We start from the raw sequence: 57671 nt of genomic DNA on the forward strand, positions 1-57671 counted from the left end.
GGTTGAGAAAGACCGCAAAGGCAGTTACAACCGTCTCGGCACCACCAAGAATCACGAGACGCGTTCGGTGCCGGTGCCCAAGCCGGTGCTCGATGTGCTAGCTGACCGTGCAGAGGGCCGGAAACCTGGTTGGCTGCTGTTTCCCGGCAAGGGTGGTTACCTACAACCGGGTGAATTTCGGCGCGGTTGGTTCGATGCGGCAGCCGAGGACATCGGCCATGCGGGTCTGACACCGCACGAATTGCGGCATACCACCGCAAGCCTTGCGATCAGGTCGCATGCGCGCGCCTCAATCAAGACAGTGCAGCGACTGCTAGGGCATGCCACGGCCACGATGACACTTGATCAGTACGGCCACCTTTACGAAGATGACCTGGACGACGTGGCGGCGCAGCTTGGGGCGGAGTGTGTGTACCCAGTGCGTACCCGTGAGGCGTAATAGCCCGCTGAGCTGTTCCTTTACACGGGTTCGAATCCCGTCATCCGCTCGCACCGGTACCCGGGTACCTTGAGTCCTCGTGACGTGGCTTCTCCTGCTCTGCGCCATCGTCAGCGAGGTCGCCGCCACGTTGTCGCTGAAAGGCGCGGTCGCCACGCCCGCGCTCTACGTCGTCGTGGTCGGCGGCTACTTCGCCTCGTTCGTGTTCCTCACGCTCGTCCTCAAACGCGGTATGGGACTAGGGGTGGCCTACGGCATCTGGGGGGCGATCGGGGTTGCGTTGACCGCGATCCTGTCGTCGATCGTCTTCGGTGAGGCGTTCACCGTGCTGATGGGCATCGGCATGGGGTGCATCATCGCCGGCGTGCTCCTGGTCGAGATGGGCGCGCGTCACGCCGAGGACTCCGCGGACGGTGCGCCGTAGTGCAGTACGTGCTGTTGATGGGGGCCATCGCGTCGGAGGTCACCGGCACCCTGGCGTTACGGGTGGCCGCCGGAGGCCGTCGCGCCTTCTACGGCGTCGTGCTCATCGGCTATGTCGTCGCGTTCACCATGCTGTCCGCGTCGTTGCAGCACGGCATGCCGCTCGGTGTCGCCTACGGCATCTGGGCCGCGGCGGGGGTGGCTCTGACCGCTGCGGCGTCGCGCATCCTGTTCCGCGAGCCGCTCACGCCCACCATGCTCACCGGAATGGGTTTGATCGTGGCTGGTGTGCTGCTCGTCGAGCTCGGCGCCGCCCACTGAGCTCGACATCCCGGGGGATTCGCTATCCACATAGCGAAAAGGTGATTGTGAATTGCAGCACGTCACAACGCTTTATGGCGCAGCTGCGACACAGTTCGGCAACACATCGATCACCATTGAGTTGCCGAACTCGCTATGTTTGCTGAAACTGTGACACGGTGATCGCGTGAGCACTCGCCAGGCAGCTCGTGCGCTCGGGATTGCGGTCACCAGCGTGTTGGCGCTGTGTGCCTTGTCCGTTCGTGCACCCGTCGCTGCGGCGGCCTCGTGCCCGGACGTCGAAGTCGTCTTCGCGCGGGGCACCAGCGACAAGCCGGGATTCGGCCCGGTCGGTACGCTCTTCGTCAAATCCCTGCAGAAGAAGTTGAGCACCAAGAAGATCGAGGCCTACGCGGTCGACTACTCCGCCAGCTGGGACTTCTCGAAGTCGACATCCGAAGGTGCAGTCGACGCCAACAAGCACGTCCAGTACATCGCCGGTATCTGTCCTCAGACCAAGATCGTGCTCGGCGGAATCTCCCAGGGCGCCGGGGTGATCGACCTCATCACCATCGGGAAGAAGAAGCTGTGGTTCTTCACGCCCTCACCGCTGCCCGACGCGATGGTCAGTCACGTCTCGGCGATCGCGGTCTTCGGCAACCCGTCACGCGACTACGCCAACCTCGGTCCGCTGACCACGTTGAGTCCGCTCTACGGCAGCAAGACGATCGACCTCTGCGCGACCAACGATCCCTATTGCTCCAAAGGGTTCGACATGTTCGCCCACTATTCCTACATGTGGAACGGGATGATCGACGAGGCCGCGACATTCGCTGCGCGGCGTGTCGTCGGCCTCGCCGTCGACACCAAATTGTCTGCGCAGCAGGATGTTCCCGCGGCCGAGTACACACCTGCGGCAGGACCTGGCGGTTGATCCGCTGCCGCGGACGAGGCGCACCCGCGCCCGTGCACCCTGATGCCATGTCGGCCAGGTCACGCCGCCACCCCCGAGGTGACGTTGCCAGCGCACGGCAGCGCCGATCCTGGGCAAATGGCGCACCGGTGTCGTGATTCGCACCCATGTTCGCCGGATACCGGGTTACTGTCACGATTGGCCTGGGAATGGCAGAGCAGCAACTCACATCGGGAGGATTTGAATGAGCGCCTACCAAACCGTGGTGGTCGGCACGGACGGTTCGGACTCTTCGTTGCGCGCGGTGGATCGTGCCGGCCAGATCGCGGCCGGCGCGGGCGCCAAACTGATCGTCTCGACGGCGTACTTCCCTCAGGGCGAGGACCAGCGCGCCGCGGACCTGCTCAAGGACGAGGGGTACAAGATGTCCGGCAATGCCCCGATCTACGCGATCCTGCGTGAGGCGCGGGACCGGGCGAAGGCCGCTGGCGCCGAGAACATCGAGGAGAAGGCCGTTGTCGGCGCTCCGGTGGATGCGCTGGTCGATCTCGTCGAGGAAGTGGGCGCCGACCTGCTCGTCGTCGGCAATGTCGGACTGAGCACCATCGCCGGCCGACTGCTCGGATCGGTGCCGGCCAACGTCGCCCGCCGGGCGAAGTCCGACGTGCTGATCGTCCACACGTCCTGACGTCCGAACGACAACGAACCCTGGGTCGGAGAACCGACCCAGGGTTTCGTCACGCCGTGGTGCTCAGGTTGCGGATGCTTTGGCGATCGCGGTGATGGCCGCGTCCAGCGTCGCGTTGAACTCGTCGTCGCTCTGCTGCGCGGTCAACCCCTCGGTCAAAGCGCGCGAGAAGCTCGCGATCACACCGTGGTTCGCTGCGAGCTTGTCACAGGCCTCGTCGCGGTCGTAACCGCCGGACAGCGCGACCACTCGCAGCACCTTCGGGTGGTCGACGAGTTCGCGGTACAGGTCGTCGACGCTGGGCAGTGTCAGCTTCAGCATCACCGCCTCGTCGAGGCCGTCGAGGGCCGCCAGCAGCGCGGCCTTCAGCTGATCCTCGGCCTCGGCCTTCTGGGGGCTGTGGATGTCCACCTCGGGCTCGATGATCGGCACCAGACCGGTGGCGAGGATCTGCCTGCCGACCTCGAACTGCTGGTCGACCACGGCCTGCAGACCGGCGCCGGGTGCCTTGATGACCGAGCGCATCTTGGTCCCGAAGACGCCCTTGTCGCGGGCACGGGCGAGCAGATCGTCCAACCCGGGGATCGGCTTCATCACCTGCGCGCCGTCCTGCTCGTCGGCCAGACCCTTGTCCACCTTCAGGAACGGCACGATGTTCTTGACGTTCCACAGGTAGTCCGCCGTGGGCCTGCCCTCGACGTCGCGGTCCATCGTGTCCTCGAAGAGGATCGCGCCCAGGATGCGGTCGCCGTCGAAACTCGGGCTGGTGATGATGCGGGTCCGCATCTCGTGGACGAGATCGAACATCTGCGCGTCACCGGAGTAGGCGTCTTCGTCGATGCCGTACAGCTTCAGCGCCTTGGGGGTGCTGCCGCCGCTCTGGTCGAGGGCTGCGATGAAGCCGGCGCCACGCTGCACCTTGGAGAATTGTTCGGCGGTGTGCTGATCGGTGTTCATGTTCGTAGGTTCTAACACGTGCGCTGCTGCGGGGAAAGGAACCGGTCTCAGGCCCCGGTACCGCGGTCGACTGCGGCCAGGGTGAGCGCCTTGACCACGCTGTGGCGGCCCAGGTCGATCTTGAATCCGTTCTGACTGAGTGGCTGCGCGCCGGTCATCGCGAGCTGCGCTGCGGCGTGAAAAGTCTCTGCTGTAGGCGCCTGCCCGATCAGGCTGGCTTCGGCGTCATGCAACCGCCAGGGCTTCGCGGCCACACCACCCAAGGCGAGCCCTGCTGACACGATGCGATCGTTGTCGAGGTGAAGACCAACGGCGACGGACACGAGCGCGAACGCGTAACTGTGGCGATCGCGCACCTTGAGGTACCAGGAGTTGTCGCAGAATCTGGAGGGCGGCAGCTCGACGCCGAGGATCAGATCGTGCGGCTGCAGCGTGTTGTCGGTCTCGGGCGTCCCGCCGGGTAGAGCGAAGAATTCGTTGATCGGAACGGTTCGTCGGCCCGTCGAATTCTGCACGTGCACTTGTGCGTCGAGGATTTCCAGTGCCACGGCCATGTCGGAGGGATGGATCGCCACGCATCCGTCGCTGGCGCCGAATATCGCGTGTTCCCGGTTGAATCCGTGTCGCGCAGCACAGCCGGTGCCGGGGTTGCGTTTGTTGCACGCCGTGAAGGCTGTCTGCATGAAGTACGGACATCGCGTGCGCTGCAACAAGTTTCCACCAACCGTGGCCATGTTGCGCAATTGGGTGGTGGCGCCGCTGAGGATCGCGTGGGACAGCACGGGGTACTGCGTCCGGATGAGCGGGTGGTTGGCCACGACGCTGTTCGTGACGCTTGCCTCGATGAAGACGCCTCCGATGTCGGTCTCCGAGACGGACGTGAGGCCGAGGCGCCGAAGATCGATCAGCGCCTCGGGCTGTTCGACGCCTCCCTTCATCAGGTCGATGAGGTTCGTCCCTCCGGCGAGATACTTCGCCCCCGTGGTGGTGGCGGCGTCGATGGCGTCGGCGACGGAGGTGGCGTGGCGAAACTGAAAGGTCTTCACAGGTGCCGCTCCTGGGCCACCGTCTGGATCGCCGCCACGATGTTGGCGTACGCGCCGCACCGACAGATGTTGCCCGCCATCCGTTCTCGTATCTCCGGCGTCGTCAGCCTGCGACATCCGGCGATCACATCGTTGCGAGTGCCCTCGAAGGTGCTCGTGCTGATGTCTCCGCGCTGGTGCTCCGCCAACATCGCGTGGGCTGACGAGATCTGACCGGGTGTGCAGTATCCGCACTGGAATCCGTCGCAGTCGAGCATGGCTTGCTGGACTGGATGCAGTTGGTTTCCGTCTGCGATTCCTTCGATGGTGAGGACATCGGCCCCGTCGATCGATGCCGCCAGTGTGAGGCAGCTGACGACCCGCTCACCGTTCACTGCCACTGTGCAGGCCCCGCACAGCCCATGGTCGCAGCCCTTTTTGGTGCCGGTGAGGTGGAGTCGCTCCCGAAGCAGGTCCAGCAGGGTCGATCGGGGGTCGACAGTGATTCGATGGAGGTCGCCGTTGATGCGCAGTTCCAGGCGGTAGCCGCGCTGGCGGTCTGGCCCACCGTGCCCGGTGTCGGCGTCGCTGGTCGTCACGAGGTGGCGTTCGGCGGCTGGTAGGGGCGCATGAGGTCCTCCAGAGTGATCGGCAGGTGACGCAGCCTCGTGCCGGTGGCGTGGTAGATGGCATTCGCGATCGCAGCCGGCACCCCGCAGGTACCGATCTCGCCGATGCCCCGCACGCCGATCGGATCGAGCCCGTAGTCGGGCTTGTCGATGAAGGAGATATCGAATTCTGGGCGATCGGCGTGGGTCGGTAGGTAGTACTCCCCGATGGGAAGCGCGGTCGTTTCGTCGTGCGGGACCTGCTCGAGGAGCGCCATGCCGAGCCCGAAGGTGATGCCTCCCATCACCTGGTTTCGGGCCAGTTTCGGGTTGAGCACCCGACCGCAGTCCATGACGGCGACCCACCGGGTGACGCTTGCTCGTCCGATCTGCTCGTCGACTTCGACTTCGCAGAAGTGAGCACCGAACGACTGGAACGCTTCTGCCCGCTGCTCGCCCTCGTCGCTGGTGATGTCGAAGCTCAGTGTGTCGCGATAGGCGGCGGCTGTTTCCGGAGCCAAGGCGCTGATGTCGACAGAGGAGGGTTCGCAGCCATGGAACGGCGAGAACTGGTCACGGACCACCGCGTCGGCGAATCGGCGTTTCCACTCCGCGGCGGCCGCGAAGACGGCAGAACCGACTGTGGCCGTGGTCTGGGATGCGCCGCTGTAGGGGGCCGCCGGGAACAGCGAGTCGCCAGACAGGAAAGTCACCCGGGACATCGGCAGTCCGGTGGTGTCGGCGGCGACCTGCGTCATCACGGTGCGCACGCCGTTGCCGACTTCGTGGGTGGCCGATGAGAATCGCACGCTGCCCTGCGCGTCGGTCTCCACGCGACATCCCGCGGGCATCCGACGACCAGGGTAGGTGGCGGTCGCCATACCCCAACCGACGTGAATGCCGTTGCGGCGCATCGCCCGCCGGGTCAGTGGCCGATCGTTCCAGCCGAACCGACGTGCACCGTCGTGGTAGCACTCGAGCAGGTGCTTGCCCGACCAGGGTTTACCGCTCGCCTGATCGATGTCTGCGTGGTTGCGGACGCGCAGGTCGAGCGGGTCCATGCCGAGTCTCTCGGCCAGTTCGTCGATCGCGGACTCGAGCGCGAACAATCCCGGCGCCTCGCCCGGGCCGCGCATGAAACACGGTGTGGGCGAGTTGATTCGCGCGGCGCGATGGGAGACGACCAGGCTGGGGGAGGAGTACAAGAAACGGGTGGAAAGGCCGGCTGGCTCGCAGAAGTGGGCGACAGTGGACGTCTCGGTCAACGTGTGATGCTCGGTGCCGAGGATCGAACCGCCGGTGTCGGCGATCAGTGACAGGTCCTGGTAGGTCCGGGGACGATGCCCCGTCGAGGTGAACATCTGGTCCCGCGTGAGCACGACCTTCACCGGCCGATCCACGGCTCGCGCAGCGACCGCGCACAACACCACGTGCATCCACAGGAAACTCTTCGACCCGAAGGCGCCGCCCACCAGTGGTGCGACGATGCGGATGCGATCCTCCGGCATGTCGAGGTAAGCGGCCAATGCGGTCCGCTCGCCGGCGATCCACCGGGTGCTGTCGTGAACGTCGAGGTGGTCGCCATCCCAGTGGGCGATGGTCGCCGAGAGTTCGATGGGGTAGTGCGCATTCGTCGGTGTCGTGTAGTGCGCGTCGATGCGGATCGTGTCCGGGCCTGCGGACGGGGGCTGGCCCCGGTGGTCTTGCAGCTTCTCCTCGTGCAGTTTCACGAAGTGATCGGGAAGGTAGCTGCCGTGACGGATCTGGCCGTCCTTCTCGTCGGGCGCGGTCGGCTGCTCCACGACGGCGTGGGCGTTCAATTGCGCTGGTGCCGTTTCGTAGTTCACGGTGAACAGCGATGCGGCGGCGACGGCGTTCTCCAGGGTGTCCGCCACCACCATGGCCAGATGTTGGCCCACGTGTTGAACGGTGAGATCCGAGAGCGGCGGACGTCGCTCCAGCGGCAGATCGAAAGTCAGGTCCCGCGGCAAGGCACGCAGATGCGGGCAGTTCAGGGGCGTCAGGACATGCAGTACGCCCGGTGCACCACCGACCACGACGGCGGCGGTTCGCAGAGATTCTTCGGTGACGCGGCCGTGCGGGATCTCGGTCTGCACCAACACCGCGTGCGCGAGTTCAGGGAGGACGACGTCGGCGGTGTACTGGGCTTTGCCGGTCACTTTGTCGAAGCCTTCGACGCGGCTGATGGGCCGTCCCATGGCCTCTGGTGCCGTCGTCATCACGCTGCCCTTCCTGACTAGCCTCAGCCAACCAGCCTGAACGTAGGGGGTGTGGCAGGTCATCAGTCATATGACTGACGGGATTCGGTCTCCCCTGATCTCAGTCACCCGGCTGATGGACATACACGCGGTTTACCCCACACTGAGGAGCGTGTCGATCTCCGGCGAGCGCGGTGGCGGGGCCGCCAATCCGCACGGCGTGGCGTTGGATCGCGCCGCGCAGGCGTTCGTCGACATCGCAGATCGCAGTGTCCCGGCGGGTGTGGCGTCAGTGGACATGCACCGCGCGGCATTCGTCGAGTTGCAACGCTCGACGACGGCGGAGCCCGGGGTCAGCGAACGCTGGATCACGATCTCGGGACCCGATGGAGACGCACTGCGCATCCGCATCGTCGAGCCGCCGCGGCTGGAACGCCCCGCGCCGGCTGTGCTCTATCTGCATGGCGGTGGCTGGGTCCGCGGGGACGCCGCCACCCATGACCTCCTAGTGCGCGACATCGCGGTGCGAACCCAGACTGCCGTGGTCTTTCTCGAGTACTCCCGCTCACCCGAGGTGCGTTACCCACTCGCGCTGGAGCAGGCGTATGCCACGGCAGCCTGGATCGTCGCACGCGGGCCAGATCACGGACTGGACCCGAACCGCCTGGCGATCGCCGGAGATTCCGAAGGCGCGAACCTCGCGATCAGCCTGATCCTGACGGCACTTCGGCGCAAGACGTTTCAGTTCGAGCAGCTGGTGGCCTTCACCCCGGTAGTCGACGCGAACTTCGCCACCGAGTCCTATCGAACGTTCGCGCGCGGCTACGGATTGCGTCGTGATGACATGCAGTGGTACTGGGATCAATACGCCCCCGATGTGGACGCACGTCTGGACGCCACAGTGTGCCCGTTGCGCGCCGACGATGCTGACCTCGCGAGGTTCCCACCGTCGTTGATCATCACCGCCGAGGCAGATGTCGTGCGCGACGAGGGTGAGGCGTTTGCGGCGCGGTTACGGTCGGCGGGCGCCGCCTCGGCGGCCGTGCGCTACGAGGGTACGATCCACGACTTCGTCGTCTTGACCGCTCTGCGGCAATCGCCGGCAGCGAAATCGGCTCTAGCACAGGCTTGTTCGGTGCTGAAGAGCACGCTTGGCACCGCCGCGCACAGCGATCAGCCATAGGTCAGGTGGTGAACACACGCAATTCGTGACGGCGTGTGACACCCAGCTTCGGGTACACGTGGTACAGGTGGGATGCCACCGTGCGCGGCGAGATCTTCAGTCGGTCTGCGATCTCACGGTTGGTCATTCCGGACGCCGCCATCGTCACGATCTGACGTTCCTGGGCGGTCAGGTCCTGCAGGGCATCGGGGGAGGCCGGCTCGTCGGTGAGCACGCCAGCGGCACGCAGTTCGCTGCGCGCGATGTCGGCCAGCGGTGCAGCGCCGAGTCGGGTGAACACCTCCAACGCCGCGCCGAGCAGCAATCTCGCTTCGGCGGGGCGGCGGGCCCGTCGAAGCCACTCGCCGTAATGCAGCCGAGCCCGTGCCCTGTCCAGCGGCCACTGGTCGCCAGCGGGGTCGAACACGGCGAGCTTGAAATGGTGTTCGGCACGGTGGCCGGCGGTGGTCAGGGCGAGGGCCTGATGTTGGAGCAGACGAAGCCGGGTGGGGGGCCTGGTCATCACGTGGCGGCCGATCTTGGCGATGAGGGGCGCGACCTCCTCGGCTCGCCCACATCGCGCGGCCGCCCACGCGATGTCGGCCACCGCGCGGTAGGAAACCACGAAGTGGACCGGATCGGCGTTGTCCTGGAAAGCCGCTCGGAATCGGCGGAAGGCTTCGTCGAAGTCTCCGGCAGCCACCGCCATCCAGCCCGAGGCGCGGGTGAGAGCCACGTCGGTCGCCGGCGGGGGCGTGCCGGTGCCGGGAGTGACGTTGCGAGCGCGGCCGAGCGCAGCGGCTGCTGCCGTGACGTCGCCTCGGAACGCGTGTAATTGAGCTGCGCAGGCAGTAATCTCACGCTCGACCAGGACCATGGAATGCACGGCGGTCGCTGAGTCGGCAAGCCCGAACAGGTGAGTCAACTCGTCCCACCGGCCGGTGTCGAGCAGTGCCCACGCCAGCGGTGCCAGCGCGAAGGCGAACCCGCGTAGTCCCGTCAGCTTTGACATGTCGTCCACGGCGTGACCCAGTTCGGCGGCGGCGATGGCGCTTTCCTCGCAGGCGTACGCCATCGCTCCGGTGATGAGTTGTCGTGCCGTACGAGCCGTTGCGTCCTGGTGGGACTGGGTCCGCAACCATGCGCGGTCGAATTCACGGGGTCGCGCCGTCGTCGATGCGGCCGTCTCGGCATACATCCTGACGTATGCGAGCTGCAACGGTGCCACGGTGGTGGGGAATGGAACCGCGTAGCGGCTCGGCGCGGTGGGTGTCTCGATGGTCGGCAACCAACCCTGCAGGTGTTGGCGGTGCTCGCGGGCACCGGTGTAGAAGGATGCGCCTGCTGCCGCGTAGAGCAGCGCGAGCTGCAGGTGGGTGTCGGTGGGCCGACGGCCGTCCAGGACGGCGCGAATCGTGTCGAAGGACTCGGTGACGCGCCCGTACTGCAGCTGTACCGACGCACCGGTCAATGCCGCGAAACCCGCGACATCGGGATCGTCGGCCTCGGTGAGGGGGACTTCGGTCAGCGCGTGTGCCCAACCGGGATCGCCCCCGAAATTCGCGGCACTGGCGGCCTGCGCGTAGCGCCGTGCGGCGTCGCTACGCCGAGGACTCATCTCTGCTGCCCGCTGGAGTGCGCGTGCCAATTCCAATTCCCTGCCCAGGCACGACGAGGCGATGGCTGAGTCTTCCAAGGCTGCGGCGATCGTCTCGTCCGGCTCGGACGCCGCGGCAGCCAGATGCCAGGCCCGCAGGCTGTCCTTGAGGCCCTGACTGGCGGCCAGCGCGCGGTGCGCGCTGCGTTGAGAGCCCAGATCTCCGTCGGCGAATGCGGCCGAACGGATCATGGCGTTCGCGAAGACGACATGTCGGTCGTCGGTGAACTCGACGATGCCCGCGGCGCGGGCCGGCTGCCATGCGGTGAAGTCATCGTCGAGGCCTGCGGCCGCAGTGATGGCGTCGATGGTCTCGTACCCGGTGGCCGCTGCAGCCACGAGCAGGAGCCGACGCGTGTCGGCGGGGAGCGCGGAGATCTGATCCACGAACACCGGGTGGTAGCCGGCCAGTTCGTTCAACGTGGCGCCGTGAAATGTCTTGGTTTGATTGCGGCCGTAGGCGCGGGCGTACTCGATCAACGCCAGCGGGTTGCCACGCGCCCAGCGGATGATCTCACCGCGAACACTTCGGTCGGGTTGAATCAGCTGGGCATCAAGCAGTTCGGCTGATGCAGACGCCGACAGCGGGCCCAGGTCCAGTGTCGCGATCGATCGTGCGGCACCACCGAGGACATCGCGCCGACGCGCAGCCAGGACGGCTCGCACGCGCGTCCCGGTCAGCTGCGCGGCCACAGCGAGAAGCAAGTCGCGAGCGTCGTCATCGGCCTGGTCGATGTCGTCGACGGTCAGCAACACCGGGACGCGGGCTGCGTCGAGCAATGCGGTGACGGCGTCGATGAGAAGGTCACGGTGCAGTGCCGTTGCGACAGAGCCGTCGAAGAGATCGTCGAGTTCCTCGCGGAGCGCGCGGGGCAGGCCGGCGACGTGGTCGCGTAATGGCCAGAGCAACTTGACCATCCGTACCCGCAACGGTGATCGTGCCATGCCTGAGGTGGGCAACACGACGCCCCGGTCGCCGATATGGTCGATGACGTAGTGCAGCAGGGTCGTCTTTCCGATGCCGGCAGCCCCGAACACGATCAGCGCCGGGGCGGCGCCAGGGACGCCACCGGCGACCGCCGATACAGCCGCGATCGCGTCGGCGCGGCCGACGGGGCACACAGTACGGGTGGAGGTCATCGCAGGAGGGCCTCGTTGAGGAATGCGACACCCTGTTCAACCGCCGCCCTGGTGGGTGGGCTGTCGGCGAGTTGCCTGAGCACCACGAAGTCGTGCACCGCGCCCAGATAGCGCACCGCCGTCACCTCGACACCCGCGCGCCGTAGTTTCACGGCGAAGTGCGCGCCTTCGTCGCGGACGACATCTGCTTCGGCGGTGACGATCAGGGTCGACGGCAGACCGCTCAGATCGTCGTGTGTCGCGTAGAGCGGTGACACCGTGGGACATTCGACGTCACCGTCGCAGTACTGGTCCCAGTACCACGCTTGCTCGGAGCTGCTGATCAGATATCCCGAGGCGAAAGTCCGGTGCGACTCCGATCGGCACGATGCGTCAGTGGGGGGATAGTAGAGAAGTTGAGCGCGAAGGCGCGGGCCGCCGCGGGACTTGGTCACCATTGCGACGGCGACCGCCAACGTCGCCCCGGCGCAGTCGCCGGCAATAGCGAAATTCTTTGCGTCCAAACCGAATTCGTCAGCGTCGTCGTAGACCCGCCGCAGCGTTGCGTAGCACTCCTCCAGCGCTACGGGATACCGCGCCTCCGGGGTGCGGCTGTACTCGGGCACCACCATCGCCACCTGACACCGCAGCGCGAACTCTCCGATGACGGCGGCGTGGGTGTCGACATCGCCGAACATCCAGCGTCCCCCGTGCAGGTACAGAACCGCGGGAAGCGGCCCGACGGCATCCTCTGGTCGCACGATCCAGAACCCGGTCAGATCCGACGGCCCCACCTCGGCGGTGTGAAATCTCGCCACGATCCCCGGACCTGCGATGCTGCTCTGTTGGACTTCGCGCAGCGCCACTCGACCGTCTTCGGGTCCGAGGTCCCGCAGCGTCGGGGGCGTGCGCATCGCCTCGACCAACTCGGCGGCTGCCGGGTCGAGAACCACACCACCAGGTCGTCCATCGGTACTCACACGCCGCGCCCTGCCGCCCAGACGCGGCCTGTCACCGCGTGATCTGCGTCGATCATAAACCGTCCCTCGACGATTCGGCTCATCGTGCAACGCTCCCACCTGCGCGAACCCGAGCCATCAGTCACACGACTGATGACGCTGGGAACGTCCTCGCCGATACTCGACCCGAGGTCGACAACGGCCTGGCCACCGATGGTCGAGCACGCCCACCAATCCCGTCGACGCGCTCGGCGTCGGACGGTCCTGAGGCCGAGTCACCGATCACCACCGAGGAGCTTTCATGGCCACCATCACCACCGCCGACGGGACGGAGATCTTCTTCAAGGACCGGGGGCACGGGCAGCCGATCGTCGTCAGTCACGGCTGGCCGCTCTCGTCGGATGACTGGGACAACCAGATGCTCTTCTTCCTGGCCCAGGGCTACCGTGTGATCGCGCACGACCGGCGCGGCCACGGACGTTCCACCCAAACACCGGGTGGGCACGATCTCGATCACTACGCCGATGACCTGGCCGCCCTCGTCGGGCACCTCGACTTGCACGACGTCATCCACATCGGTCACTCCACCGGCGGCGGAGAAGTGGTTCGGTACCTGGCCCGCCATGGCGAAGAGCGCGCGTCCATGGCCGCTCTCATCAGTGCCGTCCCGCCGCTGATGGTGCAGACCGATGCCAACCCGGAGGGACTGCCCAAGAGCGTGTTCGACGGATTGCAGGCCCAGCTCGCCGCAAACCGATCGGAGTTCTACCGCGCACTGCCCGCGGGACCGTTCTACAACTTCGACCAGCCCGGCGTCCCTTCGTCAAAAGCGATCATCGAGAACTGGTGGCGCCAGGGCATGATGGGCGACGCCCTGTCGCACTACGACGGCATCGTCGCGTTCTCGCAGACCAACTTCACCGAAGACCTGAAGAAGATCACTGTCCCGACGCTGGTGATGCACAGCGTCGACGACCAGATCGTGCCCTATGTAGCGGCCGGACCGAAATCGGCTGCGCTGTTGCGCAACAGCACCCTGCGCACCTACCGCGACCAATTCCCGCACGGGATGCCCACCACACACGCCGACGTCATCAATGCCGACCTTCTCGAATTTCTCACAGGCTGATCGGGGATCACGATGCCACATCTTTTCTCGCCCTTGACATTGCGGGACATCACCTACGCCCACAGGGCCTGGATGTCGCCGATGATGCAGTTCGCCGGCGTCCCCGAGGGTCCCGCTACCGGCTCACCCACCGACTGGCATCTGCAACACCTGGGCTCCCGCGCGGTGGCCGGTGCCGCGCTGGTGATGGTGGAGGCCACCGCCGTGGACCCGTTGGGGCGAAGCAGTCACCACGACCTGGGCCTCTGGAATGACGTTCAGGCGGAGTCGTTTCGCCGTCTCACCAGCTTCCTCAAGGACCAGGGGACTGTCCCCGGCATCCAGATAGTGCACGCGGGGCGTAAGGGCTCCACGGGGGTTCCCTGGCCGGACGAGAACCGGCCCCCGCACCAGCCCTGGGAAACCGTGGGGCCCAGCGAGGTGGCGTTCGGGCGGTTGCCTGCCCCGGCGCAGCTGAGCACCGACGACATCGCAGCCATCGTCGAGGCGTTCGCGAACGCGGCGCGCCGCGCCGCCGAATCCGGTTTCCAGACGCTGGAGATTCACGGCGCCCATGGCTACTTGATCCATCAGTTCTTGTCGCCACACTCCAATCACCGTCACGACGGTTACGGCGGCCCCCTGGAGCACAGGATGCGGTTCGCCCTCGAAGTCGTCGCTGCGGTGCGCTCGGTCTGGCCAGACGAACTACCGCTCTTCTTCCGCGTCTCGGCCACTGACTGGCTCGCCGGTGACACCGACGACGTCCGGCCGGGGTGGACGCTCGCCGACACCGTCGAGCTGGCCGCGCGGCTCAAGGGCCTCGGTGTCGATCTGGTCGACGTCTCCTCGGGCGGATCGGCACCGGATGCCACCATTCCCGTCTCACCCAGCTACCAGGTGCCCTTCTCCGCTCGGGTGCGCAGGGACGTCGACATTCCCACTGCGGCAGTCGGGCTCATCACCGACCCGGAGCAGGCTGACAGGATCATCGCCGACGGGAACGCCGACGCGGTGTTCCTGGCCCGCGTACTGCTTCGCAACCCGGCGTGGATTCGGCAGGCTGCCGATCATCTCGGCCACCACCTGTCCCATCCGGTCCGCTATGCAAGGGCGTTCGGCTGAGATGCACACGCTCATCGTCGGCGGATCCCTCGGTGGGCTGGCGTGTGCCCACGAAATGCGTTCGATCGGAGCCGATGTCGCGGTGTACGAGCGGTCGGTGGACCGCACGCAGCCGCGTGGCGCCGGCATCGTCATGCAGCAGGAGGTCGCCGATCTGCTCGCCCGACTCGGCCGGTCGGTGCCCTCGGTCAGCGTGCTGTTGGCCGAACGTCAGCAGCTGCATCACGATGGTGACCCCCATCGCTACTCGGCGCCGCAGTGGATGACCGCCTGGGACACCCTGTATCACGCCCTTCGTGAGCCGCTCGGCGACGTCTTACGACTCGACAGCACACTGACCGGCCTCGCGGGCGGCGAAACTGCGCTGACCGCGACATTCGGTGACGGGAACACCGCCACCGGCGATGTCGTCGTCGGCGCAGACGGCATCGGGTCGACGACCCGGCGACTGCTCACCGGGCGAGACGACGTGAGATACAGCGGCTACGTGGCGTTTCGGGGACTCGAGGCTGAAGCTGAGATCTCTGAGCGCCTGGTCGATCTGCTTGCCGAGCGATTCACCATCTTCGCCGTTCCGGGACTGCAGATGCTGTGCTACTTGGTGCCCGGGTCCACCGGGCACACCTCCGCGGGCCTGCGTCGTGTCAACTGGGTGTTGTACGTCAACACCGCCGAGGCGCGGGTCGCATCGCTCGTGACCGGACGCAGCGGGCAACGCTTCGAACAGTTCTTACCGCCGGGGGAACTCAGCGACGCCTCGATGACCGCCCTTCGCGATCTGGCTGCCAGCCGATTACCCGCGGCCTTCGACGAACTGATCGCTGCGTCTCGGGTGTTCCTGCAACCCGTGTACGACCTCCCCCCAGCCCGCATGGTCGCCGATCACGTGGTGCTGATCGGCGACGCCGCCGGAACGGTACGACCCCACACCGCCTCGGGCACCTCCAAGGCGTTCGGCGACGCGGCCGGGCTTGCCCGGACGTTGGCGGGGTGGGTCCCCGGAACCGCGCTTCCGCTGCCCTCATTGGGCCTGTGGGAGCGGGCACGGTTGCACCATCTGCATGCCGTCGCTCGTGCCGGTGTTCGGCTGGCCGCGCAGTCCGGTCTCGGCCCCACCGGCCCGCAGTTCCTCGCTGCGGACACGGCGACCGCCGGCAGTGATAGCCGATGACCCCCTAGCACTCAGGCCGCGGCGCGATCGACCGTGATCTTGAAGATGGCCGCGCCAACGGTCCCGAACGCGTCACCGCTGCCGATGAACAGTCGCTTCGTGTCATATCCGGCGACGTCCTTCATGCTCTCCCCACCGAACCGCGCATGCGCGTCACCATCGGGCAGGATGACGTCCACGCCCAGAAGAGCGTGACGTATGGCGTCGCGCTCGCTGCCACTGGCGGTGGCTATCAACTCACCGACAGTCCGGCCGGTGGCCCGCGTCGGGATCGCCGCGCAGCCGACGTGCTGTTCGTCGAGGTATGCCGCCAGGTCGGCGAGCGTCACCCCGGCTCCCACGACCAAGCTCAGATTGGCTTTGTTGACGGTGATCTCGGTGCTCGGGCCGGACGGTTCCCGCTCACCCGGAGGGGGCGCCGCAGCACCGTCTCGAGCGGGTTGTCCTCCCGTGGCGGCCGGCCGATGTCGACTCAGCGCCCTGCGCACCGCGGCCTCGAACCGCCCCACTGTGGGTTCGTCGACGGATTGGTCGGGCAACATGATGCCGGGATTGAACAGGCCGCGTGGGTCGAAAACGCGTTTGATCGCCCGCTGGGCCGAGATCTCGACCGCGGTGAATCGCTTGGTCATGAACAGGCGCTTCTCGGTGCCGACCCCGTGTTCGCCGGTGATGGTCCCACCCAGACGCAGAGCGGCGGGCGCCTTCGGATTGTCGCGGTCGTAGAACGTGAAGGGATGCAGGTCACCGTCCCCGGCGTGCCCGCAGACCATGATGAACAGCAGACCGTCGGCGTGGCGGGCGGCGGCCGCCTGGATCGCGTCCTGCATCTCGGGGAAGTGCTGACGCGGAACGGTGACGTCGCCGATGAAGAAGCCCTTGCCGCTCTGCACAACGGTGTCGGGTGCGTGCAGTCGCCCGAACCACAGCTTGTTTCGGGCATCGTCGTCATCGGCGCGGCGGACCTCGACGGCGTTGCGTCGCAGCACCGCCTCCACGACCGCGGAGTCTCGCTCCACTTCTTGGGCCGTGCCGTCGATGTCGATCAGCACGATCGCGGCCGCATCGGGGGGATATCCGGTGTCGGCGTAGGGCTGCAGGCCCACTATGCCGGCGTGGTCAAGCCATTCGACACACGCGGGCACAGTGCCGGTCTCGATGATCGCGGCCACTGTGTCCGCAGCTGCGTGGGTCGTCGCAAAACTACCCATCAGGCTGCGGGTCACCGGCGGGAGTGGGCGCAACGACACGGTGGCCTCGGTGAGGATGGCCAGGGTGCCTTCTGACCCGATGAGGATGCCGAGTAGATCGGCACCGTCGTCGTCGGCGCGTAGTCGGATCACTGTCCCGTCAGCGAGCACCGCCTCGGCCTCGAGCACGTGGTTGTAGGTGACGCCGTATTTCAGTGCGTGCGGGCCGCCGGCGTTCTCGATGATGTTGCCTCCGACGGTCGCAAGATGCGCCGACACCGGATCCGGCGAGAAGCAAAGCCCGTGTGGCGCCAGAACCTCCTGCAGCGCAATGTTGATCACTCCTGGTTGAACGCGCGCTGTGCGGCCATCCGGGTCCACGGCCAGGATCTGGTTCATCGCCGACATGTCGATCATCACTCGGCTCGGGTCAGCCATGACGGCTGCGGCACAGTTGGAGCCGCCACCTCGGGTCACCAGGGAGACACCCAGTTCCGCAGCGACGGTGACGATGGCGACCACCTCGTCACGGGTGCGGGGCCGCAGCAGCAATCCGGGGGTGCCGCCGAACCCCCAGAAGTCGCGACCGTGCCGAGTCAGGTCGGTGGCGTTGGTGATCACCGCCCCGGCGCCCGGCAAGACCTTGATGAACTCATCGGCCAAGGTGTCAACAGCTGTCATGTCGTCAGTGTGTGACACCGCGCGCGATAGCCGCATCAGTCGGGTGACTGAGTGCGCGGTGACCGGCACGGGCACATCTCAAAAGGCCCGCGCGCCAACCATTGTCATCAGTCAACCGACTGATGGCAGCCTCGACTGACTGGGAGAAGGTGGAGCCGACTCGACGAAGGGATCATCCGATGGCCGGTCAGGTGAGCACCTCAGGACTCGACCCGGCAGTGCAGGCGCTGCTGTCCGGCGACTCGACGTCGTCGGGAGAGCAGCGGGCTGCCGTCGACTCCGACCATGAGGAGTGGAGCGTCGTCGACTGCGAAGACTCCGGGGTCATCACGGTGCGCATCGTGTGACCCACCGCCATCACCGACCCGGTGCCGGCCATCGTCTACGTGCGTGGCGGGGAACTGATGTCCGGAGCGGCGATCATCCACGACCGACTGGTGCACCATCTGGTCGTGCACACCGGCGCCACCGTGGTCTGCCCGGACTACGGCGATGCCTGGCAGACCAGCAGTCGGCGCACCGTCGAGCAGATTCACGCGGTGTGCCGATGGGTGGCCGAACACGGCGCCCCACGAGGTATCGATCCGACCCGTATTGCCCTCGTCGGAGATTCGATCGGAGCCACGCTCGCGGCGGCGGTCGCCGTAAAAGCGTTGCAGTGCAGACAGTTCGAGTTGCTCTACGTTGCGCTCGTGTGTCCACTGGCCGATCCCGGCCGCAGCGGACCGTCGCATCGGGACTTCGCCGACGGATTCCTCCTCTCCGAGGAGACCGTGAAACGGTGGTGGGAGCACCACGCCGGCGATGACGACCCGAGCGGCGACGAGGCGTCCCTGCTGAGTGCCGGTCACGCCCGCTTCGTCGGCATGCCGCCGACGCTCGTCATCACCGCCGAAGCCGACCCGGTCCGCGATGACGGAGAGGCATTGGCCGCCCTGCTGCGGCATGCCGGTGTTCCCACCACCTCGGTGCGCTACGGCGGCACCATCCACGACTTCGTCGCACTGGATGCATTGGCCGATACCGCTGCAGCTGTGGCCGCGCTTCGGCAGACGACCTCGGCGCTGGCGGTGGCGCTGGGTTGCTCGGCGCGAGCCGGCGACAACCCGGCCGCCCCACTTCTCACTGACGACCAGTGGAAAGTGTTGAGCAGCTATGGAACTAGACACCACGTCACCGCCGGCCAATTGTTGTTCGAGGCGGGCCAAGCCGGTTGCGACATGGTCCTCGTGCAGACGGGCACGATCGAAGTGGTCCGGCGCGCCATCTCCGACACGCCGGAGAAGGTGGTTGCACACTATGGACCTCGTCAGTTCAGCGGGGAATTGAATCTGCTCACCGGTCAAGCCACCTACTTCGACGGCCGCGTGTCCACCGCGGGCACGGTCGTGCGAATCGACCCCTTGCAGTTCCGCCGTCTGATGGACGAGCAACCCGACCTCTCCGATGTCATCCTGCGGGCCCTGGTGGCCCGCAGGCAGAACCTGCTGACTCGGCAGGCCGGCACCATCGAGATCCTCGCCGGCGCTCCGTCAGCACGCGCGCTGGCCCTGCACACCTACCTCGACCGCCTCCAATTGCCTTTCACGTGGACCGATTTCCGCTCCGAGGCAGGTGTCCGGTTGGCCCGCGACGCCGCGCTGACCGCAGCCGATCTCCCTGCCGTGATGACTGCCGACATGGTCATCCGCCGCGCTACACCCGCTCACCTGGCTGATGTGTTCGGCTTCACTCATCGCGAGATCGATGATGCCGACGTCGACGTGGTCGTGATCGGAGCGGGCCCGGCAGGACTGGGCGCTGCGGTCTACGGTGCGTCGGAGGGGCTGCGGACGCTGGTGCTGGATTCTGTCGCGCCGGGAGGTCAAGCGGCCAACAGCTCCCGCATCGAGAACTATCTCGGGTTCACCTCCGGTCTCAGCGGCGCCGACCTCACCGGCCGCGCCGCCATTCAGGCACAGAAGTTCGGCGCTCGCATCGACGCCCCTCGCCGCGTCACCGGCATCCACTGCGCCGATGACGGCATCGAGGTTCGACTGGCCGATGGCGGCGTCATCACCGCACGAGCGGTCGTCGTCGCGACCGGCGCGCAGTATCGATCGCTGCCCCTGCATCGGTGGTCGGACGTCGAGGGAGCTGGGATCTTCTATGCTGCAACGGAACTGGAGGCACGCGCATGTGCCTCCTCCCCGGTGACCGTTGTCGGCGGAGCGAACTCGGCAGGGCAGGCTGCACTGTTTCTCGCCGAGCGCGGCAGCGTGGTCGACATATGCATACGCAGTACGTCACTGACCGCGGGCATGTCGGCCTACCTCGCCGATCGAATCCTGGCCCATCCCAGGATCACGGTGCACACTCGCACCGAGATCACCGGATTGCACGGCGCCGACCACCTCGCGGCGATCACCACGACCACCACCCTCGACGACGGCAGTGTCCGTGTCGACCGTCGCGATTGCATCGGCTTGTTCTGCTTCATCGGCGCCGCGCCCGCCACAGGCTGGCTGACCGGCGTCGCCCTCGACGATCACGGGTTCATCCTCACCGACGCGCAGATACCCGACGACGCGCTTGGTCCCCGCTGGGGTGCGCTTTCTCGGCGCCCGTTGCCTTTCGAGACGAGCCTGCCCGCGGTGATGGCGGTCGGTGACGTGAGATCGGGTTCGATCAAGCGGGTTGCCGCAGCGGTGGGGGAGGGCTCCAGTGCGATCAGCTCGGTGCACGCCGCAGTTGCGTCGGTATCAGCGCGGTGACGACGGTCGGCGCACCGTGGCAGCTCGGGAATGCGATCGATATGTCGTCGGGAACATACCAGCATCCCAAGTAGTGTCAGCCGAGACATTGAGAACCGCATTCACTGTGACGACACTCATGTCATGACCCACACCGTGAACGAGACGACACACCCGCACGAGGTGACGTCGACGCCGGGAACCCGCAGCATCGTCAACCCTGCCACCGGAGCCACCATCCAGACTGTGGCCGAGCACGGCGCTTCTGGCATCGACGATGCCGTGGCTTCCGCGCTGGCCGCCTTCCAGTCCGGACCCTGGCCGGCGATGACACGTAGCGAACGCGCCCGCCTCCTGCTGCGCATTGCCGACGCTGTCGAAGCCTCCGCGGAACGGCTCTACACGCTCGAAGCCCTGAACAACGGACGGCCCATCACCGGGACCCGCGCTCAACTGTCCCGCGTGCCAGAGTGGTTTCGCTACAACGCCGGACTCCTCGCCGCGCAACGCTGGGCCGTCCTCCCCGGCGACGGTCCGCACCTGACCTACCAGCAGCGGATACCGCTGGGCGTGTGCGGGATCATCACCCCGTTCAACCATCCGCTGCTGATCCTTGCCCGCAGTCTGTCGGCGGCACTGGCCAACGGCAACACCGTGGTGGTCAAGCCCTCCGAACTGACCCCGCTGACGACGCTGGCGCTCGCTGAGATCGCTGCTGAGGCTGGTCTTCCCGACGGTGTGCTCCACGTCGTCACGGGTGCTCGCGAAGCAGGAGTTCGGCTGACCCAGCACCCCGATGTCGCCAAGATCACCCTGACGGGCGGTACCGAGGCGGGACGAGCCGCCGCCGTCGCCACTGCCGCGCGATTTGCTCGTGTGACAGCCGAACTCGGCGGCAAGACACCCGTCGTCGTCTTCGATGACGTGAACCCCGTCGACGCCGCCGAGGGTGCGGCATTCGCCGCATTCGTCGCTGCCGGCCAATCCTGTGTCGCCGGTTCACGGTTCCTGGTGCAACGCGGCATATACGACGCTTTCGTCGCCGCCCTCGCGCACCGCGCCTCCAGCATTCGGATCGGTGACCCCACTGCGGCCGATACCCAGATGGGTCCCGTGATCAGCGCTCGCCAACGCGACAAGGTCACCGATCTCATCGAGATCGGCGTCACAGAGGGGGCCCGCTTGGCCGCCGGCGGGGCCGTACCTGAATTGCCCGCCTCGCTGCGCGATGGCTTCTTCCTGCAACCCACCGTCCTGGCCGATGCCACGATCGACATGACTGTTGCCCAGCAGGAGATCTTCGGACCTGTGGCCGTCGTCATCCCATTCGACGACGAAGCCGATGCGATCGCGATGGCCAACGACAATCGTTACGGCCTCGGCGCCGGCGTGTGGACCCTCGACGTGGCACGCGCCCACCGCGTCGCTTCGCGCATCACCGCGGGCATGGTGTGGATCAACGATCATCATCGCCTCGAACCGTCACTGCCGTGGGGTGGCACGAAGGAATCCGGGATGGGCAAAGACGCCGGCACTGAGTCGTTCGACGACTTCTCCTGGATCAAGACCATCGTCACGCGCACCTCCGCCGAACCCGTCGACTGGTACGGCGGACACGAACAGGGACGGCTGAACTGATGAAAACGCCTCAGTCACAACAGAAGGTGAGAACAATGACCACACCCAACGCAGGGTGGCGCAGCGAGATCACCCGAACGCAATGGCTGGTGCTCGCCGGCACCACCCTGGGCTGGGGCCTCGACGGATTCGCCGGCAGCCTCTACATCCTGGTCCTCGGACCAGCCATGACCGAACTCCTGCCGCGCAGCGGGGTTCAGGTGGAGCCCTCCGCAATCGGTTACTACGGTGGCCTCACCGTTGCCTTATTCCTCATCGGATGGGCCACCGGCGGCATCCTGTTCGGCTTGCTTGCCGACTACTTCGGACGCACTCGCGTGTTGTCGATGGGCATCGTGACCTATGCCGTGTTCAGCGCCTTGGCCGCCTTCGCCGACACCTGGTGGCAGCTGGGAATCCTGCGCTTCATCGCCGGACTCGGAAGTGGTGTCGAGGCGCCCGTCGGCGCCGCGCTGATCGCCGAAACGTGGCGGAACCGCTACCGATCCCGCGCGTGCGGAATCATGATGTCGGGCTACGCGGCCGGATTCTTCGCTGCTGCAGGCGCTTACGCACTCTTCGGTCACCATGGTTGGCGGGCGATGCTGTTCCTGGCCGGCGTCCCCGCCCTGCTGGTGTGGTTCATCCGCCGCTATGTGCCCGAGCCCCCCGAAATCGAATCTCACATGAACGCACGTCGAGAGCGGAAGCGACTCGGCACCGACACCGCCGCGGATCGGTTCGTGCTTCGCAGATTGTTCGAACCGCCGCTGCTGCGGCCCATGCTGGTGTGCACCGCGCTCGCCTCCGGTGCCCTCATCGCCTTCTGGAGCGTCACCACCTGGTATCCGCAGATCCTGCGCCAGATTTCTGCCGCCGAACAGCTGACCCGTGACGTCGCCGACCATCGGGTGGCCATCGCCGCGATGCTGTTCAATGCCGGCGGTATCGTCGGCTACGCGTCCTGGGGTTTCCTGGCCGACGCGGTCGGACGCCGCGCGACATTTCTGATGAGCTTCGTGGTGTCGGCGATCATGGTCGCCTGGACCTTCCCCTTCGATCGCAGCTACACCGAATTCCTCATCGCCATGCCACTTCTGGGATTCGGCCTCTTCGGCGCACTGTCGGGCACGTTCATCTACGGTCCCGAATTGTTCCCGCCGAGCGTGCGCGCCACCGCACTGGCGGTCTGTAACAGCTTCGGCCGCTACGTCACCGCTCTCGGCTCGCTGACCGCAGGCGCGATCGCCACCTCGTGGTTCGGCGGCAACCTCGGCCTGGCCACCGCCTGCGTCGCCGCCCTCGGGTTGGTCGCGCTCATCGGCCTGGCATTCGCCCGCGAAACCCGCGGCCACACGTTGCCGGTCGACCCCGCTCACGACGAGGTCGGCACGCCCTCCTCCGAGAAAGGCCCGTCATGACCCATCACGGCGACGGCACGGCCATTGTCGTCGGCGGTTCGATCGGCGGCCTCACCACCGCACTGCTGCTGCGAGACCTCGGATTTCAGGTCGAGGTCTACGAACGCTCATCCACCGCACTCGACGGGCGCGGCAGCGGCATCGTGCTCCAACCCGACACCACACGCTGGTTCACCGAACGCAGCACCCAGGACATCGCCGACCTCAGCACCGCGACCAACTACGTGCAATATCTCGACCGCACCGGGGAACGTCGCTACCGCGAAGAGTGCACCTGGACCTACACCTCATGGGGCACCTTCTACCGGGCCTTGCTGGCCGACTTCGGCGCCGAGCACTACCACTACGGCGAATTCGCTTGCGGATTCAGCCAAGGCGATCAGTGCGCCACCGTTCGATTCGTCAGCGGGCGCACCGAATCGGCCGACCTCATCGTGTTCGCCGACGGGGTGACATCGGTTGCGCGACAATGATTCGATCCCGACGCGGTACTGCGCTACGCCGGATACATCGGGTGGCGCGGCACCGTCGCCCTGAGCGACCTTGCCCAGACCACCCAGGAGGTCCTGCGCGACGCCATCACCTACGACGTGATACCGCACTCGCACATCACGATGTGCCCCATCCCCGGTGAGAACAGCGTGAGCCTCGACGATCGGCTGATGAATTATGTCTGGTACCGCAATGTCCCTGCCGGCCCCGACCTCACCGAAATGCTCATCGACAAGCGCGGCATCTCCGGCGCGGTGTCGGTGCACCCGGGCCAGGTCCAGGACCGCTACATCACAGAGATGAAGCGCGACGCGGTTGACCTTCTGGCCCCCGCGGTCGCGGAAGTGGTCACATCCACCCGGACCCCGTACCTGCAAGTTCTGTCCGACGTGCGCTCCACCCGCATGGCGCAGGGACGGGTCGCCCTGATCGGAGACGCGGCGTGCGCCACCCGGCCTCACGCTGCGGCCGGCACCGCAAAGGCAGCAGCCGACGGTTGGGCACTGGCGGCAGCACTGCGCGAGGCCGGCGGCGACGTCGCCGCGGCCCTCGCCACATGGGAACCGGCGCAGCTGCAGCTCAGCGAGGCACTGCTGCGCCGTGTCGTCGCCATGGCCGAACGCTCCCAGTTCACCAACACCTGGGTTCCCGATGATCCCGCCCTACGCTTCGGCCTCTACGGGCCCGGCCGCTAGCCACCCTCTGCTTGACGTACCTGAGCATCAACCGAACTCGTCGACAGCGCCGCGCGCCGAAATGCTTCGGTGCGAGGCAGGCTCAGCTGAATCTCGTCGTCGGTGTCCAACTCGACGGTGCCCGACTCGAGGGTGAAGTCGAGGCTGTGCCCGCCGCTGTGCTCGTCGTCAGCGAGAAAGTGCAGGTGGTATCCGGCGACCGAGATGCCCTGCTCGTAGTCCGGCGTCAAGTAGCCCGCCAACGTTCCGTCGATGTCGGTGACGATCGATTCGGCCTGGCCTCGCGTCGCCTGGGTCAGCGGTGGGTAGGGCTTGTCCTGTTGTGCGACCGTGCGGGTGCGCACCTCGCTGAATCGACCGCGGACCTTCACCGCATGAACCACGTTTCTGCTGGTGATCTTCTCCGCCACCATCTGAGCCAGTTCAGCGCGTGTGGTTTGTCTCGCCACGGTGAATGACACCTGCGGCCGAAACCACGTCACGACGGCGAAGGGTGTCAATTCCGTTCCGGTGGCACGCGAGGCCGATCCGTCGGAGCGAAGATGGTGACACACGCCGTCGATGATGATCATCTCTCCGTCGAGGTGGTTGAACGTACCCACACCGAAATCGCCGTGCTCGAGCAGCTCGGCGATGCTGACGTCTCCGTCGTACACACCCGCGAGAAGCGCTGCCATCGTTGAGGTTTGGAATACCGTGTGGGGGCTCTGGCGGCGGACCGTCAGGCGGTGGTGAACGGACTCGGCGAGCCGGACCAGTGCGCCGTGGGCGTGATCGCGAGGCATCGGGTTTCCTCTGATGCTGTGGTCGGCGGGGGCTCAGTGGAAAGGGTCATCGGCGAGATCGGCGGCCAATTCCAGATTGTGGCTGTAGTCGACGGGCAGGTCGATGATCGAGATCCCGCGGTGGTCGGTCGCCGTCTCGAGCGCGGCACGGAATTCGGCCATCGTGGACACCCGATGACCCCGTGCGCCGAACGCGGCGGCGAAGTGTTCGACGTCGTAATCGCCGAGTTGCACGCCGGACTTTCGGCCGTACTTGAGGACTTCCTGGAACCCGACCATGTCGTAGGTGTTGTCGCGCAGGATCACGTGGATCAGCGTCAGCCCCAGCCGGTGTGCTGTTTCCAATTCCTGTGCGGAGAAGAGGAATCCGCCATCGCCAGAGATGGACACCACCTGCGTGTGAGGGCCTGTCAGCGCAGCGGCCATCGCCCACGGAAGAGCAACACCGAGCGTCTGCTGGCCGTTGGAGAACAGGAGATGACGCGGCCGGTACACCCGGAAGTGGCGGGCCATGTGTATGTAGACCGACCCGACGTCGCAGGTGATGGTCGCATCATCGGCAAGGTGCTCCCGCAGGGCGAGCACCACCGCTGCGGGAGGTAGACCCGCGTCTGACGGACGCCTACGCCGGGCTTCGTCGTCGATGGCCGCGAGTCGCTGCCGCTGCTGGTCGACCGCGGCGGCGGCATCGTCGGCCAACGACACCTGGCGCAACGTCGCGGCGAGCGCTCGCACTGTCGCTGCGATGTCACCGCGCAGCTCCAGCGCAGGCCGGTAGTGGTTGTCGATACCTGCGATGACCGAGTCGATGTGGATCACTGGCCGCTTCACATCCGAATTCCACTGAGCGGGATCGTATTCCACCGGGTCGTAGCCGATAGCCACCACCACGTCGGCGTGCGCCACCACCACGTCACCAGGTTGGTTGCGAAAGAGACCCACCCGGCCGAGGTAGTGGTTCTCCAGATCCCGCGAGATGACCCCCGCAGCTTGAAACGTCTCGATCACAGGAAGATCGGAACCCGTGATGGCCTCGCGGATCGCGGCGCATGCCGCAGGTGACGCGCCGCGACTACCGACCAGCAGCACCGGCCGCGTGGCGGTGGCGATCAACGCGGCAGCATCCTCGATGTCCTGCGCGGCAGCCGGACCCAACCGGGGGACGGCTGACGCCGTCACTACCGGTGTGGTGGTCCTTTCGGCGGCCACGTCGGCGGGCAGCACGACGGCCGCGGCGCCGCACGGCTCGTCCATCGCGGCCCGGAAGGCGTTGGCCAACGTCTCCGAGACGTTCTCCGCGGCGTCCACTTCTCCGCAGAACTTCGTCACCGGCGCCAACAGGTCCGCAGCATCCAACGACTGGTGGGTGCGTTTGAGACGATCAGCCCGCGGTACCGCACCGCATATCGCCACGAGCGGATCCTGTTCGGTGGTGGCCGTCAACAGTCCCGTTGTGAGATTGCTCGTCCCCGGACCCGAGGTCACCAGCACCACTCCTGGTCTCCCGGTCAGTCGGCCGATCGCCGCCGCCATGAACGTCGCATTCTGCTCATGACGACACACCACTACGTCGATGTCGGCGTCCACCAAAGCGTCGTAGACCGCATCGATTTTCGCGCCAGGAACACCGAAGACGTACTGCACGCCGTTGTCCTGCAGAAATTTCGCAATGCTCTGCGCGGCGCGAACCGGAGGTGCCGAACCGGTCAGCGGTGTCTCAACGGTCGCGACGTTGTCCTAACCGTGTGACATTCCGTGAGTGTGCACGCGGGTGAGTCGCCGGTGCATCAGTCGGGTGACTGAGCACAGCTGGACCCGATCTCGGCACGCGCTGGATCACCAGCCGCGTTCGCGCCACTCGTCCAGGTGTGGGCGTTCGGTCCCGAGTGTGGTGTCGTCGCCGTGCCCTGGGTACACGACGGTCGAATCCGCGAAGACGTCGAAGACCCGGCTGCTCACATCTCCCAGCAGCTGTTCGAAGTCCCCCTCTTTCCACGTCTTGCCGACGCCCCCGGGGAACAGGCAGTCCCCGGTGAACAGGTGCACGCGGTCCTGCCCGTCCTGGCCGGTGTCGGCGCCGCGCAGCGCCAAGGCCACCGAGCCGGGCGTGTGGCCCCGCAGGTGGATGACGTCGAAGTGCAGGTCGCCGATGTCGATGCGGTCGCCGTCGGCGAGGACGCGCTCGGGAGTGACGGGCAACGGGTCGGCGTCGAGCCGGTGCGCTGCGGTGGGGGCGCCGGTGGCGCGCGCCACCTCTTCGAGCGCCATCCAATGGTCCTGGTGTTGGTGGGTGGTGACGATCAACGACAGGCTCGGCGCGTGGTCGGCAATCAGGCCGCGAAGGATCTCGGCGTCGTTGGCGGCGTCGATGAGTAGCGTCTCGCCGGTGCGGGAACAGGTCACCAGGTAGGCGTTGTTGTCCATGGGACCCACCGAGGCCTTCACGATGGACGCGCCGGGCAGTGTGCGCCGCGCCGCGGTGTGCGCCTCGACGTGGCCGGTGTAGTTGTCGTCGACGACGGTCATGGTGACCCACGGTACTTCGCTGCGCGACCTGCGCCGCCACCGCCGGGTGAAACCTGTCGGTGGGTCGACCTAGCATGAGTCTGTACTGCGTCCAGAGGACGCATCGGGCACGTCTTCTTCTCGGAGGGAAAGGACACCGTGGCTGACCGCCTAGTTGTCAAGGGTGCCCGGGAGCACAATCTGCGTGGCGTCGATCTGGATCTGCCGCGCGACGCGATGATCGTGTTCACCGGGCTTTCGGGGTCCGGCAAATCGTCGCTGGCATTCGACACGATCTTCGCCGAGGGCCAGCGCCGCTACGTGGAGTCGCTGTCGGCCTACGCCCGCCAATTCCTCGGACAGATGGACAAACCCGACGTCGACTTCATCGAAGGCCTCTCGCCGGCAGTGTCGATCGACCAGAAGTCCACCAACCGCAACCCGCGGTCGACCGTGGGCACCATCACCGAGGTCTACGACTACCTGCGTCTGCTCTACGCCCGCGCCGGTACGCCGCACTGCCCCGTCTGCGGGGAGCGCATCGCGCGCCAGACGCCGCAGCAGATCGTGGACCAGGTGCTCGCGATGGACGAGGGGTTGCGCTTCCAGGTCCTCGCGCCGGTCGTGCGGACCCGCAAGGGTGAATTCGTCGACCTCTTCGACAAGCTGAACACGCAGGGCTACAGCCGCGTCCGTGTCGACGGCGTGGTCCATCCGCTCACGGATCCGCCGAAACTCAAGAAGCAGGAGAAGCACGACATCGAGGTGGTCGTCGACCGCCTCACGGTCAAGGCGTCGGCCAAGCAGCGGCTCACCGACTCGGTCGAGACCGCGCTCAACCTGGCCGACGGCATCGTCGTCCTCGAATTCGTCGACCGTGAAGACGATCATCCGCATCGCGAGCAGCGGTTCTCCGAGAAGTTGGCGTGTCCCAACGGGCACGCGCTGGCCGTCGACGACCTCGAACCGCGGTCGTTCTCGTTCAACTCGCCGTACGGCGCGTGCCCGGAGTGCACCGGCCTGGGCATCCGCAAGGAGGTCGATCCCGACCTCGTGGTGCCCGATCCCGATCTGACGCTGGCCGAGGGGGCGATCGCCCCGTGGTCGATGGGGCACACCGCGGAATACTTCACCCGCATGCTCGCGGGCCTGGGGGACCAGCTCGGATTCGACGTGAACACCCCGTGGAAGAAGCTGCCGGCCAAGGCGCGCAAAGCGATCCTCGAGGGGTGCGACGAGCAGGTGCACGTGCGGTACAAGAACCGCTACGGCCGTACGCGGTCCTACTACGCCGACTTCGAAGGCGTGCTGGCGTTCCTGCAGCGCCGCATGGAGCAGACGGACTCCGAGCAGATGAAGGAGCGCCTCGAGGGCTTCATGCGCGACGTGCCGTGCCCCGAGTGTCACGGCACCCGCCTCAAGCCCGAGATCCTGGCCGTGACGATGACGGCCGGTGAGTACGGCGCCAAGTCGATCGCCGAGGTCGCGGAGTTGTCGATCGCCGACTGCGCCGCATTCCTCAACGCGCTCACGCTCGGTACCCGTGAGGCGGCGATCGCCGGGCAGGTGCTCAAGGAGATCCAGTCCCGGTTGGGCTTCCTGCTCGACGTCGGGCTGGATTATCTGTCGCTGTCACGCGCTGCCGGCACGCTGTCCGGTGGCGAGGCGCAGCGCATTCGACTGGCCACTCAGATCGGGTCGGGTCTGGTCGGGGTGCTGTACGTGCTCGACGAGCCGTCGATCGGCCTGCACCAGCGCGACAACCGCCGGCTCATCGACACGCTCGTTCGGCTCCGGGACCTCGGCAACACGCTGATCGTCGTCGAACACGACCTCGACACCATCGCCCACGCCGACTGGGTGGTCGACATCGGTCCCGCCGCCGGCGAGCACGGTGGTCAGATCGTGCACAGCGGCACCTACAAGGACTTGCTGAAGAACCCGAAGTCGATCACTGGCGCCTATCTGTCAGGCGCAGAGGAGATCGAGGTTCCGACGATGCGCCGGGTGCCCGACAAGAAGCGTCAGTTGACCGTCGTCGGGGCGCGCGAACACAACCTGCGCGAGATCGACGTCGCGTTCCCGCTCGGCGTGCTGACGTCGGTGACGGGAGTGTCCGGGTCGGGGAAGTCGACTCTGGTGAACGACATCCTGGCCTCGGTGCTGGCCAACAAGCTCAACGGCGCCCGCCTGGTTCCGGGACGGCACACCCGTGTCAACGGCTTGGACCATCTGGACAAGCTGGTGCGGGTGGACCAGTCACCGATCGGCCGGACGCCGCGATCGAACCCGGCGACCTACACGGGCGTGTTCGACAAGATCCGAACGTTGTTCGCCGCGACGACGGAGGCCAAGGTGCGCGGCTACCAGCCCGGCCGGTTCTCGTTCAACGTCAAAGGCGGCCGCTGCGAAGCGTGTTCGGGCGACGGCACGATCAAGATCGAGATGAACTTCCTGCCGGACGTGTACGTGCCGTGCGAGGTGTGCCAGGGCGCGCGCTACAACCGCGAGACGCTCGAGGTGCACTACAAGGGCAAGACGATTGCCGAGGTGCTCGACATGTCGATCGAGGAGGCGGCGGAGTTCTTCGCGCCGATCAGCTCGATCCACCGCTACCTCAAGACGCTCGTCGACGTCGGCCTGGGTTACGTGAGGCTCGGGCAGCCCGCGCCGACGCTGTCAGGCGGTGAGGCGCAGCGCGTGAAGCTGGCCTCCGAGCTGCAGAAGCGTTCGACCGGCCGAACGATCTACATCCTCGACGAGCCGACAACGGGTCTGCACTTCGAGGACATCCGCAAGCTACTGACCGTCATCAACGGCCTTGTGGACAAAGGCAATACGGTCATCGTCATCGAGCACAACCTCGACGTCATCAAGACCTCGGACTGGATCATCGACATGGGGCCCGAAGGCGGCTCGGGCGGCGGCTCTGTGGTCGCGACGGGCACGCCCGAGGACGTGGCGGCCGATCCGGACAGCTACACCGGTCACTTCCTCGCCGAGACCTTGGGCATGGCGCAGCCGAAACCGAAGGCACGCAGCCGCAGAAAGGTCAGCGCCTAGACCATCGGCTCGGGCTCTGCAGCGAGGACATCGTGCAGGATCCGGCGAAACGCCGTGATGCCGGGGTCGTTGTCTGCCCGCGGGTGCCAGAACACTCGAACGTCACAGGTCGGCAGGGTCAGCGGAATCGCGAAGAGGCTGATCGCCGACGTGCGGGCGTGGTACTCGGCCAGGCGGCGGGGAGCGACGGCGATGCAGTGGCCGTTCTCGACGACGGGAAACAGAGAGCTGTAGTGCGCCACGGTGAGCCGGACGCGCCGGGTGAGGCCGAGACGAGCCAACTCGTCGTCCACTTCGCGGCCGCGGCCCGCGCTGATCCGGACGTTGGCGTGGGGGAGGCCGACGAACCGTTCGAGCGTCATCGTGGCGGCGGCGTCCGGGTGTTCTGCCGCGATGACGCCGACCATGTCGTCGGTGAACGCAGGCTCTGAACGCCACGTCGCCGGTGTGGTCGTCGGAATGCCCATGTACACATCAATCTCGCCGCTGGCCAGGGCATCCGCGATGCTGATCCGGTCCAGCGCCTGCACCCGCACCCGTGAGTGGGGAGCCTGCTCGTGCAGCCGGCGGTCGAGTCCCGGCAACAACAGGGGGCCGTACAGATCGGCGAACGCGATCACCCACTCGCGGGTCGTCGTGGCCAGATCGAATGCGTCGAGGCCCGAGACGATTCCCTGCACGAGGCGGAGCGCCTCGTCGAGGCTGGGCTGCACGGCCAGGGCGGCGGGAGTGGGGGTGAGGCCGCGGCCCGTGCGCACCACCAGCGGATCGTCGAGCAGGACCCGCAGTCGCGCCAATGCGTTCGACACCGCGGGCTGGGTCAGGTGCAGGCGCGCCGCGGCCCTGGTGGCGCTGCGCTCCTCGAGGACCGCGTGCAGGACCACGAGGAGGTTGAGATCCACCCCGGACAGATTCATCAGATGAATGTCCCACATCACCACTCATGATTGGCGCTGATGATTCGCTGTTCCTACCGTCGTTGTCGGGACGACGGAAAGGACACGACGATGCGAGTACTGGTGACCGGGGCGAACGGTGGGGTCGGCTCCATGATCATCGACCAACTGCGGGACACCGATGTCGAGGTGCGCGCGACATGCCGCCGGCCGGACCGCCGGCGGTTGTCGGCGGTGGAGGCGGTGCCCAGCGATCTCGATCAGCCGCAGACACTGCGCCCCGCACTCGAGGGCGTCGACGCCGTCTTTCTCGTCAGCTTCGCCCGACCGGACGTCCTGCCCGAACTCGTCGAGCACATGAGAGCGGCAGGGGTCCAGAAGGTCGTCGTGCTCTCCACCATCGACACCACACGCACGGAGCGGTTCGTCGAATACAACAAGCAACGTCACCTCGCCGTGGAGAACGCGGCCATCGACGGCGGCTTCGCCACGGTGTGCCTGCGTCCGGGCGCCTTCGCGCGCAATGCAATCCGCTTCTTGGCCGGCCAGATTCGTGAGCATCGGCGCGTCGGGCTGCCCTTCCCCGAGTCGCAACAGGCGCCCATCGCCGACGAGGACATCGCCGAGGTCGCGGTGACTGCCCTCACCACCTCACGGCTCGACGGGCAGAAGGTGGTCCTCACCGGACCGCACTCCTTGACGATGCGGGAGCAAGTCGGCCTCATCGGCCGCGCGATCTCCGAGTCCATCGACATCACGGTGCTCACGGATGCGCACGCCCGTGCCCTCTACGGGCAGGTGCTGCCGCCGCAGTACCTCGATCTGCTGATGGCGCAGTGGGCATTCGAAGTCACCGAACCTGCCGAGGTGACGCAGGCAGTGCCCACGATCACCGGCCGGCCGGCCGTCACCTTCGGCGACTGGGCTGCCAGCCACCGCGACGCATTCCTCGACGGCACTGTCAGCGCTTGGACGCCGGGGACGGGAACCGGGGGCTGACCCGAACACCGCCGAGCCAGGTGGTCAGCTCCGCGGCCCGGGCCTCGAGCGCCGCGGTCGCCCGGCGGCCCACCTTCTCCAGCAGGACCAGCTCGACGCGCCCAGTGTCGTCCTGACGCCACGCGCCGACGACGCGGCCGTTCACCCATGCGGTGGGACCGGCGTTGCCGTTGCGGTCGAACACCTCGGCCCTGTGCGGACCGAGGTACCAGTCCCGGTCGAACCAGCCCATCGTCGTGGGATCCAGCGACGGCAGCAGGGCGCACCACGGCTCAGGGTCTGGCTCGTGCACGTCCTCCGGTAGGACGAACCCAGTGTTCCCGTCCAACCGCACCTCCTCGGCGTCGACAGCGGACAGCGCTTTTCGGGCCCACGTCAGGGTCGTGCCGAACCACCATTTGATGTCGGTGAGCGTCGCGGGGCCGAACGTCGCCAGCCAGCGGCGCACCAGCTCCGCACTCGCGGTGTCGGCGTCGGCGGCGGTGTCGAGGCCCGGTAGCCACGTGTCGGTGGCCGTCCATCGCGGTCGTGACGTCAGCCACCCACCGTCGTTGAGGCCGCGCATGATGTGGCCGCGCGCCGACAGCACCGTCAGCACCCGCGGCGCGACATGGCCCTGCGCGCTGTAGGCCTTCCCGGGTGCGGGGTTGTACGTGCCGGTCAGTTCGGCCAGCGCTTCTCTCAGTTCCTTTGCGCTGCAGGGGCCTTCGCTTCGTAGGTGGCGGACAACCGCAGCGCACGCGGTGTGCAGCCAGGCGGCGCCGTCGGCGGCCACGCCGGCGCGTTCCACGTCGGCGGCCAATCGCCGTGCCTCGTTGGCGGCCACCCGGTCACTGGCCGCCGCCTGGACCGCGGGCAGGTCCTCCGGCCGCACCACCCACAGTGTTCTGCGCATCGCGAGGTGCTTGATCACCGAGCGGTCCCTGTACAGCGCAGCGTCGACGTCGTCGTGGACGAAACCCGGCAGGCGGGCCCACAGCGACAGGTACGGCGTCGCGGGGTCGGTGGCATGCAGGGCCACCAGGCGCTCGGTCACGTCGGACACCGACGCCCCGACTGCCGCAGGCGGACTCAGCATGTGCCGGTGCGCGAGACGGGCGCGGCGCTGCTCGACGGTGATGGTGCGCATCGTCTCCCGACCGTAGTCGCCCCGTCCGACACCGAAGTTGGGATCGGTAGCTCAGTCCGCCCATTTCACTGTTCTCACACGACGCCAACGAGGCGGAGTACGACGAAGGGAATGACAACGATGAAGCGAATTGTCGCAGGCGTGATCGGTCTGGCCGCGGGCACCGCCATGCTGGTGGGCTGCTCCAGCGACAAGGAGACCCCCGCGCCCGGTAGCTCCCAGTCAGCCACCTCCGCGGTGGCGCAAGGCGGCGCAACCGAGGTCAAGGTCGACGGGGCCGATCTGGCCGGCCTGGATCTGAACTCCGTCACCTGTGTGAAGCAGGGCGGCAAGATCACGGTCGCCAGCGGTGCGATCGGCGGTCAGCAGGGTTTGGGTGTCGTGATGACCGACGCGGCCACCCCGGTGGTCGAATCGCTCGGCATGGTGGTCGACGGCAATGCGCTGGCCGTAGCCAACGCGATGGGCGCCAAGAGCGGCTCGGCCGAGGTCAAGGTCGACGGCAACCGGTACACGATCACCGGCGAGGCGGTGGGTGCCGACATGAGCAATCCGATGGCCGGCATGCTCTCCAAGCCGTTCACGGTGACCGTGACCTGCAGCTGAGACCGTTGCAGCCACGACGATGCCGGATCGAGCGGCGGGCGTGCCCCGCACGCCCGCCGCTTCCTATGATGACGCGATGACGATCGAGGAAGATCTCGACAAAGCTCGTCATCTCGCATTCGCCGCCGACGAGGAGGCGGCCAAAGAGCTGCTGCTGTCCCTGCTGCCGCGTGTCGAGAACGCCGGTCGCGACGACCTGGCGCTCGAGGTCCTCGCCCAGCTCGGAGAGATCTACCTCGTGCGGACCGCGTATTCCGGTGTCACCGAGGCCGTCACGAGAATCCGGGACTGCCTCCAGAACTACGTCGCGACGGATTCACCAGATCCCCAGATCGCCCGCATGATCTGCCGGTACACGCGGCGCGCGCTGTTCCTGGAGACCGGACACGCCGCAGCGCACGGCGAACACGAAGCGGCCGCAACGGCGTTAGAGGCACTGATGGAGGAGGCCGGCATGTTCGAGGAGCTGGCAGCCGAGCACGCCTACCTGATCACCTATGCGCGCATCCTCTGCGCCGTCGCGCTGTGCGACGACGATCTGCACGTGCAGTCCCTGCCACTGTGGCAGCAGGTGCTCGACGCCGTCGACGGTCCCGGCGACGGCAGCGAACACTCCGATGCGCTCCGGGTTCTCGCGGGCACCGGTTACGGGCGGTTCTGCGTCGAAACGGGCCGGCTCACCGAAGCCGAGCCGTGGCTGCGCAGGGCCGGAGCACGAGCGAAGGCGCGCAATTGGCGGTTGGCCACCTCCCGCACCCAGCTGGAGCGCGCGACCGCGTCGTGGGCCGCCGGGGATCGGCCGAAAGCCCAGGAACTGGTCCACGAAGCGTATCCGGCCATCGCCGAACACATTCGGGCCCACGACGTCTCCCGCTGCTGGCTGTATTTCGGGTTGATCGCCATCTCCGTCGGCGCCTACGACGACGCCGACGAGCGCCTCGGCCACGCCGAGCGCCACTGGCGCGAACTCGGCAAGCCCCTGCACATCCATCGAATCCTGTTGCAGCGCAGCTGGGTCGACATCTTTCGCGGTGACTTCGCCGCAGCCGCCGCCCGAGTCGAGGAGGCCAGGGCGCTGTTGGACGCCTGGCCCCGGCACAGCTGGTTGCAGTACGCGCGCCTCGACGACCACGTCGGCACGCTGCTGCGCGCCCAGGCCCAGGCCGACCCCGCGACCGCCGAGCAGAAACTGGCGGAAGCGGCCGAGCTGAAGATCCCTGCCGCCCTGGCGGTCGATTCGGTGCGGTACTCGATCGCCGACGCCGACGCCCGCATGCGCTGGGCCACCTACGTCTCCTCCCGCATGCTCGCGGGTGCCTTCGCCGTCGCGTGGGAGTGGGGCAACACGGAACTGGTCAGCGAGTTGATCGAATATCACTGCGCCCGTGGCACGTTCATCGCTCCCGAAGCGGAGACCGCCGCATGGGCGGACACCGCCACGGCCACGGTACCCGTCGAGGAGGCCGAGGAGTACGCCCTCGTCGCTTCGGGTGGTGCGGTGGTCGGTGCAGGCCCGCTGACCCGGCTGGGCGCGCTGCCGCCGCTGCGCATGGACCCCGACGGCCACCTGGTGCTGCACCGGTACCGGGATCTCGCGGCGGCCCGCTACGGCCGCGAGGTCATCGCCGCGGAGGGTGAGTGGTCCACATGGCCGTGACCGCCGACCATCTGCTGCTGCGCTACGCCGACGTAGGCGTCGCGACCTACGCCAGCCTCCGTGTGGTCGGCAGGCCGGCGAGCACCGTGACGTGGGTGATGGACGAGGCTGCGATGGGCGCCGTCCGGGATCTGCTGACCGACGCGCTGCCCGACCCGCGTCCCCAGGAGAGTATCGCCGACGCCGTGCAACGAGCCGTCACCGCAGGATCTTTCGCGTCCCAGACGGCCGAACAACACCTGGCTGAGGTGCTCGGCGAGCACCTCATGCCCGAGGCGGCGTGGCGGTTGCTCGTCGACACCGCCGCGGAACCGGGCGCCGTCCTTTTCGCGGCACCTACCTCACGACTGGCTCAGGTGCCCTGGTCGGTCCTCGCGATGCCCGCCGACGGGCGGCGCCTGATCGACCTCGTCGACATCCTTCTGGCAGCACCACCCAACATCGCTAACGCACCTCGCCGGCCGACACCGTGGCGGCCCGACAGCGCGCCGCTGCTGGTCCTGGACCCGCGGGTGCCCGGTCAGCGGCCAGACTCTGCGCTGGGCTCGGTGCTGGGCAGGCCGGACCCGCAGACCCCGGTGGCCCGCCATTTCGCCGCGCTGATGACCCGGCGCGAGGTGCTGCCGGCGGCAGGCTCCGCGCTCGAGCTGTTCCGCCGCGCGGAGGCCGACCGTGGCTGGCTGGCCGCACAGCTGCGACGGGAACCAGGCCGATTGCTCTACGTCGGCCATGCCACGGCCGCAGACGGGGACGTCGGCCACGCCGACAGGGCGGCGATCCACCTCGCCGAGGCTGACCCGCTGAGCGCCGGGGAACTGATGGCCGCGGCGCTGCCGATGCCCGCACGGGTCGCGCTGTTGGCCTGCGCATCGGGCGGGGACTACCGGTTCGACGAGGCGACCGGGCTGGTGGCCGCCCTCATCCTCAACGGCGCCGTGCTGGTCACCGCGACCCTGTGGTCGTTGCCGACGACGGCCGGATTCCGCCGATTCTGCAGTGCGGCAATCGAATCGGCCGACCCGATGGGGGATGTGGTGGTCGCGGTCGACACCGCCCACGATGCGTCGGAAGCGGGCCGGGCGGTGAACGCGTGGCAACGCGCTCAGCTGGCCCGCTGGCGGGCCGGCGACGGCACGGCCAGCCCGCTGTATTGGGCCGCGCTGGTCACCTTCGCCGTGGACGGTGCGCGATGAGCGTCCTGGAATGCCACCTCACCTCCTATTCTGTTCGCGTGAGCGCGGAAGCCGGGCAGTCGGTGGGCGTGCGGCAACCGCGCCGCGCGGTGATCGACGCTGCCTGGCGGGCGATCGGCCCGGGTGTGGAATGCCTCAGCGGCGACGACGGCGCGCCGTTGACCCGGACCGTGAAACGCATCATCGACCCGCTGGTTCTGCGGCTGCGGGTGAACACGCGTTACTCCGCGCCCGTCGTCACCGCGGAGGTCGCCGCCGAGATGCACGGTGCGATCGTCGAGCAGGGCGAGACACTGCAGCACACCGCCGCGTGGTTCGACCTCCTCAAGCGTGAGCGCCGCCGGCTGCGCATCACCCAGGGCAACGCTCAGGAGCTGTACTTCCCGGTCTGCTACGAGCTCGCGGTCACCGCGGGGCCCGCAGACGCCGCCGAGGCCGAACGCGTGCTGCGTGACGTGCACGCCGAGCGCGACCGTACGGCCATCGACCTGCTGAACAGTCACGTCGCCGACCCGGCCGTCGTCGCCGAGCTCGACGAGCAACTCGACCGGGCGTGGCGGGATGTCCTGCCCGGGCGGGGCGCCAGTGCGCCGTTCCTGGCGGGTCTGTCGACGGTGCTGGCCGATGCCGCCGGCCACAACGCGGGCGCGGCCCGGTCGCGGGTGTGGTCCGCGCTGGTCGACGACATGACCCCCTACAACCTCGGTGCGGCAGCCCGCGTCGACGGCGCGGACCTGCCCTGGTCGTTGACCGACCTGGGGCTGTCGTCGGCGGAGCCGCAACGCTGTCCGGCCGTGACGCGGCCGACGCGGGTCGAGGGGGAACGACCGCTGGACCGCAGCGTGGTGGATCGGGTGCGCGCGACGCTGCGCCGCGGTATGGATCGCGACGAGCTGCCCGACATTGCGCTGCTGTGCGCCGAGGAGGTCGACCGAGCGGCCGCGCCGTGGGGGTTGCTGGGCGAGGACAAGCAGGCGACGCTGCTCGCCGGTATCGAGGTGGCCACCGATCTGGCACCGCTGGATTCGACCGCGTGCCCCCGGTACGGGCTGTCCTCGCGCATCCAGGCCCGGCTGCGCAAGGAGGCCTATGTCCTGCATGCCCGCCGCTACCTGGCCGACGGCGCTGCGGTACATCCGCGCCAGCAGCAGGTCATCGACGAGCTCGCCTCCTTCCGTCGGCCCTACCTGAACCGGCTGTGGGCGCGACTGCACGGTCGCGACGTCTGGCAGGAGCCGTGCTCTGATGCCGAGGACGTGCGTGCGCTCCTCGACGGAGTCGCCCGTTCGGTGAGCCTGGATCACCGGCAACGCATCAAGGCGATGCTCGGTGCGGAGGGCATGGCGTCGTGAAGATGCACAACGACGCGGGGCTGTGGACGACGGGACCGACCCCACCGGCGCCGCCGCTGACCGCGGTCATCGAGGTTGCGGGCGCCGTGCTGAGCTGGCCGGTCGACGACGCCGGCGCGCAACCGCAGATCGTGTTCACCGACGTGACCGAGGCGGAGTGGCTGTGGCGGGTCCTCGGCCCGGGTGGTCACGAGGCCGTGGTGGCGGCGCTGCTCGAGGGGGATACGGGCACGGTGGTCGACATCCCGGACGCCGGCGTCGAACCCGGATCGCTGGACGCGCTGCATCGCCTGGCGCTGGGGCACTGGCTGCGGCGGTGGTGGCCGGCCAGCCGACAGGACGGCATCGTCGATCTCGACATGGCCCTTCTCGACGGCGAATTGGCCGTGCTGACCGAGGCGACGCAGGAGTTCTTCGACGACGACGCGTTCGACGCCGAGGTGACCGATCTGCTGCGCCCGCACAGGCCCCTGTTCAGTGTGCTTGCTCAGCACGATGATTCGCGTGTCGCCGACCTCGCGCAGTCCTGCCTCACGCTGGCCGAGGACCTCGGCTTGGCCGACGAAGGGGCCGTCGAAGAAACTGTCGGCGCCTCCGGGGCACAGAGACGCCGCGACGATTACGCACTCGCGGCCGGGCCCGACGCACGGCCGGGCCGGCTGGGCGAGGCCATCGCCGAGGGTCGGGATTCGGTGCGGTGGGCGGCGGTGCCGCCGGGGATCTTCGATGCCGCCGAGAACACCGTCGCCTGGTCGGTGCAGGTGACAGGCCCGACGGTCACCGCGATGGTGCGCGCCCAAGTATGGGGTGCCGGATCGCCCGAGGGGATTCCGGTCCGGTTCAGCAGCGGGAGCTACGCCGGCGCCGGAGCCCTGGACGCTGCGGGCACCGCGTCCGTGCCACTGTTCGACGGTGAGTCACCACTGACCGAGGACGCGGCCTGGGACCACGACTGGAGCGGGGCGGCGGTGACCGTCGGCGCCGATGCCGACGAATCTCCTTCTGCGCGTGAGCGAGTGCGGACGCTTGCCCGCACCCGGCTCGCGAGTTCCGGCGACGGAGTCTTCCTGGCCGAGCTCCTGGCCGCCGAAGCCGACTACTGAGAGTCCCCGTCGGCCTCGTCCGGGTGCATCGACTGCCTGATCTGCGCCAGCCGCTCGGCTGCCGCGCGCTGCCGCGCGTCGTACTGCTCGGAAGCCGCCCGTCCCTCCGGGGTCTCGGAGGCCAGCTCGGTCGAACCCAGCGACGTCGCGAACCGGTTCTCGATCTTCTCGCGCACCGCGTCGAACGTCGGTATTCCGTCGTCGGTGTAGCCGGTGTCGTCGGTGTAGCCGGTGTCGGTGGGGTCGTCGGGCATGATCCCCACGCTACCGGCGGCCGCTAGCGAGCGGCCGCCTTTTCCACTGCGGCGGCCGCCGGCGGGAGCGGGCTCGCAGGCGGGGGCGGCGCTTGCGGGCTGGCAGGCAGCGCCGCGGGCGGCACCCCCGGGGTGCCGATCGCGCTGGCCATCCACGGCAGCGCGGTCGCGAAAGCGGTGGAGGCGAACGGCCAGTCGTGATTACCCGGCTGGTTGACCACCGCGCAGTCGATGCCTGACTTGCTCCCCAATGCGCACAGCGTCGAGGCGGCGATCGCCTGATCGTTCGGTTTGCCGGTACCCGACCCCGGCAGCGGGCCGTTGACGTCGAACCAGCCCTGCACGCCGCGGTAGGGGCCGTGGCGGGCGATGACGGTGCTCGGATCGAACGACGCGTAGGCGGCAGTGTTGCCGTCGAAGAGGCGGGCGACCGTCTGGGCCTGGTTGCCGGAGTTCGGCGCGAGATCGCCGGCGATGTCCTCGAACGCGCTGAACATGTCCGGATGCATGACCGCCAGATCCACCGCGCAGGTGCCACCCATCGACCAGCCGACAACGCCCCAGTTCGCCGCGGCAGGACTGACGCCGAAGTTGGCTCTCATGTACGGCACGACGTCGCGGGTCAGGTGGTCTGCCGACTGCCCGCGCGACCCGTTGACGCATTCGGTGTCGTTGTTGAAGGCGCCACCCGGGTCGACGAACACGACGACGGGGGCCTGGCCGTGGTGCGCGGCCGCGAAGTCGTCGAGGATCTTGATCGCATTGCCTGCGCGCATCCAGTCCGCCGGCGTGTTGAACTCTCCGCCGATCATCATGATCGTCGGAAGCGGCGGCGCCGGATCGGTGGCGTACCAGGCGGGCGGCAGATAGACGAACTCACCGCGATGCTTGAAACCGGATGCGGTGTCGGGGATGTCGACGGGCACGACGCTGCCCTTGATCGGGATCGTGTGGGCGCGCTGCATCGCTTTGACCGTCACCTGGTCGGTCTGGTCCGGCAGCGGGCCCGCCGTCAGTTGGCTCCACGCGGTCTGCACGGTGGGGAAGTAGCCCGTCCAGAGGTTCAGCGCCAGAGCGGCGCACAGTGCGCACAGCGGAACCGCAACCAGGGCCACGCCCCGTCGCCACCACTGCGCGTCACGCCAGCCCGACACCAGCACACCGAACGCTATGCCCGACAACGCGATCCACACCCACAGCGTCTGCGGTGCCGGATTGGTGTCGTCGGCGACACCGGCGGTCTCGGTGTACCAGTAGGCGCCGACGGTCAGCATCACTCCGATCACCGCCGACCACGGCAACCACACCATCCGCCAGCGTCGGGTGCGCCAGCCGATGGCGGTCACGAGGGCAACGATCGCCAGAACCTGGATGGCGACGGGCAACCACCCGTGCATCAGAGACAGATGGTGGCGCACGGAGTCGAAGAACGGACCGGACGTCGTCACGTCTCCACCTTGACGGCCGAAGCTTGGAGCAGGCTGTGACCTTGCTGCTAACGAGGTTTGGCCAGCGGGAACGGCAATGTCTCGCGAATACTGCGGCCGGTGATCATCATCACCACCCGATCCACGCCCATACCCAGCCCGCCGGTCGGGGGCATGGCGTACTCCATCGCCTGCAGGAAATCCTCGTCGAGTTCCATCGCTTCGGGGTCCCCGCCGGCGGCCAGCAGCGACTGCTCCTGCAGGCGGCGGCGCTGCTCCACCGGATCGGTGAGTTCGCTGTAGGCCGTGCCCAGTTCGACGCCCCAGGCCACCAAATCCCAGCGCTCGGCGACTCCGGCGATGCTGCGATGCGGACGGGTCAGCGGCGACACCGAGGTGGGGAAATCGGTGTAGAACGTCGGCGCCTCGGTGCGATCCTCGACGAGGTGCTCGTACATCTCCAGCACCACGGCGCCGGTGTCCCAGTGCGTGAGGTAGGGGATGGTGGCCTTGTCGCAGAGCCGGCGTAGCGTGCCCAGATCCGTGTCGGGCGCGATGTGCTCACCCAGCGCTTCGGACACCGCGTCGTGCACGGTGGTGACCCGCCACGGTCCGGCGATGTCGACCGGTTCCAGGGTGCCATCCTCGCGCGGGCGCATGAACACCTGCTCACCGTTGGCGGCCTGGGCGGCGTTCTGGATCAGCTCCCGGGCGCCGTCGATCCACACCCGATAGTCGGCGTGCGCCTGATAAGCCTCCAGCAACGTGAATTCGGGGTTGTGACTGAAGTCCACGCCCTCGTTGCGGAATGCACGGCCGAGTTCGAAGACCCGCTCCACGCCGCCGACGCAGAGCCGCTTGAGGTACAGCTCGGGGGCGATGCGCAGATACAGGTCGAGGTCATAGGCGTTGATGTGGGTGAGGAACGGACGCGCATTGGCCCCACCGTGGATCTGCTGCAGGATGGGCGTCTCGACCTCGAGGAAACCCTTGTGCACCAGTGTTTCCCGGATCGCGTGCAGCACGGCGCTGCGCGCCCGTATCAGCTCACGCGCGTCGGTGTTGACCGCGAGGTCGACGTAGCGGGCCCGTACCTTGGCCTCCTGATCGGTCATGCCCTTCCACTTGTCGGGCAGCGGGCGCAGGCACTTGCCGATCAACCGCCACCGGCCCACCAGCAGCGACCAGACGCCTTTTCGGCTGCGTCCCATCGTGCCGGTCACCTCGACGAGGTCGCCGAGATCGATGGTGCGGGTGAAGTCCGCGGTGCAGCCGGTCTCGAGCATCGAATTGTCCAGCAGCAGTTGCACATCGCCGGACCAGTCCCGCAGTTCGACGAACAGCACGCCACCGTAGTCGCGGAGCCGCAGCACGCGGCCTGCCACGGTCACCGCTGTGCCTTCGGGGCTGTCGAGGGCCTGGGCCACGGTGTGGCTGGGCGGACTGCCCACCGGGTAGGCGTCGATGCCGTCGTCCTGCAACGCTTTCAGCTTGGCCATGCGGACCCGCACCTGCTCGGGCAACCGGGGAACGCCGCTGTCCTCGGGCGCATCGGTGCGCAGGCCGTCGAGGTCGGGTGCGGTGCCGTCGCTGTGCAACGTGCCCGTGGCGATCACCGAACCGGGCACGGCGGTGTGGTGGCCGGTGTGAGGCTGCTCGTGGCGGCGCGAGAACGGAAGAACCAGAAAGCCTTCGGCGATGACGGAGGCGATCCCGACCCGCGGAACCAGCCGCGCGTCCTCGTAGCAGGCGTAGCGAGGCACCCACTCTGGCTGGTACTTCATGTTGGACCGGTAGAGGGTCTCCAGCTGCCACCACCGGGAGAAGAACACCAGCAGAGCCCGCCACATCCGGGCCACTGGTCCCGCGCCGAGCTGGGCGCCTTGCTCGAAGGCCGACCGGAACATCGCGAAGTTCAGCGACACCCGGGTGATGCCGATCTCCTCGGCCTGCAGGCACAACTCGCTGACCATCAGCTCGATGGTGCCGTTGGGTGAGGCGGGGGAGCGGCGCATCAGGTCCAGCGACACCCCGTTGGTGCCCCACGGCACCAGCGAGAGCATCGCCACGACCTCGACCTCCTCGGTGCCCTCTGTGGCCGGGTCCTGAAGTGCCTCGACCAGAAGGCAGTCACCGTCGGCAGGATCGCCGAGCCGGCCCAGCGCCATCGAGAAGCCGCGTTCGTCGTCGGTGTCACGCCAGGTGTCGGCCCGCTCGATCGCGGCCGCCATCTCCTCGGCGGACAGGTCGCGGTGGCGGCGCATCCGCACCGTGACACCGGCGCGGCGGGCCCTGGTGACTGCTTGGCGGACCGCGCGCATGTCGGGTCCGGACAGGCGGAAGTCGTCGGGATGCAGGATCGCCTCGTCGCCGAGCTGCAACGCGCTCAGCCCGGCCTCTCGGAAGGCCTGGGCTGCCGTCGAACTGGCCCCCATCACCCCCGGCGCCCACCCGTAGGTCTCGCACAGTTGCAGCCATGCGGCGATCGCGGCCTGCCAGGCGCGCGGATCACCGACCGGGTCGCCGCTGGCCAGACACACGCCGACCTCGACGCGATAGGTGATCGCGGCGCGGCCGTTGGGTGCGAACACGACGGCTTTGTCGCGGCGGGTCGCGAAGTAGCCCAGCGAATCGTTCTTCCCGAACTGTTCCAGCAGCCCGCGAATCGCGGATTCGTCCTCGCCGGTGAGCGCGTTGTCGGCGCGCTGGGACTGGAACAGCACGATCGCGGCGACCATCAGCGCGAGCGCGCCGAACAGTCCGAGCAGCGCGTTGACGAAGACATGCGGGTGGCCGGCGAAGGTGTCGGAGTCCGCTCCGGCGAACGCACCCACCCGGTTCAGCGCGTACCAGAAGCGATCCGAGCGGGCCAGCGAGCCGGGGAACACCTCGAGCAGCGCCCAGCCGACCAGGGTGCCCACCGTCATGCCGGCGAGCAGGACGAGCGCCGCCTTGAGCAGGGCGCCTCGGCGCACACGGGCCCAGAACTGGCGGCGCGCCAGCACCAGACACACGACGGCGACGATGTGGAAGCCGAGACCGATGATCTCGCCGACCTTCTCGAACCAGCGCTCGCCGCCGTCGATCAGAGCGACCAGGTTCCAGATGGCGGCGGCGACCATGTAGCCGCTCAGAATCCACAGCGCGATGCGTTTGCGGGCGGCCAGCGCCGCGGCCAGCAGCGTGAGCACGAACGCCCAGGCGAAGCTGGTGTCCGGGAAGTTGAAGATGTAGTCGTCGACGAACTCGCGCGGCACCTTGATGGCGGCGCGGATCAGCGGCGAGATGCTGGCGAGCAGCGACAGCGTCGCGATGACGCCGACGATCCAGCCGGCGGCGGCAGGCACCCATCCGAAGCTGGGTGCGGGACGGGTCCTGGCAACGCCAGTGGTGGTCATAGGGCGCGAGGATAGGCGCTCACGCTGCGTCGCGGCTGCATGTTGGCCGCGCGCCGACGTCACCAGACCGGACCGGTGTACTTCTCTCCGGGGCCTTTGCCGGGTTCATCGGGTGCGGCGCTGCCCTCGCGGAACGCCAGCTGCAGACTCTTCAGGCCGTCGCGGACCGGTCCGGCGTGCGGACCGAGGTACTCCGCCGACGCCGTCACCAGCCCCGCCAGGGCCGTGATCAGGCGTCGTGCCTCGTCGAGGTCGCGGTGCGGGCTGTCGTCGGGGTCGTCTGCCGACAGGCCGAGCTTCTCGGCGGCCGCGCTCATCAGCATCACCGCGGCGCGGGTGATCACCTCGACCGCGGGCACCTCGGCCAGTTCGCGCGCGGGCGGCCCGGCGTCCGGTTCGGGATGTGCAGAGCTATCGGTCATGGCTGCTAGACTGACATGCGCGACCGTCCCGGCTAACGCCAGGGACAGCAAGTGGAGTCCCAACTCCCACCGCCTGCCGACGAATCATCACAGGTAGCGCGGTCCGGTCCGGATATCGGTGACGACGTCACCGGCGTCTGGCCTGGTCGGCATCGGGCCCTGCTATGAGCAGGGCTTATTCGTTCCTATGGGGACGTCTGCCGCCGGGGTGGGGACTCTGTGATGACAACAGGATCTACCCCGGGAGGCCCCATCAGCACTGAGACCCGCGTCAACGAGCGCATCCGCGTACCTGAAGTCCGTCTGATCGGACCGGGCGGTGAACAGGTAGGCATCGTGCGCATCGAAGATGCACTCCGCGTCGCCGCCGACGCCGATCTCGACCTCGTGGAAGTAGCGCCGGACGCCAAGCCGCCCGTGTGCAAGATCATGGACTACGGGAAGTTCAAGTACGAGACGGCGCAGAAGGCTCGCGAGTCTCGCAAGAACCAGCAGCAGACCGTCGTCAAGGAACAGAAGCTCCGTCCCAAGATCGACCCGCATGACTACGAGACCAAGAAGGGTCACGTCATTCGCTTCCTCGAAGCCGGGTCGAAGGTCAAGGTGACGATCATGTTCCGCGGCCGCGAGCAGTCGCGGCCCGAACTGGGTTTCCGCCTCCTGCAGCGCCTGGGCGCCGACGTCGCCGATTACGGCTTCGTCGAGACGTCGGCGAAGCAGGACGGCCGCAACATGACGATGGTGCTGGCGCCGCACCGCGGCGCGAAGACTCGTGCCAAGGCAGCCCACGATGCGGACGCACCGGCGCAGCAGCGCACTCCTGCGCAGCCCGCCGAAAACCAGCCCGACACATCACAGAAGAACTGAGGAAACATGCCCAAGGCGAAGACCCACAGCGGCGCTTCGAAGCGGTTCCGCAAGACCGGGACCGGCAAGATCGTCCGCCAGAAGGCCGGCCGTCGCCACCTGCTCGAGCACAAGGCGAGCAAGCGCACCCGCAGGCTCGACGGCCGCACCGCGGTGGCTGCCAACGACACCAAGCGTGTCGCGAAGATGCTCAACGGCTGACTCTCTCGGGCGCTCGCGCCCTCTCCCTTAACCAACCCAGATAGGAAACACCCATGGCACGCGTGAAGCGCGCAGTCAACGCGCAGAAGAAGCGGCGCACAGTACTCAAGGCCTCGAAGGGCTACCGCGGTCAGCGGTCCCGCCTGTACCGCAAGGCCAAAGAGCAGCAGCTGCACTCGTTGACCTATGCCTACCGTGACCGGCGTGCTCGCAAGGGCGAATTCCGCAAGCTGTGGATCTCGCGCATCAACGCCGCCGCACGGGCCAACGACATCACCTACAACCGTCTGATCCAGGGGCTCAAGGCCGCTGGCATCGAGGTGGACCGCAAGAACCTGGCCGAGATCGCCGTCAGCGATCCGGCTGCGTTCACCGCGCTGGTCGAGGCTGCCAAGGCCGCACTGCCCGAGGACGTGAACGCGCCGTCGGGTGAGGCTGCCTGACTCTGTCAGAGCTGACTGAGCGATCTGCCCGGGTGGTGGCGGCAGCCAAGCTGCACCGCCACACCGGGCGCCGCCGCGCCGCACGTTTTCTCGCCGAGGGGCCCAACCTCGTGGAGGCAGCGTTGCGGCGCGGACTCGTTTCCGAGCTGTTCGCCACCGAAGCTGCCGCGCAGCGATTCGCGGACCTGCTGACCGGGGCAACCGTCCAGCTGGTCACGGAGAAGGCCGCGAAAGCGTTGTCCGACACCGTGACTCCGGTGGGGCTCGTCGCGGTGTGCGAGCAACCGAGCGTCGACCTCGACGGCGTGCTGGCCGCGGGACCGACGATGCTTGCCGTCCCCGTCGGGATCTCCGAGCCCGGCAACGCCGGCACCCTGATCCGGGTGGCCGATGCGATGGGCGCCGATGCCGTCGTGCTGGCCGGCGAGAGCGTCGACCCCTACAACGGCAAATGCCTGCGCGCCTCAGCGGGCAGCATCTTCTCGATTCCGGTTGTCTCCGAACCCGATGCGCCGCACGTGGTCTCACGGTTGACGGCGGCCGGTGTACAGATCCTGGCCACCGTCCTCGACGGCGACGTTAACGTCGACGACGTCGATGCCTCGAACCCGACGGCGTGGTTGTTCGGTCCGGAGGCACACGGCCTGCCTGACGACGTGACGGCACTCGCGACCGCGCGGGTCCGTATTCCGATGCTGGGGGAGGCGGAGAGCCTCAACGTCGCCTCGGCGGCGGCCATCTGCCTCTACGCATCGGCCCGTAGCCGTCGCGCCGCGCAGCGCTGATCCGTTACTCGGCTTTGAGCATCCGCTCCGACACGGCGAGCAGGAGCTTGCGCGGTGCCACCCGGTACCCCGAGGCGAGGATGGCGTTCTTCAGCCCGGAGACCACGGTGGGCGTCGACTTGTCGAGCGCGGTGAGCGCGGTGTCGACGACCTCGGTGGCGCTCTGGCGCCCGTCGGTCATGAAGGTCTCGCCGGTGCGGTCGAAGAACTCGGTCTCTGTCGCGCCCGGGCAGAGCGCGAGGACCCGCACGCCGGTCTTGCGACATTCCTGCCACAGCGCCTCGGTGAAGGACAGCACGAACGCCTTCGTGGCGCCGTAGACGGCCATGCCGGGGGTGGGCTGGAATGCCGCCGTGGACGCCACGTTGATCACCACGCCGTGGCGCCGCTCGATCATCGCGGGCAGATAGCGTGCCGTCAGATCGACCAGCGTTCCGCAATTCAGTTGCACTGCGCCGGCATTGGCGTCGGGATCTTGGGTGTGGAACGCGCCGTGCAGGCCGATGCCCGCGTTGTTGATCAGGATGTCCACGCGGCGATCGAGCTCACCGACGCGCGCGGCCAGCTCGGCGCCGGACCCCGGGCGGGCGAGGTCGGCGGTGACGATGTCGACGACGATGCCGGGATGGCGCTCCGCCAGGCGTGCACGCAGCGCCTCGAGCCGGTCGGCGCGGCGGGCCACCAGGATCAGATCGGCGCCGCGCGCTGCGAGCTGGACCGCGAACTCCTCGCCGATACCGCCGCTCGCGCCGGTGATCAACGCCGTGCTGTCGGTGAACTCCACGCGGGGCTCCTTCGATGGTCGGAGCCCTCAGTGTGTCAGGTCCGTCAGGCCGCCGTGCGGCCCCGCGGACGCCCCGGCCGCAATGCGGCCAGCGCGAAGGTGGTGTGCACGAGCGAACCGGCGCGGTCGAGGAGCGTCTTGCCGTGGGGGACGTAGTGCATGGGAAGGCCGCGGCGCTCCCGTGGAGGCCCCATGAACGCGGGCGCTTCCACGAGCGGGGAGTCCGATGCGGCAGTGCCGTCGGCGCGCCGGTACGCGGCCACCGCGCGCGGGTGCAACCGGATCTCGTCGGGCACCGCGACGAACGCCAGCTCGACCAGCTTGCCGAACAGCCGCAGCAGGACTTCGTCGCCGGGCGTCCAGCGCATGCCGGCCTTCTCCCGCACCGCGGGGTCGAACAGTCCCGCCGCGATCCAGCGCTGCGCGCCGACCATCGGCTTGAACATCTGGTCCCACAGCGGCGTGGGCATCATCACGAAGCGGGGTTTGGGAATGCGGATCGAGAAGATGTCGCGAGTAGCGCGGTTGATCTCCAGATCCTCGCGGCACGTGCGGTCCCAGTACTCGCAGAATTCCTCCCACGAGCCGGGCACGGGCCGCATGCTCATGCCGTACATGCGATACCACTGGACGTGTTCGTCGAACAGTTGCCGCTTCTCGGCGTCGGTCAGGCCGCCGCAGAAGTACTCGGCCGTCTTGATGATCAGCATGAAGAACGTCGCGTGCGCCCAGTAGAAGGTGTCCGGGTCCAGCGCGTGGTAGCGACGGCCCGACGCGTCGACCCCCTTGATGGTCGTGTGGTAGCCCTTGATCTGCGCACCGGTCTGGGCGGCGCGTTCACCGTCGTAGACCACGCCCATGATCGGGTAGACGGAGCGGGCGACCCGCTGCAGCGGCTCGCGCAGCAGGATCGAGTGATCCTCGACACCGGCGCCGAGGGCGGGATACATGTTCTGGATCGCGCCGATCCACACCCCGAGCATGCCGGTGCGGACGTCGCCGAAGTACTTCCACGTCAGCGAGTCCGGGCCCAGCGGGTCCGATGTCGAGGTGCGCTGAGCCATCGCCGGTGATCGCATCACTTCACGCTAATGACTGACAACGGCCGTTGTCTACGGTCGGGCGGACCCTGTTATCGGGCCGCCATCGTGCGGTCGCACGCGGGTGACCTGGCTGTTCAGCTGCGCCGACGCGCTCGATTACGCTGACCGCTGTGGATGACAGTGAGGCGTCGGGGCCACTGGCGTGGCTGCGCACCGTCAACCATCACGCCGGGGCCGTCGCGTTTCTCCGCCGCGCACGCCGTGTCCTGCCCGGCGACCCCGAGTTCGGCGATCCGCTGTCGGTCGCGGGCATGGGAGGTCCGCGCGCGGCCGCGCGAGCGGCCGACCGGCTGTTGGAGCGCGAAGCACTGACCCGCGAGGTGAGCCTCGGCGCGCTTCAGGTGTGGCAGGCCCTGACCGAGCGGGTGTCGGGCCGGCCGGCCAACGACGAGGTGACGCTCGTGTTCACCGATCTCGTCGCGTTCTCCACCTGGTCACTGCGCGCCGGCGACGATGCCACGCTGCGGTTGCTGCGCCGCGTCGCACAGGTCGTGGAGCCGCCGCTGCTGGCGGCCGGTGGACACATCGTCAAACGCATGGGCGACGGACTGATGGCGGTCTTCGCCGATCCGTCCACCGCGCTGAGCGCCGTGCTGAACGCCAGAGAGGCCATTCGAACCATCGAGCTGGACGGGTACACGCCCCGCATGAGGGTGGGGATCCACACCGGCCGCCCGCAACGTATCGGCTCGGACTGGCTGGGTATCGACGTCAACCTGGCCGCCCGGGTGATGGAACGCGCGACCCGCGGAGAACTGGTCGTGTCGGCGGCGACGCTGGAGCGCATCGCGGAGGAGGAGCTCGACCGTCTCGGTGTCACCGCGAAACGGCTCCGCAAGCCCGTCTTCGCAGCGAAACAGGACGGCGTGCCCGACGACTTCGTGATGTACCGGCTGAGAACTCGCAGGCAGTTCGCAGGAAACGAGGACGAGAACGACGCCGCGTCCGGCGCATAGTGGATGTGGTGCAGTCCGGATTCCTGGTCGGCCTCCGCCGGGCGCGGTTCACCCTGAGCTACGCCGTGGCGGTGTCCGCCGTCACCGCCGCGATGGTGCGCATGGACCCGGCGATGCACGAGGCGCTGATCCGTCACGCCAGTACGAACCTGCACAACCTGAGCCGAGGCCGGTTCGGGACGCTGATCAGCAGCGCATTCGTCGTCGACGCCGGCCCTATCTATCTGTGGCTCCCCGGCCTGGTGTGCCTGCTGCTGGTGGCCGAGTTGACGCTCGGGGGCGGCCGGACCGCGCTCACCTTCGCAACGGGCCACGTCGGGGCGACACTGATGGTGGCCGTCGGACTGGTGGCCGCCGTCAAACTCGACTGGCTGTCGGCGTCGATCGCGCGGGCCTCCGACGTCGGCATGAGCTACGGCGCGATGGCCGTGGTCGGAGTGCTCACCGCGGCCCTTCCCGCCCGATGGCGCGCGGCCTGGATCGGATTCTGGTGCGCGGCGGCCGTTGTCGTGGTGACCGGTGGCGGTGGATTCACCGACATCGGGCACACGGTGGCGCTGACCCTCGGCATGATCGTGTCGACTCGGCTGCACGCACGCGCGCGCTGGTCGGTGCCCACGGCAGCCCTGCTGTGTATCGGTGGGGCGTTCGCGTTCCTGATGCTCGCCGACGGTCTGGTCGGGGTTGTCGAGGGCGCCGCATGGGGCACCGCGGGGGCGCTGGCGGCCGCCGCTGTCGAACGCCTGCGGCGCTCGGAACCGGTGCGTGCGCCAGCAGGTCAGGCGAATTCGTCGGCTGATGCTGTCACCCAGTCCGAGCGCCAGGACTGCGGCGGGTCGTCGAGCAGTTCGCCTGGGGCCAGCCACTCGTAGATCTCGGCGTAGGTGCTGGTGCGCTGACCCTCGATGCGGCGGTTCAGCATGGCAGGTGACAGCTCGTGAAACCCGTTGAGCCCCATGGAAGCAACGATCTGCGCGGCACTTTCGACGGTGGCGCGCTGGAAGTTGACCACGCGGGCGGTCTTGTCGGTGACATCGAGGGCACGGCTGCGAGCGGGATCCTGGGTCGCCACACCCGTCGGGCAGCGATTGGTGTGGCACTTGAGGGCCTGGATGCAGCCGACCGCGAACATCATCGCGCGGGCGGCCATCGTGAAGTCGGCGCCCTGGCAGACCCGGCTGACGATGTCCACGCCACTGGCGACCTTGCCTGACGCACCGATCGCGATCCGGTCGCGCAACCCGGCGCCCACGAGGCAGTTGTGCACCAGCATCAGGCCCTCGGTCAACGGCATCCCGACGTGGTCCTCGAATTCCTGTGGGGCCGCGCCGGTTCCGCCCTCGGCACCGTCGACGATCACGAAGTCGGGGGTGATCCCGGTGGCCAGGAAACCCTTGCACAGCGACAGGAACTCGGTGCGGGCTCCGACGCACAGCTTGAAGCCGACGGGTTTGCCGCCGGAGGCGCGCCGCAGCGCCGCGATGAAGTGAGCGAACTCCACCGGCGTGCCGAATGCGGTGTGCGCCGGCGGGGAGACGACGGTGCGGCCCACCGGGACGCCGCGGGTCTCGGCGATCTCGGGACTCACCTTCGCGCCCGGCAGCACGCCGCCCAGCCCGGGCTTGGCGCCCTGGGACAGTTTGATCGAGATCGCTTTCACCGCGGGAAGTGCTGCCTTCTCGGCGAACTGGGCGGCGTCGAAGCGTCCCTCGGTGTCTCTGCATCCGAAGTAGCCGGACCCGATCTCCCAGATCAGATCCCCGCCTCCGGCGAGGTGATACGGGCTGATGCCGCCCTCGCCGGTGTCGTGGGCGAACCGACCGCGGGCGGCGCCCGTGTTCAGCGCCGTGATCGCGTTGGCCGACAGCGCTCCGAAACTCATGGCCGAGACGTTGAGGAGCGCGATGTCGTAGGGCTGCGTGCAGTCCGGGCCGCCGAGGCGGACCCGCGGGTCGAGGTCGTCGGCGAATCGAGCGCGCAGCGAGTGGCGCAGGAACTCGTAACCGAGCGCGGTGACATCGCGTTCGGTGCCGAAGGGTTCGTCGCCCTTGGTGCCCTTCGCCCGCTCGTACACCAGATCGCGCGTCTCTCGGTCGAACGGCGTGGCCTCGATGTTCGACTCGATGAAGTACTGCCGGATCTCCGGGCGGATCATCTCCATCAGGAACCGCACGTGGCCGATGACCGGGTAGAGGCGCAGGATCGTGTGCCGCCGCTGGATCAGATCCCACGAACCGAGGGTCGCGAGCCCCAGCAGCACGATCGCGGCGACGGCCCACCCCGCATGCGACAGGGCGGTCAGCGCTGCCGCGCCCGCTGCGAGCAGCCAGATTCCTGCGATCACCAGCGGCCGCATCACCACGGCGTGAGGGTATCGCGCCATCGCCTATGATCGCCGGGTGGCTGATCAGCCAGGGAAACTCACCGACGACGCGTTGACCGATGCGGTCAGTGCGGCCGGTCGCGCCTTCGCCGAGGCGGCGACCCTCGACGACCTCGCGCGCGCGAAAACCGAGCACCTCGGGGACCGCTCACCGATCGCTCTGGCTCGTCAGGCACTGGGCAGCCTGCCCAAGACCGAACGGGCCGACGCAGGCAAGCGCGTCAACGTCGCACGGACCGCCGCGCAGGGCGCCTACGACGAGCGGCTGGCGGCGCTGCGCGCCGAACGCGACGCCGCGGTGCTCGTGGCCGAGCGCATCGACGTGACGCTGCCGTCGAGTCGGCAACCGATCGGCGCGCGGCATCCGATCACGATCCTGGCCGAGCGCGTAGCGGACACTTTCGTCGCGATGGGGTGGGAGCTTGCCGAGGGACCGGAAGTGGAGACCGAGCAGTTCAACTTCGACGCGTTGAACTTCCCGCCCGATCACCCTGCCCGCAGCGAACAGGACACCTTCCACGTGGCGCCTGACGGCTCCCGGCAGGTGCTGCGCACCCACACCTCCCCGGTGCAGATCCGCGCGCTGCTCGAGCGGGAGCTGCCCGTCTACATCGTCTCGATCGGCCGCACCTTCCGCACCGACGAACTCGACGCCACCCACACACCGGTCTTCCACCAGGTGGAGGGACTCGCCGTCGACAAAGGACTGACCATGGCGAACCTGCGCGGCACGCTGGACGCGTTCGCGCGTGCGCAGTTCGGGCCGCAGGGGCGGACCCGGCTGCGGCCGCACTTCTTCCCGTTCACCGAGCCGTCTGCCGAGGTCGACGTCTGGTTCCCCGACAAGAAGGGCGGGCCTGGCTGGGTGGAGTGGGGCGGTTGCGGCATGGTCAACCCGAATGTGTTGCGCGCGTGCGGTATCGACCCCGAGGAGTACTCGGGTTTCGCGTTCGGCATGGGTTTGGAGCGCACGCTGCAGTTCCGCAACGGCATCCCGGACATGCGCGACATGGTCGAAGGTGACGTGCGCTTCTCGCTGCCGTTCGGGGTGGGCGCCTGATGCGTCTTCCCTACAGCTGGCTGCGCGACGTCGTAGCAGCCGGAGCTCCGGGTTGGGACGTGACGCCCGAGGACCTCGAGCAGACGCTGATCCGGATCGGCCACGAGGTCGAGGAGATCATCCCCGTCGGACCCGTGCGCGGCCCGTTGACGATCGGCCGCGTCGCCGCGATCGAGGAACTCACGGAGTTCAAGAAGCCCATCCGCGCCGTGAAGGTCGACGTCGGTGAAGAACAACCACGCGACATCGTCTGCGGCGCAACAAATTTCGCGGTCGACGATCTGGTCGTGGTGGCGCTGCCCGGCACTGTGCTGCCCGGTGAGTTCACGATCGCCACTCGCAAGACCTACGGGCGCACGTCCGACGGCATGATCTGCTCGTCGGCCGAGCTCAACCTCGGCGCCGACCACTCCGGCATCCTTGTGCTCCCGCCGCAGACGGCGGCACCGGGGGACTCCGCCCACGAGGTGCTGGGACTCGACGACGTGGTCTTCCACCTCGCGATCACCCCGGATCGTGGCTATTGCCTGTCGGTGCGTGGCCTGGCCCGCGAGATCGCCAACGCCTACGACTTGGACTACGTCGATCCGGCGCTCGAGGTACCCGCGCTGCCCAGCGACGGTGAGGCGCTGCCGGTGGCGATCGATCCCGCGGCCGGCGTACAGCGCTTCACGTTGCGCCCCGTCACCGGTATCGACCCCACGGCGGTCTCACCCTGGTGGCTTCGGCGCCGCCTGCTGCTCAGCGGGATTCGCGCGATCTCCCCGGCCGTCGACGTGACCAACTACGTCATGCTCGAGCTCGGCCAACCCATGCACGCGCACGACCACAGCTTGATCCACGGTGGCTTCCGGGTTCGGTTCGCCGAGCCGGGGGAGACCGTGGTCACGCTCGACGATGTGGACCGTCGGCTCGACCCGGCCGACGTGCTGATCGTCGACGACGTCGCGACGGCTGCGATCGGCGGTGTCATGGGCGCCGGGACCACCGAAGTGCGCGACAGCACCACCGACGTCCTGCTCGAGGCCGCGGTCTGGGATCCGGCCGCGGTGTCGCGCACCCAGCGTCGGCTCCGTCTGCACAGCGAGGCGGGTCGCCGCTACGAACGCACCGTGGACCCGGCGATCTCGGTCGCCGCCCTCGACAGGGGAGCCGCGCTGCTGGCCGAGATCGCCGGCGGCACAGCACAACCGACACTCACCGACTGGCGGGGTGAGCCGCCGCGGCAGGACTGGTCACCGCCGCCGGTCCGCATGCCCGTCACCCTGCCCGACCGCATGGCCGGGGTCGAGTACCCGGCCGGGACCGCCCAGCGCCGACTGACCCAGATCGGTGCCACGGTCACCGTCGACGGTGACGAACTCACGGCCGTACCGCCCAGCTGGCGCCCCGACCTGCGGGAACCCGCGGATCTGGTCGAAGAGGTGATGCGCCTCGAAGGCCTCGACGCCGTCCCGTCGGTGCTGCCTGCCGCGCCCGCCGGGCGCGGCCTGTCCCCGGTGCAGAAGCGGCGCCGGGCGATCGGAAAGGCCCTCGCGCTCGGCGGTTACGTGGAGATCCTGCCGACGCCGTTCCTGCCCGCGGGAATCTTCGACCAGTGGGGACTCGCGGCCGACGACCCGCGCCGGACCACCACCCGAGTGCTCAATCCCCTCGAATCCGATCGACCGGCGCTGGCCACCACGCTGCTGCCCGGCCTGCTGGAAGCGTTGAGCCGCAACGTCTCCCGTGGAGCCGCCGATGCGGCGCTGTTCGCGCTGGCGCAGGTCGTCGAACCCACGACCGCGACGCGGGCCGTGGACCGCATCCCCACGGACCGGCGCCCCACCGACGAGGAGATCGCGACATTGGACGCGTCGCTGCCCCGCCAGCCGCAGCACGTCGCCGCGGTGCTGACCGGGTTGCGCGAACCCGCCGGCCCGTGGGGCCCGGGACGTCCCGTGGAACCGTTCGACGCCTTCGAGGCGGTCCGGATCGTCGGCCGGGCGGCCGGCGTCGAGTTCACGCTGCGCGCGGTCGAGTACCTGCCCTGGCACCCCGGCCGGTGCGCTGCGGTGTGCCTCGGCGACACCGTCGTCGGGCACGCCGGGCAGCTGCACCCCGCGGTGATCGAGCGCTCCGGTCTGCCGAAGGGCACCTGTGCGGTGGAGCTGGACCTCGACGCGGTGCCGATCACCGAGCTGCTGCCGGCTCCGCGCGTCTCACCGTTTCCCGCGGTGTTCCAGGATGTCGCGCTCGTCGTCGACGACGACGTGCCCGCGCAGGAGGTCGTCGACGCGGTGCGCGACGGTGCGGGTGACCTCCTCGAAGACGTCCGGCTCTTCGACGTCTACAGCGGTCCGCAGGTCGGCGAGGGCCGCAAATCGCTGGCGCTCGCGCTGCGCTTCCGCGCCGACGATCGGACGCTGACCGAGGACGAGGCCAGCGCCGCACGCGATGCGGCGGTGGCCGCCGCGGCCGCCGCGGTCGGCGCCCAGCAGCGGCGCTGACCAGCTGCAATAATGAATTTGCATCTTCCTGCATAAGAATGCAAAGATCGACGCCATGACATCCGTCGCCGTGGCCGGAGCCAGCGGATACGCCGGAGGGGAGATCCTGCGGCTGCTGCTCGGGCACCCCGCCTACGCGCAGGGCACCCTCACCCTGGGAGCACTGACCGCTGCGGCGAGTGCCGGCACCACACTCGCAGAACACCACCCCCACCTCCTGCCGCTCGCCGATCGCGTCCTCGAGCCGACCGAGGTCGAGGTGCTGGCGGGCCACGACGTCGTGTTCCTGGGTCTGCCGCACGGTCACTCCGCCGCGCTGGCCGAGCAGCTGGGCCCCGACACCGTGATCATCGACTGTGGCGCGGACTTCCGACTCACCGATCCCGCCGCGTGGGAGCGCTTCTACGGTTCCGAGCACGCAGGCAGTTGGCCCTACGGTCTGCCCGAGCTGCCCGGCGCGCGTGACCGTCTGCGCGGCGCCACCAGGATCGCCGTCCCCGGCTGCTATCCCACGGCTGCGCTGCTGGCGCTGTGGCCCGCGGTGGCAGCGGGACTCGTCGAGCCGGCCGTGACCGTCGTGGCCGTCAGCGGCACCTCCGGTGCGGGCCGGACCGCCAAGGTCGACCTTCTGGCGGCCGAGGTGATCGGCTCGGCACGGGCATACAACGTGGGCGGCAAGCATCGGCACACCCCCGAGATCGCCCAGGGTCTGGCTGCAGTGGCCGCCGGCGCGGACGTGTCGGTGTCGTTCACCCCGGTGCTCATCCCGACGGCCCGCGGCATCCTGGCCACCTGCACCGCACGCACCCAGGCTTCGGTGTCGGATCTGCGCGCTGCCTACGAGAAGGCTTATGACGCTGAGCCTTTCGTGCACCTGCTCCCCGAAGGGCGGCTGCCGCAGACCGGTGCCGTGGTGGGTGGCAATGCCGCCCAGCTCGCGATCGCCGTCGACACCGACGCCCAGACGTTCGTCGCGATCGCCGCGATCGACAACCTGGTCAAGGGCACCGCGGGCGCGGCCGTGCAGTCGATGAACCTGGCACTGGGCTGGACCGAGACCGATGGACTGACGACCGTGGGGGTGGCTCCGTGACCGATCTGGCCGACAGC

49 protein-coding genes, 1 tRNA gene and 1 pseudogene (2 of these 51 running past the window's edge) are annotated in these 57671 nt (G+C 68.0%); 32 read left to right on the forward strand and 19 right to left on the reverse strand.

Translation table 11 applies throughout. From position 1 onward, the window contains the following. The 6 genes from ACZYYX_RS27455 to ACZYYX_RS27480 all read left to right on the forward strand — a co-directional run. Positions 1-439 carry the end of a tyrosine-type recombinase/integrase gene (locus tag ACZYYX_RS27455; protein ID WP_463817980.1) on the forward strand. It extends 743 nt beyond the left edge of the window, so 439 of the gene's 1182 nt are visible here — the last part of the coding sequence; the start codon falls outside the window, past its left edge; its stop codon occupies positions 437-439. Then, positions 401-488: transfer RNA gene (locus ACZYYX_RS27460), tRNA-Ser, on the forward strand. The genes ACZYYX_RS27455 and ACZYYX_RS27460 overlap by 39 nt, the downstream gene beginning before the upstream one ends. Positions 489-518: 30 nt before the next feature. Next, positions 519-863 carry a DMT family transporter gene (locus ACZYYX_RS27465; RefSeq protein ID WP_463817981.1) on the forward strand — a complete coding sequence of 115 codons (345 nt, stop codon included), beginning with the start codon at positions 519-521 and terminating at the stop codon, positions 861-863. Further along, the gene (locus ACZYYX_RS27470) at positions 863-1183 is read left to right on the forward strand and encodes a DMT family transporter (RefSeq protein ID WP_463817982.1); all 321 of its coding nucleotides are present in this window, start codon (positions 863-865) and stop codon (positions 1181-1183) included. The genes ACZYYX_RS27465 and ACZYYX_RS27470 overlap by 1 nt, the downstream gene beginning before the upstream one ends. A gap of 166 nt (positions 1184-1349) precedes the next feature. Next, positions 1350-2096, forward strand: a complete 747-nt coding sequence (locus tag ACZYYX_RS27475) for a cutinase family protein (RefSeq protein ID WP_463817983.1) — start codon at positions 1350-1352, stop codon at positions 2094-2096. A 223-nt stretch (positions 2097-2319) separates the two neighbouring features. Further along, positions 2320-2763: a universal stress protein gene (locus ACZYYX_RS27480; protein ID WP_221361050.1), complete on the forward strand. Its 444-nt coding sequence runs from the start codon at positions 2320-2322 to the stop codon at positions 2761-2763. Between the two features lie 63 nt (positions 2764-2826). On the opposite strand, the gene ACZYYX_RS27485 is transcribed toward ACZYYX_RS27480, so the two are convergent. From ACZYYX_RS27485 to ACZYYX_RS27500, 4 genes are read right to left on the reverse strand one after another with little or no spacing between them, the layout of a single operon-like run. Next, positions 2827-3720, reverse strand: a complete 894-nt coding sequence (locus tag ACZYYX_RS27485) for a fructose bisphosphate aldolase (protein ID WP_463817984.1) — start codon at positions 3718-3720, stop codon at positions 2827-2829. Between the two features lie 47 nt (positions 3721-3767). Then, entirely contained in the window at positions 3768-4766 is a 999-nt protein-coding gene (locus tag ACZYYX_RS27490; RefSeq protein WP_463817985.1) for an FAD binding domain-containing protein, read from the reverse strand. After that, entirely contained in the window at positions 4763-5344 is a 582-nt protein-coding gene (locus ACZYYX_RS27495; RefSeq protein WP_463817986.1) for a (2Fe-2S)-binding protein, read from the reverse strand. Before ACZYYX_RS27495 ends, ACZYYX_RS27490 begins: the two co-directional genes overlap by 4 nt. Then, positions 5341-7593 carry a xanthine dehydrogenase family protein molybdopterin-binding subunit gene (locus ACZYYX_RS27500; RefSeq protein WP_463817987.1) on the reverse strand — a complete coding sequence of 751 codons (2253 nt, stop codon included), beginning with the start codon at positions 7591-7593 and terminating at the stop codon, positions 5341-5343. Before ACZYYX_RS27500 ends, ACZYYX_RS27495 begins: the two co-directional genes overlap by 4 nt. 151 nt (positions 7594-7744) lie before the next feature. Here ACZYYX_RS27500 and ACZYYX_RS27505 point away from each other — a divergent pair, with 151 nt between their 5' ends. Then, positions 7745-8755, forward strand: a complete 1011-nt coding sequence (locus tag ACZYYX_RS27505; RefSeq protein ID WP_463817988.1) for an alpha/beta hydrolase — start codon at positions 7745-7747, stop codon at positions 8753-8755. A 1-nt stretch (position 8756) separates the two neighbouring features. On the opposite strand, the gene ACZYYX_RS27510 is transcribed toward ACZYYX_RS27505, so the two are convergent. Both ACZYYX_RS27510 and ACZYYX_RS27515 read right to left on the reverse strand, forming a co-directional pair. Next, positions 8757-11531 carry a LuxR C-terminal-related transcriptional regulator gene (locus tag ACZYYX_RS27510; protein ID WP_463817989.1) on the reverse strand — a complete coding sequence of 925 codons (2775 nt, stop codon included), beginning with the start codon at positions 11529-11531 and terminating at the stop codon, positions 8757-8759. Beyond that, the gene (locus ACZYYX_RS27515) at positions 11528-12490 is read right to left on the reverse strand and encodes an alpha/beta hydrolase (RefSeq protein WP_463817990.1); all 963 of its coding nucleotides are present in this window, start codon (positions 12488-12490) and stop codon (positions 11528-11530) included. The genes ACZYYX_RS27510 and ACZYYX_RS27515 overlap by 4 nt, the downstream gene beginning before the upstream one ends. Before the next feature lie 280 nt (positions 12491-12770). Here ACZYYX_RS27515 and ACZYYX_RS27520 point away from each other — a divergent pair, with 280 nt between their 5' ends. From ACZYYX_RS27520 to ACZYYX_RS27530, 3 genes are read left to right on the forward strand one after another with little or no spacing between them, the layout of a single operon-like run. After that, positions 12771-13598: an alpha/beta fold hydrolase gene (locus ACZYYX_RS27520; RefSeq protein WP_463817991.1), complete on the forward strand. Its 828-nt coding sequence runs from the start codon at positions 12771-12773 to the stop codon at positions 13596-13598. 12 nt (positions 13599-13610) lie between these two features. Continuing rightward, positions 13611-14702, forward strand: a complete 1092-nt coding sequence (locus tag ACZYYX_RS27525; RefSeq protein WP_463817992.1) for an NADH:flavin oxidoreductase/NADH oxidase — start codon at positions 13611-13613, stop codon at positions 14700-14702. 1 nt (position 14703) lies between these two features. Next, positions 14704-15873, forward strand: coding sequence for an FAD binding domain-containing protein (locus tag ACZYYX_RS27530; protein ID WP_463817993.1), 1170 nt, complete (start codon positions 14704-14706; stop codon positions 15871-15873). Positions 15874-15884: 11 nt separating this feature from the next. On the opposite strand, the gene ACZYYX_RS27535 is transcribed toward ACZYYX_RS27530, so the two are convergent. Continuing rightward, positions 15885-17744, reverse strand: coding sequence for an FAD-binding oxidoreductase (locus ACZYYX_RS27535; protein ID WP_463817994.1), 1860 nt, complete (start codon positions 17742-17744; stop codon positions 15885-15887). A gap of 122 nt (positions 17745-17866) precedes the next feature. On the opposite strand from ACZYYX_RS27535, the gene ACZYYX_RS27540 reads away from it, so the two are divergent. The 5 genes and pseudogenes from ACZYYX_RS27540 (at position 17867) to ACZYYX_RS27560 (ending at position 24701) form a co-directional block, all read left to right on the forward strand. Further along, on the forward strand, positions 17867-18091 hold the full coding sequence (locus tag ACZYYX_RS27540) for a hypothetical protein (RefSeq protein WP_463817995.1): 225 nt from the start codon (positions 17867-17869) through the stop codon (positions 18089-18091). Between the two features lie 9 nt (positions 18092-18100). Beyond that, complete coding sequence (locus ACZYYX_RS27545) at positions 18101-20497, forward strand: alpha/beta hydrolase fold domain-containing protein (RefSeq protein ID WP_463818057.1); 2397 nt, start codon at positions 18101-18103, stop codon at positions 20495-20497. A 123-nt stretch (positions 20498-20620) separates the two neighbouring features. After that, entirely contained in the window at positions 20621-22114 is a 1494-nt protein-coding gene (locus ACZYYX_RS27550) for an aldehyde dehydrogenase family protein (protein WP_463817996.1), read from the forward strand. 35 nt (positions 22115-22149) lie between these two features. Then, positions 22150-23514, forward strand: coding sequence for an MFS transporter (locus ACZYYX_RS27555; protein WP_463817997.1), 1365 nt, complete (start codon positions 22150-22152; stop codon positions 23512-23514). Further along, positions 23511-24701 (forward strand): annotated as a pseudogene (locus ACZYYX_RS27560) (FAD binding domain-containing protein). The gene ACZYYX_RS27555 and the pseudogene ACZYYX_RS27560 overlap by 4 nt, the downstream one beginning before the upstream one ends. Here ACZYYX_RS27560 and budA read toward each other — a convergent pair. The 3 genes from budA to ACZYYX_RS27575 all read right to left on the reverse strand — a co-directional run bounded on the left by budA (position 24698) and on the right by ACZYYX_RS27575 (position 28012). Beyond that, positions 24698-25486: an acetolactate decarboxylase gene (gene budA / locus ACZYYX_RS27565; RefSeq protein WP_463817998.1), complete on the reverse strand. Its 789-nt coding sequence runs from the start codon at positions 25484-25486 to the stop codon at positions 24698-24700. The pseudogene ACZYYX_RS27560 and the gene budA sit on opposite strands and share 4 nt — an antisense overlap. Before the next feature lie 33 nt (positions 25487-25519). Next, a complete protein-coding gene (gene alsS, locus ACZYYX_RS27570; protein WP_463818058.1) occupies positions 25520-27196 on the reverse strand; it encodes an acetolactate synthase AlsS in 1677 nt (558 codons plus the stop codon). Positions 27197-27322: 126 nt separating this feature from the next. Continuing rightward, entirely contained in the window at positions 27323-28012 is a 690-nt protein-coding gene (locus ACZYYX_RS27575) for an MBL fold metallo-hydrolase (RefSeq protein WP_463817999.1), read from the reverse strand. A 138-nt stretch (positions 28013-28150) separates the two neighbouring features. Between ACZYYX_RS27575 and uvrA the strand changes: the two genes are divergently transcribed. Further along, positions 28151-31054 (forward strand): excinuclease ABC subunit UvrA, encoded by a 2904-nt coding sequence (gene uvrA, locus ACZYYX_RS27580; protein ID WP_463818000.1) that lies wholly within the window; start codon positions 28151-28153, stop codon positions 31052-31054. Here the strand turns inward: uvrA and ACZYYX_RS27585 are convergent. After that, positions 31051-31971, reverse strand: coding sequence for a LysR family transcriptional regulator (locus ACZYYX_RS27585; protein WP_463818001.1), 921 nt, complete (start codon positions 31969-31971; stop codon positions 31051-31053). The genes uvrA and ACZYYX_RS27585 overlap by 4 nt on opposite strands. A 90-nt stretch (positions 31972-32061) precedes the next feature. On the opposite strand from ACZYYX_RS27585, the gene ACZYYX_RS27590 reads away from it, so the two are divergent. Further along, entirely contained in the window at positions 32062-32949 is an 888-nt protein-coding gene (locus ACZYYX_RS27590) for an SDR family oxidoreductase (RefSeq protein WP_463818002.1), read from the forward strand. Here ACZYYX_RS27590 and ACZYYX_RS27595 read toward each other — a convergent pair. Beyond that, positions 32912-34078 (reverse strand): winged helix DNA-binding domain-containing protein, encoded by a 1167-nt coding sequence (locus tag ACZYYX_RS27595; RefSeq protein WP_463818003.1) that lies wholly within the window; start codon positions 34076-34078, stop codon positions 32912-32914. The two genes, ACZYYX_RS27590 and ACZYYX_RS27595, sit on opposite strands and share 38 nt — an antisense overlap. 120 nt (positions 34079-34198) lie before the next feature. Here ACZYYX_RS27595 and ACZYYX_RS27600 point away from each other — a divergent pair, with 120 nt between their 5' ends. The 5 genes from ACZYYX_RS27600 to ACZYYX_RS27620 all read left to right on the forward strand — a co-directional run bounded on the left by ACZYYX_RS27600 (position 34199) and on the right by ACZYYX_RS27620 (position 39989). Then, on the forward strand, positions 34199-34684 hold the full coding sequence (locus ACZYYX_RS27600) for a lipoprotein LpqH (protein ID WP_463818004.1): 486 nt from the start codon (positions 34199-34201) through the stop codon (positions 34682-34684). Between the two features lie 76 nt (positions 34685-34760). Continuing rightward, entirely contained in the window at positions 34761-36341 is a 1581-nt protein-coding gene (locus ACZYYX_RS27605; protein WP_463818005.1) for a hypothetical protein, read from the forward strand. Beyond that, on the forward strand, positions 36332-37534 hold the full coding sequence (locus ACZYYX_RS27610; RefSeq protein ID WP_463818006.1) for a CHAT domain-containing protein: 1203 nt from the start codon (positions 36332-36334) through the stop codon (positions 37532-37534). Before ACZYYX_RS27605 ends, ACZYYX_RS27610 begins: the two co-directional genes overlap by 10 nt. Further along, positions 37531-38886: a hypothetical protein gene (locus ACZYYX_RS27615; RefSeq protein WP_463818007.1), complete on the forward strand. Its 1356-nt coding sequence runs from the start codon at positions 37531-37533 to the stop codon at positions 38884-38886. The genes ACZYYX_RS27610 and ACZYYX_RS27615 overlap by 4 nt, the downstream gene beginning before the upstream one ends. 2 nt (positions 38887-38888) lie before the next feature. Then, positions 38889-39989, forward strand: coding sequence for a hypothetical protein (locus tag ACZYYX_RS27620; protein ID WP_463818059.1), 1101 nt, complete (start codon positions 38889-38891; stop codon positions 39987-39989). Here ACZYYX_RS27620 and ACZYYX_RS27625 read toward each other — a convergent pair. The 4 genes from ACZYYX_RS27625 to ACZYYX_RS27640 all read right to left on the reverse strand — a co-directional run bounded on the left by ACZYYX_RS27625 (position 39983) and on the right by ACZYYX_RS27640 (position 45490). Continuing rightward, positions 39983-40243 carry a hypothetical protein gene (locus ACZYYX_RS27625; protein WP_463818008.1) on the reverse strand — a complete coding sequence of 87 codons (261 nt, stop codon included), beginning with the start codon at positions 40241-40243 and terminating at the stop codon, positions 39983-39985. The two genes, ACZYYX_RS27620 and ACZYYX_RS27625, sit on opposite strands and share 7 nt — an antisense overlap. A gap of 23 nt (positions 40244-40266) precedes the next feature. Then, positions 40267-41640 (reverse strand): alpha/beta hydrolase, encoded by a 1374-nt coding sequence (locus ACZYYX_RS27630; RefSeq protein ID WP_463818060.1) that lies wholly within the window; start codon positions 41638-41640, stop codon positions 40267-40269. Positions 41641-41738: 98 nt separating this feature from the next. Continuing rightward, positions 41739-45068, reverse strand: coding sequence for a bifunctional lysylphosphatidylglycerol synthetase/lysine--tRNA ligase LysX (gene lysX, locus ACZYYX_RS27635; RefSeq protein WP_463818009.1), 3330 nt, complete (start codon positions 45066-45068; stop codon positions 41739-41741). A gap of 59 nt (positions 45069-45127) precedes the next feature. Beyond that, positions 45128-45490, reverse strand: a complete 363-nt coding sequence (locus tag ACZYYX_RS27640) for a DUF1844 domain-containing protein (RefSeq protein ID WP_463818010.1) — start codon at positions 45488-45490, stop codon at positions 45128-45130. 252 nt (positions 45491-45742) lie between these two features. Between ACZYYX_RS27640 and infC the strand changes: the two genes are divergently transcribed. The 4 genes from infC to ACZYYX_RS27660 are packed head-to-tail and all read left to right on the forward strand — an operon-like array spanning position 45743 to position 47786. Beyond that, the gene (gene infC, locus ACZYYX_RS27645) at positions 45743-46357 is read left to right on the forward strand and encodes a translation initiation factor IF-3 (RefSeq protein WP_335333579.1); all 615 of its coding nucleotides are present in this window, start codon (positions 45743-45745) and stop codon (positions 46355-46357) included. A 6-nt stretch (positions 46358-46363) separates the two neighbouring features. Beyond that, positions 46364-46558, forward strand: a complete 195-nt coding sequence (rpmI, locus tag ACZYYX_RS27650) for a 50S ribosomal protein L35 (protein WP_046366216.1) — start codon at positions 46364-46366, stop codon at positions 46556-46558. 53 nt (positions 46559-46611) lie between these two features. Beyond that, positions 46612-47001: a 50S ribosomal protein L20 gene (gene rplT / locus ACZYYX_RS27655; protein WP_335333540.1), complete on the forward strand. Its 390-nt coding sequence runs from the start codon at positions 46612-46614 to the stop codon at positions 46999-47001. 32 nt (positions 47002-47033) lie between these two features. Beyond that, entirely contained in the window at positions 47034-47786 is a 753-nt protein-coding gene (locus ACZYYX_RS27660; RefSeq protein ID WP_463818011.1) for a TrmH family RNA methyltransferase, read from the forward strand. 4 nt (positions 47787-47790) lie between these two features. Here ACZYYX_RS27660 and ACZYYX_RS27665 read toward each other — a convergent pair whose 3' ends face one another. Further along, on the reverse strand, positions 47791-48570 hold the full coding sequence (locus ACZYYX_RS27665) for an SDR family NAD(P)-dependent oxidoreductase (protein WP_463818012.1): 780 nt from the start codon (positions 48568-48570) through the stop codon (positions 47791-47793). Between the two features lie 44 nt (positions 48571-48614). After that, positions 48615-49634, reverse strand: coding sequence for an oxygenase MpaB family protein (locus ACZYYX_RS27670; protein WP_463818061.1), 1020 nt, complete (start codon positions 49632-49634; stop codon positions 48615-48617). 149 nt (positions 49635-49783) lie between these two features. Here ACZYYX_RS27670 and ACZYYX_RS27675 point away from each other — a divergent pair, with 149 nt between their 5' ends. Then, positions 49784-50629, forward strand: coding sequence for an adenylate/guanylate cyclase domain-containing protein (locus tag ACZYYX_RS27675; RefSeq protein ID WP_463818013.1), 846 nt, complete (start codon positions 49784-49786; stop codon positions 50627-50629). An 8-nt stretch (positions 50630-50637) separates the two neighbouring features. Next, positions 50638-51501 (forward strand): rhomboid-like protein, encoded by an 864-nt coding sequence (locus ACZYYX_RS27680; protein ID WP_463818014.1) that lies wholly within the window; start codon positions 50638-50640, stop codon positions 51499-51501. Here ACZYYX_RS27680 and ACZYYX_RS27685 read toward each other — a convergent pair. Beyond that, on the reverse strand, positions 51408-52985 hold the full coding sequence (locus ACZYYX_RS27685) for an FMN-binding glutamate synthase family protein (RefSeq protein WP_463818062.1): 1578 nt from the start codon (positions 52983-52985) through the stop codon (positions 51408-51410). The two genes, ACZYYX_RS27680 and ACZYYX_RS27685, sit on opposite strands and share 94 nt — an antisense overlap. Positions 52986-53028: 43 nt before the next feature. Here ACZYYX_RS27685 and pheS point away from each other — a divergent pair, with 43 nt between their 5' ends. The 4 genes in view from pheS to argJ are tightly spaced (at most 55 nt apart) and all read left to right on the forward strand, a layout consistent with a single transcriptional unit that may run on beyond the window. After that, the gene (pheS, locus tag ACZYYX_RS27690) at positions 53029-54072 is read left to right on the forward strand and encodes a phenylalanine--tRNA ligase subunit alpha (RefSeq protein WP_463818015.1); all 1044 of its coding nucleotides are present in this window, start codon (positions 53029-53031) and stop codon (positions 54070-54072) included. Next, a complete protein-coding gene (gene pheT / locus ACZYYX_RS27695; protein WP_463818016.1) occupies positions 54072-56561 on the forward strand; it encodes a phenylalanine--tRNA ligase subunit beta in 2490 nt (829 codons plus the stop codon). The genes pheS and pheT overlap by 1 nt, the downstream gene beginning before the upstream one ends. A gap of 55 nt (positions 56562-56616) precedes the next feature. After that, positions 56617-57654: an N-acetyl-gamma-glutamyl-phosphate reductase gene (argC, locus tag ACZYYX_RS27700; protein WP_463818017.1), complete on the forward strand. Its 1038-nt coding sequence runs from the start codon at positions 56617-56619 to the stop codon at positions 57652-57654. Further along, a protein-coding gene (gene argJ, locus ACZYYX_RS27705) for a bifunctional glutamate N-acetyltransferase/amino-acid acetyltransferase ArgJ (RefSeq protein WP_463818018.1) crosses the window boundary here: on the forward strand, positions 57651-57671 show its 5' end (the start). 1194 nt of this gene lie beyond the right edge of the window; 21 of the gene's 1215 nt are visible here — the first part of the coding sequence; its start codon is at positions 57651-57653; its stop codon lies beyond the right edge, outside the window. Before argC ends, argJ begins: the two co-directional genes overlap by 4 nt.

It is taken from the genome of Mycobacterium sp. IDUB_1, assembly GCF_055419625.1.

What these genes read in the sequence shown, in the direction of transcription:
- ACZYYX_RS27600 (WP_463818004.1), top strand. Translation starts at nt 34,199, where the DNA reads ATGAAGCGAATTGTCGCAGGCGTGATCGGTCTGGCCGCGGGCACCGCC.
- ACZYYX_RS27485 (WP_463817984.1), bottom strand. Translation starts at nt 3,720, where the DNA reads ATGAACACCGATCAGCACACCGCCGAACAATTCTCCAAGGTGCAGCGT.
- ACZYYX_RS27590 (WP_463818002.1), top strand. Translation starts at nt 32,062, where the DNA reads ATGCGAGTACTGGTGACCGGGGCGAACGGTGGGGTCGGCTCCATGATC.
- ACZYYX_RS27595 (WP_463818003.1), bottom strand. Translation starts at nt 34,078, where the DNA reads ATGCGCACCATCACCGTCGAGCAGCGCCGCGCCCGTCTCGCGCACCGG.
- ACZYYX_RS27510 (WP_463817989.1), bottom strand. Translation starts at nt 11,531, where the DNA reads ATGACCTCCACCCGTACTGTGTGCCCCGTCGGCCGCGCCGACGCGATC.
- ACZYYX_RS27540 (WP_463817995.1), top strand. Translation starts at nt 17,867, where the DNA reads ATGGCAGCCTCGACTGACTGGGAGAAGGTGGAGCCGACTCGACGAAGG.
- ACZYYX_RS27525 (WP_463817992.1), top strand. Translation starts at nt 13,611, where the DNA reads ATGCCACATCTTTTCTCGCCCTTGACATTGCGGGACATCACCTACGCC.
- ACZYYX_RS27630 (WP_463818060.1), bottom strand. Translation starts at nt 41,640, where the DNA reads ATGCACGGGTGGTTGCCCGTCGCCATCCAGGTTCTGGCGATCGTTGCC.
- ACZYYX_RS27620 (WP_463818059.1), top strand. Translation starts at nt 38,889, where the DNA reads ATGCACAACGACGCGGGGCTGTGGACGACGGGACCGACCCCACCGGCG.
- ACZYYX_RS27575 (WP_463817999.1), bottom strand. Translation starts at nt 28,012, where the DNA reads ATGACCGTCGTCGACGACAACTACACCGGCCACGTCGAGGCGCACACC.
- ACZYYX_RS27610 (WP_463818006.1), top strand. Translation starts at nt 36,332, where the DNA reads ATGGCCGTGACCGCCGACCATCTGCTGCTGCGCTACGCCGACGTAGGC.
- lysX (WP_463818009.1), bottom strand. Translation starts at nt 45,068, where the DNA reads ATGACCACCACTGGCGTTGCCAGGACCCGTCCCGCACCCAGCTTCGGA.
- budA (WP_463817998.1), bottom strand. Translation starts at nt 25,486, where the DNA reads ATGCCTCGCGATCACGCCCACGGCGCACTGGTCCGGCTCGCCGAGTCC.
- ACZYYX_RS27670 (WP_463818061.1), bottom strand. Translation starts at nt 49,634, where the DNA reads ATGGCTCAGCGCACCTCGACATCGGACCCGCTGGGCCCGGACTCGCTG.
- pheT (WP_463818016.1), top strand. Translation starts at nt 54,072, where the DNA reads ATGCGTCTTCCCTACAGCTGGCTGCGCGACGTCGTAGCAGCCGGAGCT.
- ACZYYX_RS27555 (WP_463817997.1), top strand. Translation starts at nt 22,150, where the DNA reads ATGACCACACCCAACGCAGGGTGGCGCAGCGAGATCACCCGAACGCAA.
- ACZYYX_RS27685 (WP_463818062.1), bottom strand. Translation starts at nt 52,985, where the DNA reads ATGCGGCCGCTGGTGATCGCAGGAATCTGGCTGCTCGCAGCGGGCGCG.
- ACZYYX_RS27500 (WP_463817987.1), bottom strand. Translation starts at nt 7,593, where the DNA reads ATGACGACGGCACCAGAGGCCATGGGACGGCCCATCAGCCGCGTCGAA.
- ACZYYX_RS27535 (WP_463817994.1), bottom strand. Translation starts at nt 17,744, where the DNA reads ATGACAGCTGTTGACACCTTGGCCGATGAGTTCATCAAGGTCTTGCCG.
- ACZYYX_RS27585 (WP_463818001.1), bottom strand. Translation starts at nt 31,971, where the DNA reads ATGAATCTGTCCGGGGTGGATCTCAACCTCCTCGTGGTCCTGCACGCG.
- ACZYYX_RS27520 (WP_463817991.1), top strand. Translation starts at nt 12,771, where the DNA reads ATGGCCACCATCACCACCGCCGACGGGACGGAGATCTTCTTCAAGGAC.
- ACZYYX_RS27530 (WP_463817993.1), top strand. Translation starts at nt 14,704, where the DNA reads ATGCACACGCTCATCGTCGGCGGATCCCTCGGTGGGCTGGCGTGTGCC.
- ACZYYX_RS27640 (WP_463818010.1), bottom strand. Translation starts at nt 45,490, where the DNA reads ATGACCGATAGCTCTGCACATCCCGAACCGGACGCCGGGCCGCCCGCG.
- ACZYYX_RS27550 (WP_463817996.1), top strand. Translation starts at nt 20,621, where the DNA reads ATGACCCACACCGTGAACGAGACGACACACCCGCACGAGGTGACGTCG.
- rplT (WP_335333540.1), top strand. Translation starts at nt 46,612, where the DNA reads ATGGCACGCGTGAAGCGCGCAGTCAACGCGCAGAAGAAGCGGCGCACA.
- ACZYYX_RS27615 (WP_463818007.1), top strand. Translation starts at nt 37,531, where the DNA reads ATGAGCGTCCTGGAATGCCACCTCACCTCCTATTCTGTTCGCGTGAGC.
- ACZYYX_RS27625 (WP_463818008.1), bottom strand. Translation starts at nt 40,243, where the DNA reads ATGCCCGACGACCCCACCGACACCGGCTACACCGACGACACCGGCTAC.
- rpmI (WP_046366216.1), top strand. Translation starts at nt 46,364, where the DNA reads ATGCCCAAGGCGAAGACCCACAGCGGCGCTTCGAAGCGGTTCCGCAAG.
- ACZYYX_RS27480 (WP_221361050.1), top strand. Translation starts at nt 2,320, where the DNA reads ATGAGCGCCTACCAAACCGTGGTGGTCGGCACGGACGGTTCGGACTCT.
- argC (WP_463818017.1), top strand. Translation starts at nt 56,617, where the DNA reads ATGACATCCGTCGCCGTGGCCGGAGCCAGCGGATACGCCGGAGGGGAG.
- ACZYYX_RS27605 (WP_463818005.1), top strand. Translation starts at nt 34,761, where the DNA reads ATGACGATCGAGGAAGATCTCGACAAAGCTCGTCATCTCGCATTCGCC.